At 69.4% G+C, this 57,671-nt stretch carries 42 protein-coding genes (1 of these 42 only partly in view); 10 read left to right on the top strand and 32 right to left on the bottom strand.

Annotation, left to right across the window (positions count from 1 at the left end; genetic code table 11):
- From LX81_RS14490 to LX81_RS14460, 7 genes are all read right to left on the bottom strand, one after another.
- Window positions 1-1,095: the 5' portion of an ATP citrate lyase citrate-binding domain-containing protein gene (locus LX81_RS14490; protein WP_111538041.1), read on the bottom strand. 189 nt of this gene lie to the left of the window's left edge; only the first 1,095 of its 1,284 coding nucleotides appear in the window; its start codon is at window positions 1,093-1,095; its stop codon lies off the left edge, out of view.
- Between the two features lie 390 nt (window positions 1,096-1,485).
- Window positions 1,486-2,538 carry an ABC transporter ATP-binding protein gene (locus LX81_RS14485; protein ID WP_111538040.1) on the bottom strand — a complete coding sequence of 351 codons (1,053 nt, stop codon included), beginning with the start codon at window positions 2,536-2,538 and terminating at the stop codon, window positions 1,486-1,488.
- A gap of 2 nt (window positions 2,539-2,540) precedes the next feature.
- A complete protein-coding gene (locus tag LX81_RS14480) occupies window positions 2,541-3,383 on the bottom strand; it encodes a carbohydrate ABC transporter permease (protein ID WP_111538039.1) in 843 nt (280 codons plus the stop codon).
- Window positions 3,383-4,321, bottom strand: coding sequence for a carbohydrate ABC transporter permease (locus LX81_RS14475; RefSeq protein ID WP_234822624.1), 939 nt, complete (start codon window positions 4,319-4,321; stop codon window positions 3,383-3,385). Before LX81_RS14475 ends, LX81_RS14480 begins: the two co-directional genes overlap by 1 nt.
- Window positions 4,318-5,568 (bottom strand): ABC transporter substrate-binding protein, encoded by a 1,251-nt coding sequence (locus LX81_RS14470; protein ID WP_111538038.1) that lies wholly within the window; start codon window positions 5,566-5,568, stop codon window positions 4,318-4,320. Before LX81_RS14470 ends, LX81_RS14475 begins: the two co-directional genes overlap by 4 nt.
- 64 nt (window positions 5,569-5,632) lie before the next feature.
- Window positions 5,633-6,781: a PLP-dependent transferase gene (locus tag LX81_RS14465; RefSeq protein WP_111538037.1), complete on the bottom strand. Its 1,149-nt coding sequence runs from the start codon at window positions 6,779-6,781 to the stop codon at window positions 5,633-5,635.
- A complete protein-coding gene (locus tag LX81_RS14460; RefSeq protein ID WP_111538036.1) occupies window positions 6,774-7,481 on the bottom strand; it encodes a FadR/GntR family transcriptional regulator in 708 nt (235 codons plus the stop codon). The genes LX81_RS14465 and LX81_RS14460 overlap by 8 nt, the downstream gene beginning before the upstream one ends.
- 627 nt (window positions 7,482-8,108) lie before the next feature.
- Here LX81_RS14460 and LX81_RS14455 point away from each other — a divergent pair.
- Entirely contained in the window at window positions 8,109-10,466 is a 2,358-nt protein-coding gene (locus LX81_RS14455) for a glycosyltransferase (protein WP_111538035.1), read from the top strand.
- Window positions 10,467-10,513: 47 nt separating this feature from the next.
- On the opposite strand, the gene LX81_RS14450 is transcribed toward LX81_RS14455, so the two are convergent.
- The 4 genes from LX81_RS14450 to LX81_RS14435 all read right to left on the bottom strand — a co-directional run bounded on the left by LX81_RS14450 (window position 10,514) and on the right by LX81_RS14435 (window position 14,694).
- The gene (locus LX81_RS14450; protein WP_111538034.1) at window positions 10,514-11,644 is read right to left on the bottom strand and encodes a DUF2793 domain-containing protein; all 1,131 of its coding nucleotides are present in this window, start codon (window positions 11,642-11,644) and stop codon (window positions 10,514-10,516) included.
- Between the two features lie 107 nt (window positions 11,645-11,751).
- Window positions 11,752-12,267, bottom strand: a complete 516-nt coding sequence (locus LX81_RS14445) for a hypothetical protein (protein ID WP_146259437.1) — start codon at window positions 12,265-12,267, stop codon at window positions 11,752-11,754.
- 110 nt (window positions 12,268-12,377) lie between these two features.
- A complete protein-coding gene (locus LX81_RS14440) occupies window positions 12,378-13,529 on the bottom strand; it encodes an NAD-dependent epimerase/dehydratase family protein (RefSeq protein ID WP_111538032.1) in 1,152 nt (383 codons plus the stop codon).
- Window positions 13,530-13,539: 10 nt separating this feature from the next.
- Entirely contained in the window at window positions 13,540-14,694 is a 1,155-nt protein-coding gene (locus tag LX81_RS14435; protein WP_111538031.1) for a polysaccharide biosynthesis protein, read from the bottom strand.
- A gap of 499 nt (window positions 14,695-15,193) precedes the next feature.
- Between LX81_RS14435 and LX81_RS14430 the strand changes: the two genes are divergently transcribed.
- The 3 genes from LX81_RS14430 to LX81_RS14420 all read left to right on the top strand — a co-directional run bounded on the left by LX81_RS14430 (window position 15,194) and on the right by LX81_RS14420 (window position 23,899).
- Window positions 15,194-19,258 carry a hypothetical protein gene (locus LX81_RS14430; protein WP_111538030.1) on the top strand — a complete coding sequence of 1,355 codons (4,065 nt, stop codon included), beginning with the start codon at window positions 15,194-15,196 and terminating at the stop codon, window positions 19,256-19,258.
- Window positions 19,255-21,207: a glycosyltransferase family 2 protein gene (locus tag LX81_RS14425; protein WP_111538029.1), complete on the top strand. Its 1,953-nt coding sequence runs from the start codon at window positions 19,255-19,257 to the stop codon at window positions 21,205-21,207. Before LX81_RS14430 ends, LX81_RS14425 begins: the two co-directional genes overlap by 4 nt.
- 220 nt (window positions 21,208-21,427) lie before the next feature.
- Complete coding sequence (locus tag LX81_RS14420) at window positions 21,428-23,899, top strand: Calx-beta domain-containing protein (protein ID WP_111538028.1); 2,472 nt, start codon at window positions 21,428-21,430, stop codon at window positions 23,897-23,899.
- Between the two features lie 25 nt (window positions 23,900-23,924).
- Here LX81_RS14420 and LX81_RS14415 read toward each other — a convergent pair whose 3' ends face one another.
- The 8 genes from LX81_RS14415 to LX81_RS14380 all read right to left on the bottom strand — a co-directional run bounded on the left by LX81_RS14415 (window position 23,925) and on the right by LX81_RS14380 (window position 33,399).
- Window positions 23,925-24,707, bottom strand: a complete 783-nt coding sequence (locus LX81_RS14415) for a class I SAM-dependent methyltransferase (protein ID WP_111538027.1) — start codon at window positions 24,705-24,707, stop codon at window positions 23,925-23,927.
- A 40-nt stretch (window positions 24,708-24,747) separates the two neighbouring features.
- Window positions 24,748-25,743 carry a glycosyltransferase gene (locus LX81_RS22530; protein WP_111538026.1) on the bottom strand — a complete coding sequence of 332 codons (996 nt, stop codon included), beginning with the start codon at window positions 25,741-25,743 and terminating at the stop codon, window positions 24,748-24,750.
- Window positions 25,740-26,879, bottom strand: coding sequence for a glycosyltransferase family protein (locus tag LX81_RS14405; protein ID WP_111538025.1), 1,140 nt, complete (start codon window positions 26,877-26,879; stop codon window positions 25,740-25,742). The genes LX81_RS22530 and LX81_RS14405 overlap by 4 nt, the downstream gene beginning before the upstream one ends.
- Complete coding sequence (locus LX81_RS14400) at window positions 26,876-27,967, bottom strand: class I SAM-dependent methyltransferase (RefSeq protein ID WP_146259436.1); 1,092 nt, start codon at window positions 27,965-27,967, stop codon at window positions 26,876-26,878. Before LX81_RS14400 ends, LX81_RS14405 begins: the two co-directional genes overlap by 4 nt.
- Entirely contained in the window at window positions 27,964-29,040 is a 1,077-nt protein-coding gene (locus tag LX81_RS14395) for a sulfotransferase family protein (protein WP_111538023.1), read from the bottom strand. The genes LX81_RS14400 and LX81_RS14395 overlap by 4 nt, the downstream gene beginning before the upstream one ends.
- A gap of 112 nt (window positions 29,041-29,152) precedes the next feature.
- Complete coding sequence (locus LX81_RS14390) at window positions 29,153-29,851, bottom strand: HAD hydrolase-like protein (protein ID WP_111538022.1); 699 nt, start codon at window positions 29,849-29,851, stop codon at window positions 29,153-29,155.
- Between the two features lie 53 nt (window positions 29,852-29,904).
- Window positions 29,905-31,929 (bottom strand): S8 family serine peptidase, encoded by a 2,025-nt coding sequence (locus LX81_RS14385; protein ID WP_111538021.1) that lies wholly within the window; start codon window positions 31,927-31,929, stop codon window positions 29,905-29,907.
- Between the two features lie 69 nt (window positions 31,930-31,998).
- The gene (locus tag LX81_RS14380; protein WP_111538020.1) at window positions 31,999-33,399 is read right to left on the bottom strand and encodes a hypothetical protein; all 1,401 of its coding nucleotides are present in this window, start codon (window positions 33,397-33,399) and stop codon (window positions 31,999-32,001) included.
- A gap of 253 nt (window positions 33,400-33,652) precedes the next feature.
- Here LX81_RS14380 and LX81_RS14375 point away from each other — a divergent pair, with 253 nt between their 5' ends.
- Window positions 33,653-35,227 (top strand): AfsR/SARP family transcriptional regulator, encoded by a 1,575-nt coding sequence (locus LX81_RS14375; RefSeq protein WP_146259435.1) that lies wholly within the window; start codon window positions 33,653-33,655, stop codon window positions 35,225-35,227.
- Between the two features lie 2 nt (window positions 35,228-35,229).
- Here LX81_RS14375 and LX81_RS14370 read toward each other — a convergent pair whose 3' ends face one another.
- The 5 genes from LX81_RS14370 to LX81_RS14350 form a co-directional block, all read right to left on the bottom strand.
- On the bottom strand, window positions 35,230-37,065 hold the full coding sequence (locus LX81_RS14370) for a S8/S53 family peptidase (protein ID WP_111538018.1): 1,836 nt from the start codon (window positions 37,063-37,065) through the stop codon (window positions 35,230-35,232).
- Window positions 37,066-37,069: 4 nt separating this feature from the next.
- The gene (locus LX81_RS14365) at window positions 37,070-38,149 is read right to left on the bottom strand and encodes a phosphatase PAP2 family protein (protein WP_170133957.1); all 1,080 of its coding nucleotides are present in this window, start codon (window positions 38,147-38,149) and stop codon (window positions 37,070-37,072) included.
- Window positions 38,150-38,271: 122 nt separating this feature from the next.
- Window positions 38,272-39,108, bottom strand: a complete 837-nt coding sequence (gene kdsA / locus LX81_RS14360) for a 3-deoxy-8-phosphooctulonate synthase (protein ID WP_111538016.1) — start codon at window positions 39,106-39,108, stop codon at window positions 38,272-38,274.
- Complete coding sequence (locus LX81_RS14355; protein ID WP_111538060.1) at window positions 39,108-39,899, bottom strand: 3-deoxy-manno-octulosonate cytidylyltransferase; 792 nt, start codon at window positions 39,897-39,899, stop codon at window positions 39,108-39,110. The genes kdsA and LX81_RS14355 overlap by 1 nt, the downstream gene beginning before the upstream one ends.
- A complete protein-coding gene (locus tag LX81_RS14350; RefSeq protein ID WP_111538059.1) occupies window positions 39,899-40,882 on the bottom strand; it encodes a KpsF/GutQ family sugar-phosphate isomerase in 984 nt (327 codons plus the stop codon). The genes LX81_RS14355 and LX81_RS14350 overlap by 1 nt, the downstream gene beginning before the upstream one ends.
- A 378-nt stretch (window positions 40,883-41,260) precedes the next feature.
- Between LX81_RS14350 and LX81_RS14345 the strand changes: the two genes are divergently transcribed.
- Window positions 41,261-42,352: a replication initiator protein A gene (locus LX81_RS14345; RefSeq protein WP_111538015.1), complete on the top strand. Its 1,092-nt coding sequence runs from the start codon at window positions 41,261-41,263 to the stop codon at window positions 42,350-42,352.
- Between the two features lie 42 nt (window positions 42,353-42,394).
- On the opposite strand, the gene LX81_RS23155 is transcribed toward LX81_RS14345, so the two are convergent.
- Entirely contained in the window at window positions 42,395-42,517 is a 123-nt protein-coding gene (locus tag LX81_RS23155; protein ID WP_272939487.1) for a hypothetical protein, read from the bottom strand.
- Window positions 42,518-42,725: 208 nt separating this feature from the next.
- On the opposite strand from LX81_RS23155, the gene LX81_RS14335 reads away from it, so the two are divergent.
- Together LX81_RS14335 and LX81_RS14330 are read left to right on the top strand one after the other, a co-directional pair.
- Window positions 42,726-43,127, top strand: a complete 402-nt coding sequence (locus LX81_RS14335; protein ID WP_111538013.1) for a hypothetical protein — start codon at window positions 42,726-42,728, stop codon at window positions 43,125-43,127.
- 37 nt (window positions 43,128-43,164) lie between these two features.
- Window positions 43,165-43,644, top strand: coding sequence for a Dps family protein (locus LX81_RS14330; RefSeq protein WP_111538012.1), 480 nt, complete (start codon window positions 43,165-43,167; stop codon window positions 43,642-43,644).
- Window positions 43,645-43,719: 75 nt separating this feature from the next.
- Here the strand turns inward: LX81_RS14330 and LX81_RS14325 are convergent, their stop codons facing one another.
- Together LX81_RS14325 and LX81_RS14320 are read right to left on the bottom strand one after the other, a co-directional pair.
- Window positions 43,720-46,854 carry an efflux RND transporter permease subunit gene (locus tag LX81_RS14325; RefSeq protein ID WP_111538011.1) on the bottom strand — a complete coding sequence of 1,045 codons (3,135 nt, stop codon included), beginning with the start codon at window positions 46,852-46,854 and terminating at the stop codon, window positions 43,720-43,722.
- Window positions 46,855-46,858: 4 nt separating this feature from the next.
- Window positions 46,859-48,064 carry an efflux RND transporter periplasmic adaptor subunit gene (locus tag LX81_RS14320; RefSeq protein WP_111538010.1) on the bottom strand — a complete coding sequence of 402 codons (1,206 nt, stop codon included), beginning with the start codon at window positions 48,062-48,064 and terminating at the stop codon, window positions 46,859-46,861.
- A 151-nt stretch (window positions 48,065-48,215) separates the two neighbouring features.
- Here LX81_RS14320 and LX81_RS14315 point away from each other — a divergent pair, with 151 nt between their 5' ends.
- Entirely contained in the window at window positions 48,216-48,887 is a 672-nt protein-coding gene (locus LX81_RS14315) for a TetR/AcrR family transcriptional regulator (protein WP_111538009.1), read from the top strand.
- A 101-nt stretch (window positions 48,888-48,988) separates the two neighbouring features.
- A complete protein-coding gene (locus LX81_RS14310) occupies window positions 48,989-49,765 on the top strand; it encodes an SDR family NAD(P)-dependent oxidoreductase (protein WP_211322778.1) in 777 nt (258 codons plus the stop codon).
- 5 nt (window positions 49,766-49,770) lie between these two features.
- Here LX81_RS14310 and LX81_RS14305 read toward each other — a convergent pair whose 3' ends face one another.
- The 5 genes from LX81_RS14305 to LX81_RS14285 form a co-directional block, all read right to left on the bottom strand.
- Window positions 49,771-51,996 carry a PAS domain-containing hybrid sensor histidine kinase/response regulator gene (locus LX81_RS14305; protein ID WP_170133956.1) on the bottom strand — a complete coding sequence of 742 codons (2,226 nt, stop codon included), beginning with the start codon at window positions 51,994-51,996 and terminating at the stop codon, window positions 49,771-49,773.
- Between the two features lie 106 nt (window positions 51,997-52,102).
- Window positions 52,103-52,819: an endonuclease/exonuclease/phosphatase family protein gene (locus LX81_RS14300; protein WP_111538006.1), complete on the bottom strand. Its 717-nt coding sequence runs from the start codon at window positions 52,817-52,819 to the stop codon at window positions 52,103-52,105.
- On the bottom strand, window positions 52,816-54,168 hold the full coding sequence (locus tag LX81_RS14295; protein ID WP_111538058.1) for a phospholipase D-like domain-containing protein: 1,353 nt from the start codon (window positions 54,166-54,168) through the stop codon (window positions 52,816-52,818). Before LX81_RS14295 ends, LX81_RS14300 begins: the two co-directional genes overlap by 4 nt.
- Before the next feature lie 92 nt (window positions 54,169-54,260).
- On the bottom strand, window positions 54,261-56,069 hold the full coding sequence (locus LX81_RS14290; protein WP_111538005.1) for a TRAP transporter permease: 1,809 nt from the start codon (window positions 56,067-56,069) through the stop codon (window positions 54,261-54,263).
- A 48-nt stretch (window positions 56,070-56,117) separates the two neighbouring features.
- Entirely contained in the window at window positions 56,118-57,074 is a 957-nt protein-coding gene (locus LX81_RS14285) for a TAXI family TRAP transporter solute-binding subunit (protein ID WP_111538057.1), read from the bottom strand.
- Window positions 57,075-57,671 lie beyond the last annotated feature (597 nt).

Below are 57,671 nucleotides of genomic sequence, written 5' to 3'. Positions count from 1 at the left end.
CGGCCCCCCGCGGCCCACGACCACGTAAAGCGGCGTCCGACCGTGGGTCGCGAAATGTTCCCGCAGCGCGTCGCCCATGCCCCGGAACGTCTCGTGGATATCGGTATTGTTCGACTTACCGCCGATGATGAACAGGACGTTGGTCTGCTCCAGGAAATGGCGATAGCAGATCGAGGCGACCGCCTTCATCTTCGCATAGGGCGGATTGCCCCCGAAATCGGACGAGATGATCGCCGCCTCGCCGAGCACCTCGGTGACGAGGCTGTTGGCGCCGCCGCCGAAAGTCGGGGCGAGAATGGTGCCCTTTTCGTTGACCACGAAGACGTCCGACTGCCCCTGATGCGTCCGCAGCTGGTTCACCTCCTGCTCGAACGCGGTCACGTCGGATGCGAAGAGGCGCTCCGGCAGATCCAGCCTGCCCACGCGCGGGTCGTCCCGGTCGAAGCCGCATTTGAAGTCGCAGGCGACGGGCGTCAGACGGCCGCCGGGTTCGGGTCGCATGCGGATCGGGTTCAGCTCCAGCGTGGTCATGCCGTAATGGTGCATGAGCTCCCAGAGCTTGGGCAGTTGCTGCACCAGCGGCGAGATGATCTCTTTCGGCGCGCCGATGTCCGAGAGCGCGTTGGCGACCACGAACGCCTTGAGCCCGGTCAGGGCGTCGAAGGGCACGGTCGCGATCTCGGTCTTGTCGAGCTCCTCGATATCGATCCCGCCGCGATGGGTCAGTGTCATGGTCGGCGCGCGATAGCGCGTGTCGTCGGTGATGGAGAAATAGATCTCGTGCTCGGCCGGCACCCCGGCCTCGAACGTCACGCCGTTGGCCTTGGTCCTGGCGTTCCCGTGCCGATGCTCGGCGAAGTAGAGACGTTCCTTCTCGGAAATCGCCGTGGAGAGGTCGGAGGCCTTGCCTATGAGGCCCGCCTTGCCCTTCTTGCCGACGCCGCCCCGGAAGATCGGCTTGATGAAGATCATCCCGTGCCGGTCGATCAGGTCCTGGATCTCGTCTTCCTGCGCATCGGCGCCAAGGACTTCGGAATGTGGAAAACCCACATGTCCCAGAAGTCGCGATCCGTAGAGCATTCCGTTCAGTTGCATAATATCCCCCCTTGGTAAGCCTGCACCACAGGCTGCCTGGGGAAGAACCATAGATGCCGAACCTGTCGACGTGCTGTCGTGCCTGCATTATTGGGCATTCGCACCGCGAAGACCCGACGCGTCCGTCTCAGGGGGATCCGTCGCCATGGAACCGGCGCGTTTGCGGCAGGCCTGGTCGGGATCGCAGGTGGGATTGTCGCATCGACCGGCCTCGACCGGATGTCGGGTACTCCGCAGACCTTCCGGGGCGCTTCACCGAACGGATTTCGGACGACGCAGGTCTCCTAGTGGACACCCGGCGTCTTGTCCGCGACATGGCCGTTCCTGACGGTTCGAACCGCTTCCATCACGCGCGTCGCTGGCTGGACGGCGCGCGGCGACGGGCGAGTGTCACATGGCCATACCGGGAAGCGCCGTGCCCGAGGCATCGAAATAATGCAGGTGGTCCTTCTCCGGAACCAAGCCCACGGATGCTCCGGGACGGATATCGGGATTGCCCCGGATCCGGGCGAGGATCGGGCCGACGCCCGGGATCTCGCAATGGACGTTGCTGTCCGATCCGAGACGCTCGATCACCTCGACCGTCGCGGCGATCCCCTCGCCCGGCTTCGCGAGGGCGATGTGTTCGGGACGGATACCGATATGGCGCGCGGTGCCGGGGCCCGGAAGAGGCGTCCCGTCGGCGAGGCGGAGCCCGTCCCGCGACGGTGCGACCTCGAGCACGTTCATCGTGGGCGAACCGATGAAGGTCGCGACGAAGCGGTTCGCGGGACGCTCGTAGAGCTCGATCGGGGTGCCGACCTGCTGGATGTCGCCGCCATTCAGGACGACGATCCGGTCGGCGAGCGTCATCGCCTCGACCTGGTCGTGGGTGACGTAGACCATCGTCGTGCCGAGGCGCTGGTGCAGCCGCGCGATCTCGAGCCGCATCTCGGCTCGGAGGGCGGCATCGAGGTTCGAGAGCGGTTCGTCGAAGAGGAACGCCTTCGGATCGCGCACGATCGCCCGGCCCATCGCGACCCGCTGGCGCTGACCGCCCGAGAGCGCGCGCGGCAGGCGGTCGAGGAAGCTGCCAAGCCCCAGCGTCCGCGCGGCCGCGTCCACCGGACCGCGGCGCTCCGTCTCGGGGCGGCGGCGGATCTCCATCGAGAAGCCCATGTTCCGGGCAACCGACATGTGCGGGTAGAGCGCGTAGCTCTGGAACACCATGGCGATGTCGCGTGCCCGCGGGGGGACGTCGGTCATTTCGGCGCCGTCGATCAGCAGCGCGCCGCCGGTGATCGACTCGAGCCCCGCAATCATCCGGAGGAGCGTCGACTTCCCGCAGCCCGAGGGGCCGACGAGGACCACGAACTCGCCATCCCCGATCCTGAGGTCGATGTTGCGCAGCACCTCGGTGCCGCCGTAGCTCTTGCGGACGTCCCGCAATTCCATCTCGGCCATGGCTATCCTTTCACGGCGCCGCTCGTGAGGCCCTGCACCAGGTAGCGCTGGATGAAGGCGAAGAAGAGACAGGAGGGCACGAGCGCGAGGACGCCCGCGGCCATCATCTGCCCCCAATCGACGGAGAACTTGCTGACGAAGGACAGCAGGCCCACGGGGAAGGTCATCGTGTCGTCCGAGCGGATCAGCATCAGTGCGAAGAAGAGCTCCGACCATGCGGCGGTGAAGACGAAGCCGAGCGTCGCGCCGAGACCGGGCAGCGTCAGCGGCAGGATCACCTTGCGCAGCGCCTGCAGGCGGGTGCAGCCATCCATCATCGCCGCCTCCTCCAGATCCTTCGGGATGCCGTCGAAGAAGCTCTGCATGAGGAAGGTGGCGAAGGGGATGTTGAAGGCGGTGTAGACAATGATCAGGCTCGTCAGGGAGTTGAGGAGGCCCAGGGCCGCCACGATCTTGTAGATCGGCGCGATGATCATCAGGAGCGGGAACATCTGCGTCACCAGCATCAGCGCGATCACCAGCCGCTTGCCGCGGAACGCGAAGCGGGAGAAGGCGTAGCCCGCGGCGGCCGCGATCAGGGCCGTCGCGGCCGCCGTGCCGAGCGAGACGATGACGGAATTGCGGAAATAGGCCAGGAAGTCCGTCGCGAAGAGGACGGCGCGGAAGTTCTCCAGCGTCAGCGCGGAGGGCCAGAGCGCGGTGCCGTCGGAATAGATCAGCCGCTCCGGGGTCAGCGCGATCTTCAGGAGCCAGTAGAGCGGGAAGAGCGCGAAGGCGACATAGGCGAGGATCGCGAGATACGTTCCGACCACGGCCAGAGGAGGTGTACGGCGGAGGGCGGCCATCAGAATTTCACCAGCCGCGCGCGCACGAAGAGGAGGATCACGGCATAGACGAGGAGCACGCCCAGAAGCGCCACCGCGATCGCGGAAGCGTAACCGAAATCGAGCCGCCGGAACGCCGTGGTGAAGATGTAGGAGGAGAGGATCTGCGTGGAATTCGCCGGACCGCCGCCGGTCATGACGTAGATCAGATCCGCGAAATTGGCGATCCAGATCGCCCTCAGCATGATCGTGATGGCGATCATCGGGCCGAGGAACGGCAGCGTGATCTTCGTGAAGCACTGCCAGGCGGAGGCGCCATCGATCTCCGCGGCCTCGTAGAGCTCGCCCGGGATCGATTGCAGCGCGGCCAGGAGCGTGATCGCGAAGAACGGCACCCCGTACCAGACATTGGCGAGGATCGGCCCCCACATCGCCGTGCCCGGATCGCTCAGGATGTTGTAGGGCTCTTCCAGCAAGCCGACGGCCGCGCCCCAATGCGGCAAGGGGCCGATCACCGGGTTCAGGAGCCACGAGAAGGTCAGGGCGATCAGGAAGGTCGGCACCGCCCAGGGCAGGAAGACGAGCGCCTGCACGATCCGCTTGCCGTGGAACGGACGCGACAGGAGGAGCGCGAGGCCGAGCCCGAGGAAGAATTGCAGCGTCACGGAGCCGAAGGTCCACCAGAAGGTGTTGACGAGCGCCGTCCAGAATCGCGCATCCTCGCCCAGGGCCTCGAAATTCTCCAAGCCGACGTACCCGGTCTCGAACGGACGCAGGAGGTTGATCGACTGCACCGAGTAGGAAATCCCGATCCCGAGCGGGATCAGCATGACGAAGATCAGGAGCAGGATCGCCGGCGAGAGATAGAGCCAGGGCTCGACGGCATAGGCGAGATAGGCGCGGCCGAACCGCGTCCGGGGGATCCCGGACGCGGTGTCGTTTCCGGAGAGCGTCGTCACCGGGCGTCCTGCCAGCGGGCGTATTCCGCCGTCAGGAACTCCGCCCACTGGTCGGCGAGCTCCTGCGCGGTGATCTCGCCCAGAAGGGCCTGCTGCGAGGTCTCGAGCGCGATGGAATCCGCGAAGTATCCGAACTGCTCGAGATAGGTGGGCATCGCGATCGGCTCGTAGGCGGGATCGTTGAGCTCCGTGAACCAGCCCGCGAACTGCTCCGACTGGAAGTAGGGATCCTGCTCTGCGCCCTCGTGGATCGGGATGATGCCGACCCGCTGCGCCCAGATCTGGTTCTGCTCCGGGCTCGAGAGATGCGCGATCAGCGACCAGGCCTCGTCGGGCGCGTCGGTGGAGGAGAAGGCCGCCCAGCCCGCATAACCGATCGTCGGGAAGGCCATGCCGTCCGGACCCTTGGGCATCGGCGCGACGGCGAAGCTGTCGGCATCCATCCGCTCGGACACGGCGATCAGCGCGTCCGGATCCTGGTCGAGGAAGGCGCAGGTGCCGGAATAGAAGCCAGCGACGATCTCGTTGAAGCCCCAGGACACGGAATCGCGCGGCGCAAGCCCGTCCTGGTAGAGGTCGATGAGATATTGCAGCCCCTCCACCGAGCCAGGCTGGTTGATCGTGCTCTGCCCGTCTTCGTCGAAGAACGCGGGAGAGCCGTTCATCGTGGCCGCCATCATCATCCAGCCATTGAGCCCGCCCGGGCCGCCGCGCAGGCAATAGCCCGACTTGCCGTCGAGCTCGGAGACGGCGGCGGAGGCGTCGCGGAACTCCTCCAGCGTCTCGGGCGGCCCGTCGATTCCGGCCTGCTCCAGGAGGTCCTTGTTGTAGAACATGGCCCGCAGATAGAAGCCGTAGGGGATTTCCCTGAGGCTGCCGTCGGCGGTGTTCGAACCCATGTCGACGGTCGTCTGGGTCAGGCTATCCGCATGTTCCCATTCCTCGAAATAGGGACCGAGATCCATCAGCCTTTCGCCGTAGAGCGAGAGCCAGCGATCGGGCATCTCGACCACGTCGGGAATGTCGCCGCCCGCGATCATCGTGGCGAAGATCTCGAAGGCTTGCCCCCAAGGCAGTGAGACGATCTCGACGGTATTGCCGGTCTCCTCCGCCCAGGCCTGGGTCATCTCCTCGAGGACCGCGGTACGTTCAGGGCTGGTGATCACCTCCACGAGGCGGAGGTCGGCCGCCCCCGCCGTTCCGGCGATCGCCCCGGTGAGCGCGGTCGTCAATGCAAGTCGTCTCATTCTCTCGAACTCCCTGTGATACTTGAAATGTTCCTCATGAGACCCTCTTTACGGGGCCCTTGTCTCAGCGTGTGGCGATGGTGAGCGCGCGGTCGAAGTCGCGCCAGAGATCCTCGGCCGCCTCGAGCCCGAGCGACAGCCGCACCAGGCGCTCGGGAACGCCGAAGCGGCGGACCGAATTGTGCTCCCCTGCCTGGGCGAGGGTCACGGCGGCGGGGACGATCAAGCTCTCAAAACCGCCCCAGCTGACGCCCAGGCGGAACAGGTCGAGCGCGTCCGCAAAACGCCGGATATCGACGCTGTCGGAGAGTTCGATCGACATCAGACCCGAACGCCCCTCGAGGCCCGGGACCGTGTTCGCACCGGGCGAATGGATGGCGGTGACCTCCGCCCGTCCGCCCAGGCGGTCGACGAAGAGATCGGCCGTGCGCTGATGTTCCCGCATCCGCGCCCCGAGGGTCCGAAGCCCCCGCACCAGGAGCCAGGCCTCGAACGGCGCGAGCTTGCCGCCGAGAAGCGGCAGCGTGAGGTCGCGGATGCGGCCCACGATCTCGGCCGGGCCGGTGACCACGCCCGCGACGGTGTCGGAATGGCCGGAGATGTATTTCGACGCCGAATGCAGCACGACGTCGATGCCGAGCGCGAGCGGCCGCTGGAAGATCGGCGTCGCCCAGGAATTGTCGATGACCGTGGTCACCCCTTCCGCCCGCGCCGCCTCCGCGATCGCGCGCAGATCCGCCGCCTGCATCATCATGGAGGTGGGGCTTTCGAGATAGGCCAGTGCCGCGCCCCGCATCACCTCCGGATCCGTCGCGAACGCCGTCACCGGGTGATAGGTGATCTCCACCCCCCAGGGCCGCAGCATCCGCTCCATGAGCCGGTAGGCGTCGGGATAGACATGCTCGACGCAGGCGATCCGGTCGCCCGGTCGGACGAGCGCGAAGAGCGTGGCGGAGATCGCGGCCATGCCGGAGGCGAAGCCCACCGACGCGGCCCCGCCCTCGAGCCGCGCCATCATCTCCTCGAACGCCGCCGTGGTCGGGTTCGTCACGCGGGAATAGAGCGGCCGATCGATCTCGCCGGCCATGCGCGCTTCGAAGGCGGCCATGTCGTCGAAGGTGAAGAGCGAGGTCTGGTAGATGGGAGGCGTCACGCTGCCCGCGGGGCCGCCATAGGGCCTGGCCAGAACGGTGTCGGGGGCGTGGTCAGTCATGGTTCAGATCTCCCATTCGGTCGTGCGTGGCGGTCTCCACCATGTCGACGATCTCGCCCATCACCGCTGCCGCGCGGTCGGGCGCGCCGTCGCGGATCGCCTCGGCGAGCGGGCGGTGGAGCGGGATCGAGGCAGCGCCGAGCTGCGGCTCCCCGATCGGGTCGCCGTAGACGTCGTGGAAGGCGCGCTGCAACTGCTCGACCATCTGCGCGAAGAGCGGATTGCCGGTCGCCGCGTGGATCTCGGCATGGAAGCGGCGATCGGCGGGCCGCCAGTCCGTCCCGGCCGCGTGGTGGTCGAGCAATGTGTACATCCGGTCCATGATCCGGTGCCGGGCCCGCTCGTCCGCCCGCACGGCCGCGTGGCGCGCCGCCTCGATCTCCAGCGGCCGGCGCACCTCCAGCGTTCGTATCAGGCTCTGCGCCTCGAGCGAGATCGACAGCGGCAGACGTTCCGCGGACGGGACGATCGGCACGCGCAGGACGGTCCCCGCGCCCTTGTTGCGCGTCACGATCGCCATGCCCTGCCATGCCTTCATCGCCTCCCGCACGGTGGAGCGACCGACGCCGAGCTCGCGGGCGAGCTCCAGCTCGGGCGGCAAACGGTCGTCCACCCCGATCCCGCGGGACACGATCATCTCCGCGATCGCCTCGAGGACGTCCCGTTGCTTGCCCGAACTGCCGCCGTTCACGTATCCCATGCCGGCATCATCGTGCTATGTCCGACAATGTAAAGAATTATGACTGACAAAATTCGGGGCGGCGCAGGCTCTCTGCGGGATCGGAATGGCGTGTTGGCCCTTCTCGAGTGGCTGCCTGCCCTACCCGTTGCCAAGGGCTATGAGGTGCGGCCTCTCTGATCGAAAGGCCGCCCCGGTTCGGCCGCGGCATCGAACATAGCGACGCTTCGCTCATCGCGTCGTGCCTCCTTGAGCCCGGCTCGGCCACCGGCCAAAGTCCGACATGCGGCCCGCAACTGGGAATACTTGAACTAGACGGTGAAGACGGTGGCGGCATGAGATATGGATCAGCTCACCGACGCCGCATTGTTCAGAGGAGCAGACCCTTTTTGGAGTGCGGCCGGGCGACCCCGCCAATACGGGGCGTACGACGAGCGGCTTGGTCCTGCCCTCTTCGCGGTGCATGCGGGCGCCAATCCCGGCTTCGATCCACCGGGCCGGGCATCGCCCCCCGCGGGCGCCCGGCGCCGGGGCGAGGCCCAATGCTGCCGATATGCCGCGCGCCCCGAACGACCGTATCTGGAGGTTGTAATCCGGGGATGGAAACGTATTGAGGCACAGTCCGAAGTTGCAGGATGCCGCAGACCGATGGATCAGATTTCCGCCGCGACATGCCAGGGGGCTTCCACCGCGTCGTTCCGCGTGATCTCCGGCAGTGTCTACGAGCTCCGCCTCCTGCTTTCGCGGCGCGACGGGACCGGCCCGAAGCCCCTGAAGCTCTCCCCCATCCGCATCGACTTCTCGGACGATCGCGGCCGCCCCGTCGATCTCCGCCTCGTGACCGGACGGAACCACGTCCCGCATCTCAACCCCATGCAGGTCGAACTCCTGCCCGAAGGACCGGTGCTCCAAGACGAAGAAGAAGCGGCACGATGGCACGCGGCGGGATACGCCTCGCGCTTCATCGTGGCCCCGCCCGACGCGACGGACCTGAGGATCGCGTCGGACGATCCGGACGTGGAGATCGCGGCCGCCGAGGTGCTGCCGCTCGGGATCGACTGGCCCGGGGAGGGCCGCGCCACGTCACGCCATGTCGAAGCCATCGCGGCGTCACGGGCCGAGCTGATCGAGCGGCTTCTGCCCGATCCCGCCCTGCGGCCCGACCCGGTGATACGGGCGCTTGCGCGGATTCCCGTGGAGCAGTTCGACGCGATCCGCGGGCAGTTCCGACCCGGTGGAGACTGGCGGAAGGTCCTCAAGCGCATGGCGGAGGGCGCCGAGGCGGAGGCCGAGGAATTCGAGGAACGGGTCCGGCGGCTGGCCGCGGCGCGGCGACGCGAGATCCGCGTGGGCCTCGTCGGCCACCCGCGGACCTACGAGCGGTTGCGGTTCCTCTGCGACGTCGTCTGGCTACGCAAGGAGCTCTGCACCGACCAGCTTGCCGAGATGGGTTTCGACCTGATCCTCATCGAAACCGTCGCCGAGAGCGGGCCCGGCGACTGGAACGGCGCCTTTCTCCAGCTCGACGGGGACATGGCGCCGGAGGGCACGGCGCTCTTCCGCGCGGCCCGCGCGCGCGGCCTGCCGGTCCATCTCCTCCTGAGCGCCGCCCCCGCCGCCTCCCATTTCTGGCGCGGTGCGATAGAAGCCGCGGACGCGGTCCTCGTCGAAGGCAACCCGCAGGACTGGAGCGGCGATGCCCCCTGCCCGGCCCTGCCGGATCACGCCCGCTTCCTGCGCCGCGCGACCGAGCCCGCGGCCGGTCCCGCCGCCCTTCTCGAGCCGCGCCTGCACGACCTGATGCTCGTCCCCGTGGGGTCGGATCTCTTCCAGTTTCCCGACTTCGCCGACTTCCTCTCGACACCCGGCTGCTACGACGCGCTGGTGACCGAGTTTCACTACGGCTTCGCCCCCTCCTCCCTCACGCCACGCCTGAAGGGCCGGAAGGTGGCGATGGCGCCCGACCTTTCGCGGCGGCAGCAGACGTACCTGCTGCGCAACGCGACCATCGTGCTCCTGAACGCCACCACGCTCCGGACCGAGGCGGAGCTCCTCGACATCGCCCTCGACGCGATCGTGGCCGGGGCGATCCCGGTCCTCGTAGGCCCCGTGCCTCCCGAGGGCGCGGTCTTCGCGGCGCTCGACAGGGTCACGGCGCCGTCCGAGCTGATGGAGCTGCAGCGATCCTATCGCATCGCCTGGCTGCGCGAGCGGCGCTGGCGCGCGCTCTACCGCCTCGTCATGCGCCACCATGTCTGGCGCGCGGAGGATCGCGCGGCGCTCCTGGGCGAGGATCTCTACGACGCGGATTTCGACCGGCCACGGATGAGCACGATCCTCGTCTCCCGGCGGCCGCATCTCATCGAGCGCTGCCTCGAGACGTTCCGCGCTCAGAGCTGGCCCGAAACCGAACTCGTGATGGTCCTGAACCTAGACGAGCCGCCCTCGAACCTGCCCGAGCTGCGCGAGAACGAGCACCTCTTCGTCCTGCCCGCGCATTTCAACATCGGCCGCTGCCTCAACATGGCCATCGCCGCGAGCACGGGCCGCTACTGGGCCAAGATGGACGACGACGATTACTATGCCAGCACATATCTGGAGGAATACGCCTGGTACTACCACGCCACGCAGGCGGATACGGTGGGGCGAATACCGATTTTGTTTTATATGAGCGGTCAAGATTTAACCTTAATAAAATCCCAAAAATTCGAAAGATGCCGGCGCATTACTAAATTAATGGACTTTAGCTCTGGAGCAACACTGTCAGGAGACAAAAATGGGTCATTGCCTAAATTTTCAAACTCACAAAGAAACTCTGCGGATTCAGAGTGGATAAGATCCGTTACAAAAAGTAGTGGATTGCGTACAGCTAGCTATGATGGCACGTCTTTCATTGTTTTCAGAGATGCAGATGAAAGCAATCACACCTGGATGATGAGTGGAAGATCGACAAATATGATCGGCCTGTCGCCTGTTTGTGAAGGAAATTTATTTGAAAGGATATAAAATATAAAATTACAACAATATTGTATAAAAAATTTTGCTATAAGTTTTTATGTCCAAGCGCCAATTGCAAAAAGACCTAGTGATCTTTCTCCGGTATTAGCAAGGGCAGAGGCAATTCTTCCACGGAATGTAGTTAAAAAATCGGACGGAGCAGTAGCCGGGCCGATCAACCAATAACCGCCAGTGTAATTTCGAATACCCGAAACAGCAGGGATATCAATAAACGGTTTAGGATAGGTCCAGATTGCGTCGACATTACCAGACGAGAAAATAGCGCCGTAAGCTCTGTCCGGTGATGGGAAATTCACCTGCTGCGTGCAGATCTGCGTCCCGTCGGCGAAGCGGGTATAGGTGCCGTTCGTATTCGTGCCGCGCTCGATGACGGCGCCGGTGGGGACGCCGCCTGCCTGTGAGACCGGCCCAAGGACATTGCCCGGGCCGTAGCCCCAATCGGCGCGCATGAGACGGCCCGGTGTGGTGTCGCCCGGAGTTGACTGGACCGCGTCGCCCGCCATGCGGTCCGCGCGCACCGACGCGAACGTCGCCTCGCCCGTGGCCCCCTCGACCGCCATCGCGGGCCGCCAGCTCTCCCCGTCGGCGCTGACCTTCACCGAGAAGTTGCCGTCGCCCGCGAGGCCCATCTCTGCGCGGCCGGAGAAGTCGGTCTGGAAGAGAAGGCTCGCCGTGTCGGCCGCTGTGGCCTTGTTCACCTTGATCCGGTGGCTGCCGCCCTCGTGGGTGAAGAGCGTCGCGGGGGCTGAAACGGCGAGCCTGTTGGTGGCGTCCCAGCCGGTGTTGATCCCGAGCCCCTCCCGCGCGTCGCTACCATCCTCGCTCACCGCGAGCAGGACCCGCCAGGCCCCGTTCTGGTAGACGTAGACGGCGCCCGCTGCCTCCACCCAGGCGGTGAAGCCGTTGCGCGGCGGCACGAACATCCAGCCGCCATTGGTGTGGTAGGCTATCTTGCCGTCCTCGCCCTCGAACACGCCCGACGCGCCCGGTCCCACCACCACGACATCGCCGTCGCCCGCCGCGGCGGGCGGCTCAGTGGCGGCGAGGTCGGAGACGCTCAACTGCACGAGCGCGTCCAGAAGCTCGATCGCGAGATTGTGCGTGACGTGCTTCTGCGCCTGCGCCGGCTGGATGTAGGGCATGGCGAGATTGGGCGATTTGGACATGTCGGCTCCTCGGGATGCGGGGGCCAATCTCCCCGAGGGGTCATTCGCAAATCGTGAGGCGGTCGTGCGCCAGGGTCACGCGCGGCGCAACGGCGAGCCTGCCGGTGTCAGGTCTTTCGTGGAGGGAGCGCCCGGGCCGGTGCCTTGCGACGGCGTACCAGGCCCAAAAGCCGGAACGGGAGGGCGAGCGTGGCGGGGCCGATCCGCCGCGTCGCGTCCGAGATCATGCCGCCGGCCCGCCACCGTGCGGAGGCGAGCATCGCCGCCCTGTCCTTGCGGAGCACCCGGGCCTCGGCTTCGAGCCGCCGGTTTCTCACCAGGAGGGCCTTGTTGCGCTCCACGAGCGCCGCGTTGCTTGCCCAGACCGCCCGGTTCCGCTCCTGAAGCGTCTTCAATTCGTCCCGGTCGTTGCGCGGCGCGGCAAGCTTCGCATCGCGTCGGCTCTCCAGGATCAGGATACGGTTTCTCAGATTGGCGTGCTCGGCCGCCTTTTCCTCATCGTGACGGTCGCGCGCGCGGGAGAGCCGGGCATAGGCTTCGCGCGTCCGAGCCAGCTCCTCGAGCGCCTGGTGCAGCCGGGCCTCGGTCCCGTCATCCGCATCGTTGCCGGTCGGATCGTCCATGATCCCGTCTCCCTGGCGGCCAGCAGAGCCGCGGCTTTCTTCTGCGGATACCCCGATCCGCCCGCGCGGAAAACCCGCCTCGCGGGCGTCGTGCATGGACCGGTTCGCCGTTATTTCCGCCATTTCACACCCCGGAAGATGCGCTCCGGCACGATCTGGTCGCGGTAACGCAGGATCAGCGACATCATCTCGTCCATGATCCCGTCGTCGAGCGGCGTGGGCTTCAGGCCCAGATCCAGGAGCCCGGTATGGACGGGATTGTAATAGTGCTCCTCCATCTCCCTGCGCGGATTGGGCAGGCTCTCGACCCGGACATCGAGGCCGAGCCGCGCACCGGAGGCCCGGACCCGTTCCGCCAGGTCGTTGACGGAGAAGGTCTCGACGAACTGGTTGAGGACCCGGAGCTCGCCCTCGGCGGGCGGGTTGTCGACCGCGAGCCCCACGCATTGGAGCGCGTCCTTCAGGTGCAGGTAGCCGCGGGTCTGGCCGCCCTTGCCATAGACGGTCAGTGGGTAATCGGCCGCGGCCTGCACCATGAAGCGGTTGAGGACGGTGCCGAAGACCTCGTCGTAGTTCAGAAACGAGAGCAGCCGCTCGTCGCCCGCGCTCTCGTCAGTGGCGAGTCCGTAGACCGGGCCCTGCATGAGGTCGGTGACGCGCAGGCCCCAGACCCGGACGTAGAACCACAGAAGGTCGGTATCGAGCACCTTGGTCGTGTGATAGAGCGAGCCCGCCGCGCGCGGGAACAGGAACTTGTCGCGACGCCCCTTGTGCTCGATCTCGATCCAGCCCTCCTCGATGTCGATATTGGGCGTGCCGTACTCGCCCATCGTGCCGAGCTTGATGAGATGCGCGCCCGGCACATGCGCGTTCATCGCCTGGATCGTGTTGAAGGTGACGCCGAGATTGTTTCTCAGCGTGAGATCAGCGGCCCGCCGGTCGATCATCGAATAGGGCGCCGAGGGTTGCTCTGCATAGTGGATGATCGTGTCAGGACGGGCTTCCGCGAAGAGCGCGTCGATGAAATCCCAGGCGTCGAGATCGCCGATCCGGACCGCGACCTCATGGCCCGAGGCCGCCTGCCAGAGCCGGGCGCGCTCGTGCAGGTTCGGCACCGGGACGAGCGCGTCGCAGTCGATCTCGCGCATCAGGCGCCGGCGCAGGTAATTGTCGGCGACCCAGACCTCGTGTCCGGCCGCCGAGAGCTTCATCGCGGTCGGCCAGCCGATATAGCCGTCGCCGCCGAGGATCAGGATCCGCATCGCTCGGGCCTCACCCGGTCGCGAGCTGGCGCGCGGCCACGGGGCGCACGCGCCGAAGCGTGTTGCTCGTCCCGGTGGTCCAGGCGGTGTCGTCCCGCGCCTCGAGGCGGGCCCGGATCGCGTCGGGCAGGACGCCGGGGCTGAGCAGGAGCTCCCTGATGCCGGCCGCGCCCATCGGCGCCAGGCGGTCGGAATGGTAGATCGCGGTGGAGGGCTCCATCCCGATGCCCGGATAGCTGTAGCCCTGCCGTTCCTCCCGCGTCATGCCGGCGGGCAGGACGGCGAGGAACCTGTCGCCCTCGAGGATGCGGGTGCTCTCCTCCTCGGTGCTGAGCTCTTCCCAGAGCTTCTCGCCGGGCCGCGGGCCCGTCACCGCGATCTCGATCTCCTCGGGGGTCCGGTCGGCCAGGGGCGCGAGCAGCGCGCGCATCTCCCGCGCGAGGTCGGGGATCCTGAGCACCGGCATCTTGGTGATGAAGACCTCGCCGCCGAGCGCCAGCGCCATGCTCTCGATCACCAGATCTGCGGCCTGGGCATTGGTCATCACGAACCGCGTCATGCGCTCGTCGGTGAGCGTGACCGGCCCGCCCGACGCGATCTGCTGCGCGAAGAGCGGCACCACAGATCCGTTCGAGCCGAGCACGTTGCCGAACCGGGTGCAGGCGAATTTCGTGGTGCTCTCGCTGCGGCGCAGGAAGTTCATCGCGGTGAAGAGCCGTTCACCCATCAGCTTCGAGGTGCCCATGACGTTGGTCGGGTTCACCGCCTTGTCCGACGAGGTGAAAATCACCTTGTCGAGCCCGTTGGCGAGCGCCGCGCGGCCGACGATCTCGCAGCCGAGGATATTGACGTTGACCGCCGAGAACGGAGAGCGCTCGCAGGACGGCACGTGCTTGAGCGCCGCCGCATGGAAGCAGGCATCCATGTTCGAGAAGGTCCGCGACATCTCGCGCTCGTCGCAGATGTCGCAATGGAAGAACTCGACCCGCCCCTCGCCGCGATAGGCGGTCTCCATCTCGAAGAGCCCGCTCTCGTTGTTGTCGATGACCCGGATGCGCGCGACGTCGAGTGCCAGCAGGCGCTTGACGATCTCGCGGCCGACCGATCCGACACCGCCCGTCACGATGATCCGTCGCCCGCTGAAATACGTCTCGTGGTCAGGCATCCTGGTCTCCTTCTGGAAATGCGGCTATTGGGGGTATCTGGCACCGAGGGACCGCACGGCTCGTCGCCGGGAGATCTGCCAAGGGCGCGATTGGCCGGCCTGTCCAGCCTGTATTCTGTCGTCGATCCCGCATTAATTCCCCCGATGGTTGAAGCATTCGATCTCCGATTACAATGCCCGGCCCGCGCCGGTCCCGCGGCCGCCCCCGTGACGGATCGCGACGGGCCGGACTTGTGGCGCGAATGCCGCAACGGAAGGCGTCCTCGCTTGGCCTCCCCGCCGGGGATGGCTAAAGACGGGCCTACCGCGGCAGGGCGAGCCGCCGCCGAGAGTAGAGCTGGAGCGATCGCATCTTGCACGACGTCCATCCCGCAGCGTCCCGATCCATGCCGGGTCCCGCCGCAACCGGGCCGGGATCGCGCCCCCTGATCCGACGCCCGGAGCGCCTTGGGGGCGTGCGGGCGATGCAGGACCGGGCCGCCTCCGTCCCGACCGGGCGGTGAGCGACGCGGGCCCCTCTCCGGACGCGCCGCGCATCCGCCTCGTCTCCTGCCTCGGCACCGGGACCGACCTAGGGTTCCTGCCGCATTTCCTGCGCCATTACGCCGGTCTCGGGATCGCGCCGGACGCAATGCATCTCGTCGTCCATTCCGAGGACACGATGTCGGCCGAGCTCGCCGAGGCCGAGCGGATCCTCGCGGCCTTCGGGGCGGCGGCGCCGCGGCGCTGGATCGCTCCCTATACGAGCGACGCGATGTGGGAGGAGCGGCGCGCGCTGCAGCGCCGGGTAGCCGTGCCCGGCGACTGGATCGTGAACGCCGATATCGACGAACATTACGTCTTTCCCGCACCGCTTGCCGAGGTGATTGCGGAGTGCCGCGATGTCGGCGCCGATTGCGTGCAGGGGCTGCATATCGACCGCCTCGCCCCCGAGGGCCGCCTCGCCCCCGTCGCGTCCGAGCCCGCCCTTGCGGAGCAGTTTCCCGTCGAGGGCGAGGCGTCGTTCCGCATCTTCGGCGCGGGCCGCCATCACGGCATCTCCGCCACGACGAAGCTGATGCTGCACGCGGCCTCGGTTCTGCCGCGCCGCGGGGGCCACAACCCCGAGGGTCTGACGCCCGACAGCGCGGGGGCCGCGTCCCGGGACGGTCCGCGCTTTCTCGCCGGCAGGCCGCTCCACACGGTCCGGGCGATCGCCGACCCGGCCTTCCGCTTCGCCTTTCCGTTCCTCAGCGCGCATTACAAGTGGACCGCGAGCCGGATGCCGTCGCTCGCCACGCGCCTCGCGACCCCGGGCGTGAGCCCGGCGGGTCTCGAATACGGCGGCAAGGTCCGGGACTACCTCGCGACGCACGGCCGGATACGCCTCGGCGACGTGGCGCTGCGCGGTCCGGCCGAGCGTCCGGACCCCGATTGGCGCGGTCGCATGGCCCGGATGCGGGCGGAGGCCGCGCCCCGGCCCGCGACCTTTGCGGCGCGCGCCGAGGTGGCGGTGGTGATCCGCGCCGCGGGCGAGCGCACCGAAGCCGCCGCGCGGGAACTCGCCCTGGCTGAGGTGCCGGAGGACATGGTCGCGGTCCTGCACGAGACGCCGTTCGCGCTGGCTGTGCAGAAGGCGTTCGAGCAGGGCGTCGCGCTCGGCGCCGAGTGGACGCTCTGCCTCGATGCCGACGTGCTCCTGCGCCCCGGCGCCGTGGCGGATCTACTCGCGGAGGCGCGGCGGCACGACCCCGCGCTCTTCGGGATCAGCGGCCGTGTGGCCGATCCGCTCCTGGGCCAGATCCGCTTCGCGGGCCAGCATCTCTACCGCACGGCGCTTTTGCCGCGCGCGCTCGAGACGGCCGAGTTCGACCCGGCCAAGCGGCGGCCCGAAAGCCACGTGAAGCGGCAAATGCGGCAGGCGGGCCATGGCTGGATGCAGACCGATGTCATGACGGGCCTGCACGATGCGGAGCAATCCTTCGCCGACATCTTCCGCAAGGTCGTGGTCCATTCCCGCAAGCACGAGCGGTTCGTGCCCTATCTGCGGGAGTACTGGACGCGGGCCGGCACGGAAGCGCCCGATCTGCGGCTGGCGCTCGAGGCGCTCGAGGCGCCGGACCGGATCGCGCCCGTCCCGACCCGCCCCGGCGCGCGGGAAGCCGAAAGCATCGCCATCGACCGGCGGCTCTTTCCCGAGCGGATCGACGCCTTTCTCGCCACGATCGGGCTCACGGAGAAGCCGCCGCTCGCCCCGGACGCCATCGCCCCCGAAGAGGTCGCCCGCAGGCTCGCGCGGTTCGGGGAAGCGCCGGAATGGCAGGCCGCCCGTCCCGCGATCGAGGCGCAGTGGGGTCCGCAGAACGCGGCGGGCCCCATCGGCGGTCCGGCTCCGGGCGATCGGCCGTCCGGCCTGGTGCGGCTCGTCTCCTGCATCGGCGTGGAGGGCGAGGCGGGCGGCGACCTGCCTCTCCTGCCGCATTTCCTCGACCATTACGCGGGCCTCGGCATCGCGCCCGCGCGGATGCACCTGATCCTGAACGCCCGCGAGGAGGAGAGCCCCGGCCTCGTGCGCGCCCGTGCGCTCCTGGCCGAGCGCGGCCTGCCGGAGCCCGAGATCTGGATCGGGCCCTATACGAGTTCGGGGATGTGGGACCGGCGGCGGGCGCTGCAATCGCGCCTCGCCGCGCCCGAAGACTGGATCGTCAGCGCCGATGCCGACGAGTTCCATGACTACCCCGCCCCCCTGGACGAGGTGACGGCCTTCTGCGCCGAGCGGCGGGTGGCCTGCGTGCAGGGGCCCTTCGTCGACCGGGTCGCGGCGGATGGCGGCCTTCCCCCCGTCCGGCCCGACCGCCCGATCGGGGCGCAATTCCCGGTCCGCGCCGATATCGGCATCGCGCTCGGCAAGCGGCCCGGGGTGGATGACGCCACCGGCACGGTGAAGACGATGCTCCACCGCGGCGACGTGCTGCCGGGCCTCGGCGGCCACCAGCCGCAGGGGATCGGGCCGGGCAAGTTCCTCTACGGCCTGCCGCTCATGCACTTCCCGCGCATCAAGTCGACCGAGTGGCGAGAGACCCTGCCCTTCCGGGTCGATCACTACAAGTGGACCGCCGATCTCGCCGCCCGGCTCGACCGGCGCCGCAAGACCAGCGGGGCGAGCCCCGCAGGATCGCTCTATGGCGGGCGGATCGTCGAGTATCTCGAGCGAAATGACGGGCGGATCGATCTCGGCGACGTCAACCTGATGACCGGGGAGACGTGCGGCGAGGGAAGTTGGCGGGATCGTGTCTTGGCGATCGCCGCGACCGGCGCCGCGCTGCAGCCCGTCCGCGCCCGTGCGGCCCGCAGGCGCGCGGCGGAACGCAGGCAATCGGACACGATCGCGCCGGAATGGCGGTTGCGCCAGCTCACCTTCGGCAGCGGCACCGGGCTCTTCCACGCGCACAGCTATTACGACATCCCCGTCCTCGACGCGGGCGAAACCCGCATCGCGGCCTACCGCGCGCGCTTCGCGGAGCGCTGGATGACGCCGGAGGACGCGGTCGAGATCGGGATCGTCGATATCGCGAACGGCGGTTTCGCCCGGCTGGGCACCAGCCGCGCCTGGAGCTGGCAACAGGGGCCGATGGCGCAGTGGCTGCCCGACGGGCGGCTCGTCTGGAACGACCGCGAGGCGGGCGGGGCGGAGGGCGATGCTTTCGTGGCCCGGCTCCACGATCCGGAGACGGGCCTCACGCGGACGCTCCGGCGTCCTGTCTACGCCGTCGATCCCGAAGGCGAGACGGCCCTGTCGGTGAACATGGCGCGCCTCGACCGCGCGCGGCCCGGCTACGGCTATGTCGGCGGGGCGGACGCGCGGCCGGGCGACCGCGCCCCCGGCGATGACGGGGTCTGGCGGATCGGGCTCGGGGCCGCGGCGGAGGACCGGCTGATCCTGCCCCTCGACCGTGCGGCGGCGTTCCTCGCCGAACATCTGCCGGAGCCCGAGCGCGCCGAGCATCGGGAGGGCGCCTACGCCTACTGGTTCAACCACGTGAAGATCGCACCGGGGGGCAAGCGCTTCACCGTCAAGCTCCGCTGGCGCCGCGCGGGCCTCACCGGGCCCTGGACCGGAAAGATGGGGGTCAGCCTCACCTGCGGCATGGACGGCCGTGACCTCGCCTTCCTCGCGCGCGGGACGAGCCATGTCATGTGGCTCGACGATACGCGGCTCTATTTCTGGCACCAGGACCGCGGCGCCTTCGCCGCGATCCGCGACGCCGTGCCGAAGGCTTCCGAGCCGCACGACCCGCTCAAGGGCCTCATCACCGCCAACGTCCATATCCGCCACGTCCCCGACGATCCGCGCCGCGCGATCTACGACACGCCCTACGCCGAGGAGATCGACCTCGTCGAACTCGACCGCGCGACCGGAGAGACGCAGCGGCTCGCGCGCTTCACTGGCCATCTGCCGAAGCACGGGCCGTTCCGCTGCGACCTGCACCCCGTCCCCGCGCGCGACGGGAGCCGGATCGTCGTGACCTCGCTGCAGGATGGCGGGCGGCAGGTCTACGTCCTCGAACGGAAGGACGCGGCATGAGCGGGGAGAGACCGCGCCTCGTGATGACGCTCCTCGTGCGCGACGAGGCCGACATCGTCGCGCTGAACGTCGCCTGGCACCTCGCGCAGGGCGTGAACCATGTCATCGCGACCGACAACGGCTCGACCGACGGGACCGCCGACGCGCTGCGCCCCTTCGTGCGGCGCGGGGTGCTGACGCTGCTGAATGAGCCCTCGACCGCCTATCTCCAAGATGTCTGGGCGACGCGGATGGCCCTGATGGCCCGCGACGCGTTCGGCGCCGAATGGGTCTTCTGCAACGATGCCGACGAGTTCTGGCGCTCGCCCACGGGCGACCTGCGCGACATGCTGCCGGACGAGAGTGACGCGGCCGGGATTCTGACCTGCCGGCGGCACAACATGATCGGCCCGCGCGACGCGCTCGGGACGGGCCCGTTCTACGACGTCCTGACCTGCCGCGCCGACCCGCCCCCGCCCCTGCCCACGGGCGAAAGGACGGAGGCCGCGCTGCTCGGTCCGGGGCCGGAGGCGCCCTATTTCTACCACGCGCTGCCTCCGAAGCTCCTCCTGCGCACGCGCGGGCTGCAATCGGTGGGCCGCGGCGCCCATTCGGCCGGCTACGACGGCACGCCGCCCGCGTCGCGCCCCGTCCCGATCCGGATCTACCATTACCCGATCCGCGGGCGGGACATGTTCGAGCGCTCCGTCCGCCGCATCGGCCAGGCGGTGCGCGCGGCGCCGGAGATCCCGATCGGCACGTCGTGGAAGTACCGCCGCTGGCTCGCCATGACCGAGGCCACGGGCACGATCTGGCCGGCCTTCCGCGAGACGTTGCCGGGCCGCGCCCGGCTTCGTGCCGACCTCGAGGCAGGACGGGTGCGGCGGGACCCGACCATGGTGGAGGCGCTTCGCCGGCTCGACGTCCCGGCCCCCGAGGCCGCCCCGCCCCGGACCGGGGCGGAACGCGGTGCCGTCCCGGCCCCTGGCGATGCGGATGGCGGCCGTCTGATCCTGATCGCCGGTGCGCCGGCCGGCGGCGGAGAGGCGCTCGCGGACCTCCTCGTCCGGCGCGGCGCCACGCCGCCCCGCTGGCGCCTCGCTGCGGAGACGTCCGAGCCCGACCGGATCGGCGCGGTGCATGCGGCGATCCTGGCCGAGACCGGGACGGGGCCGGACGATCCCCGCCCCGTCCCCCCCGGCTGGTTCGACACCGACGCGGCGCGGCACCACCGCCAGACGCTTCTCGAGATGCTGATCGCCGATTTCGCCGATCTGAACGACGCCGTGATCGCCGATCCGGCCGCGAGCCGGCTGCTGCCGCTCTGGCGCGCCCTGGCCGAGGAGCAGGGGATGGACCTGACGATCTTCATCCCGATGCGCGCGCCGCTCGACATGGCCGGGGGTCTGCGCCGCGATCGCGGCCTGCCGATTGCCCACGGGCTCCATCTCTGGCTCCGGCACGTGCTCGACGCCGAAACGAGCAGCCGCGGCGTGCGGCGCTGCATAGTGTCCCACGCGGATCTCCTGTCCGACCCGGAAGGGATGTGCGCCACGCTCAAAGCGGTCTGCAGGCCGAGCTGGCCGCGCGCGCATGCCGAGATCGACACGCGAAACGTCTCGACCCCGAGCGGAACCGGACATGCCGCGGCGTCCGAGGCGGAGATGATGGCCTCCCCCCGGATCCCCGACGCGGTCAAGGAGATCCACGAGGCCCTCGCCGCCCTGCGATCGGGCGCGGAGATCGACGGGCTGGCCCCGACCTTCGACCGCGTGGCAGCGCAGATGGCCGAGACCGCCCCCCTGCCGGAACCGCCCGCCGCGCCCCGATCCCGACCGGCCCGGAACGTGGTGGACGACACCGATCCCTGGGACCGGCCCGCGGCACCCGCCGCGCCGGACGAGCCCGCAACGCCGGACCGGTCCCTCCGCCAGGCCGTAGAACGGTGGCTCGGCCGCACCGGACGCTGACCCAAATTTTCTGCTTTCAGGACGCGCATCCCGGAAGGGCCTACCCGATACGCAACCCGTATCTCCCGGTACGAAGCTGTCCGTTCTGGGCGCGTTAACCTTTCCATTGCGAAAAGGTTAACGTTTGCCATACCATTTGAACTGTTCCGGTTCCTCCGGATGGAAAATATTTTTACCGATGAAAAACCGCTAGTTAGGTCGAAAAAGGATTGTTTCATACATGGCGATTGTAAACATTACCGGCGGATCTTCTGCAGAAGGGGATGGTCGTTACGACGCGTATCCGGCCGTTTCCGTCAATCTCGACGCCCCGGCGACGGCGCCCGTGACGATCGGCTATCGCCTGCTTTCCGGCACCGCGCAGGTTGGGGACGATTTCGACTATTACGGCGGCCGACAGGTCACGTTCCAGGCCGGGGAGCAGTCGAAAACCATCCAGCTTCGCACCGAGAACGAAAGCGTCGCGGAACCCGACGAGGCCTTCGTCTTCGAGGCCTTCGTGATCTCGGGCAACGCGAACTTTCCCGGCGACGCCCCCGTGGGCCGGGCGACGGTCTTCATCCTCGACGACGACGGTACGGTCGTGCCGAACGCGATCTTTGTCTCGAGCCCCGTCCTCGTCGAAAACGATTCAGGCACGCAGACCGCAAATTTCGAGGTCAGCTTGTCACGCCCGGCCACGAACAGCTTCAGCATTCCCTGGACCACGCAATCGGGCAGCGCGACGGCGGGTGAGGATTTCCGGGCGGCCGATGGCACCTTGAGCTTCGTCGCGGGACAGACGAAGGCAACGATCGGCGTGCAGATCTTCGGCGACGAGAAGGTCGAACCGAACGAGCAGTTCGGAATCCGCTTCGCCACCCCCTCGGGCTTCGCCGAATCCGCGCTCGGCGTGGCCACGATCATCGATGACGACACCGCCCCGAACGGGCCGTCGGTCAGCACGGCCGGAGCGACGCTCACCGAAAACGACGGGAGCTACGACAATTACGCCGATCTGGCGGTCAATCTCAGCAGCCCCGCTGCGGCGACGACCCAGGTCGGCTACCGCCTAGTCTCGGGAACCGCGCAGGTCGGAACCGACGTCGATTACTATGGTGCCCGGTCGGTCACATTCCAGCCCGGCGAACAATCGGAGACGGTCCGGATCCGTACCGATAATGACACGAGTGTCGAGTCGGACGAGTTCTTCCTCTTCGAGGCGTTCATCGAAAACTCCGAGACGACGACCGCGCGCATCCCTGGCGGCAACGTCGTCGACCAGTCGATCGTCTGGATCCTCGACGATGACGGCCTCGGGCAACCCGCGATCGGGATCACCAGCCCGACCGTCGTAGAGGGCGATTCCGGAACAAGCGACGTCGCGGTGAAGATGTCGCTCTCGCGACCCGCGACGGAATCGTTCCAGATCGCCTACCGGACCGTCGGCAATGGCTCGGCGGTGGCGGGACGGGATTTCGTCGCCCAATCGGGGACGATCAACGTCGCGCCGGGCCAGCAGGATTTCTCATTCAACGTGGAAATCATCGGCGACCGCAACGTGGAATCGGAGGAATCCTTCCTGCTGTCGCTGTCACCGTCGATCTTCTACGACGGCGCGACGGTCTCGACGATCACCATCGTCGACGGGGACGTGGCGCAGCCAACGCCTGGCCCGGGCAACGATTCCGTCGATTATTCCGACTACACCACCTCCCAGACCATTCGCGGCCTTGGCGGCAACGACCGCATCATCGGCGGGCTCGTGCGCGACTTCCTCAACGGCGATGACGGCAACGACATCATCAACGGCGGTAATGGCAGCGACATCATCCGCGGCAATTCCGGCTTCGACCGGCTCTTCGGGGGCAACGGCAACGACGTCGTCCGCGGGGATGCCGGCAACGACACGATCTCGGGCAACAGCGGCGCCGACATCCTCTACGGCGATGACGGCTACGACCAGATGTTCGGGGGCGACGGCAACGATGTTCTCAGGGGGGGATCGCAGGCCGACCTGATGCTGGGAGAGGGTGGCGCCGACGAGCTCGTCGGCGGGGCCGGCAACGACCGGCTCGAGGGGGGATCGGGCAACGACCTCCTCTCGGGCGAGATCGGCAACGACGCGCTTTTCGGCGGCAGTGGCAACGACCGGCTCTTCGGCGGGCTCGGCTTCGACCGGCTCGACGGCGGCGGCGGCGCGGATGTCCTGCGCGGCGGCGAGCAGGCCGACAACCTTTTCGGCCGATCGGGCAACGACGTCCTCGACGGGGGCGAGGGCAACGACCGGCTCTTCGCCGGATCGGACAACGACGAGATGACCGGCGGGGCCGGCGCGGATGCGCTCTTCGGCGAAGCCGGAAACGACACGCTCATCGGCAACGACGGCTCCGACCGTATCTTTGCCGGCTCGGGTTTCGACCGGATCGTCGGGGGGGCGGGCGACGACGTGCTCGCCGGAAACTTCAACGCCGACCGCTTCGTGTTCCAGAACGGGTTCGGCCGCGACCGGATCCTCGATTTCGAGGCGCGCAACAGTTTCGAGAAGATCGATCTCTCCGACGTCTCGTCGATCGGCGGCCTGGGCGATCTGAGAGCCAACCACCTGAGTCAGCAGGGGGCCGACGCAATCATCGACGCCCTGGGCGGCAACACGATCACGCTCGTCAACGTCTCCATCGGCGATCTCGACCAGACGGATTTCGTGTTCTGATCCGGCGACCGGTTCCGCGGCGCGCTCAGAGGCCGCTGCGGAACCGGTCCTCCCTGTTCTGGCCTGCGAGGCAGCGGTCGAAATGGGCCACGAGACGGGGGCTGTAGAACCGTTCGAGCATCGCGCGGATCTTCGCGACATAGGCCGGCTGCAGGGGCGATCTGAGCGACCACGGGAGCTTGATCGCGCGGATCGCGATCTCCTCGAGTTCGTCGCGCTCCATGTCGAGATCGAGCGCGAAGATGTTGCCGTCATTGGCGTCCGAGAGGATCCGGCGCCCCTCCGGCATCTGGTCGAAGAGGTATTTCGGCCCGATCCCGAACATCACGTCCTGCTTCATGTAGAGCTGGAGGTCGTGATGGATGACGATCTTCGGGCCCGAGAGACGGGGCCAGATCGAGAGCGTGTCGAGGATCGGCCAGGGATGCTGGTGGTTGGCATCGATGAACGCCATCTCCCATTGCGTGCCCAATTCCTCGACATCGAGCGAGGTCTTGAACTTGACGAGGCGCGCGTCGAGCGTCCCGCCGCGGTGGATCTCGTCGAAGAGGAAGCCGTTGGGCTTCGTCGGATCGCCGAAGAACGTGTCGTCGTGGTCGATCGAGGTGAAGCTCTTGCCTCCGCTCTCCCCCAGGAAGCGGGCGATGAAACCCGACGAAAGCCCGGAGGCCATGCCGATCTCGAGAAAGGCCGCCGGCCGGTGGGCCCGGACAAGATCGCGGATGAAGACGAGCTCGTCGATCGAGACGGAGCCCCATCCCTTGCGCCAGACCGCGCGGTAAAGCTCCGTGATTTCATCGACTTCCATCGCGGTCTTCCTCTTCTCGTTTCGGTCCGGACACCCCGCCTCACGCAGCCGCGGGCAGCGCGTCGATCTCCCTCAGGAACGCGCGGAACATCTCCCGTTCGGCATCGAGGCTGCGCGCGCGCCAGGTTTCGCCCGCCCGGTCGTGGAGCGCGCCGAGCTCCTCCGTGTCGAGCGCGAGGATCCGTTCGAGCGCATGCGTGGCATCGGCCATGTCCTCGAAGCGGTACTCGAAGCAGTTCTTGTCGAACCGGCAATAGGACATGTTCCCCTCCACGTCGGGCGTGACGACGATGCACCCCGCGGCCATCGCCTCGAGCCCGGGCAGGTAGAAGCCCTCGAGGCGGTTCGGCGTGCAGAGGAGCACGTCGACCGAATGGTAGAAGTCCCGAAGCTCCGGCCACGCGACCGTGCCGCCCATGGCGTGGAACGAGAAGCGGTCGTCGCCCGCGAGCGAGGCCGCGAGGCGATGGCCGAATTGCGACTTCCAGGTGGTGAAGCCCACGCGGAGCGGGCGTCCCGGCGGGATGCGGGGGGCCCGCTCGAAGAACGCGCAATCGTGGCCGAGCGGGATGTTGGCCAGCGCCGAGCCGTCGTGGAGGAAGGGCCGGATCGCGTCCCGCACCTCGTCGTTGATCGTGATCCGCGACATCGGCCGGCTGAGGAGCCGCCGCGCATAGCCGTCCTGGAACGTCACCTGCGCATGGCGCGTGTTCTGGACGATGTGGAGGATGTTGCGGGCCGGTACGCCCTGCCGCAGCAATGGCTCGACATGGCGGAAATCGGTAGGCAGCGAGAAGAAGTAGAGATCGTCCGGCGCGGCGAAGAGCCGTTCGTAGCCGTGATAGGGCAAGGCGCGGGCAGAGACCGGCGCCAGCCGCGGGTTCTGAAAGAGATGCGGCGCCTGTTCCGGCCGCTCGCAGCAATAGACGCGCACGTCGAGCCCGAAGGCGAGCGCGTGGGCGATGTAGTCGTAGCATTTCACGATCCCGCCGACGGGCTTCAGGGTCGGCAGGACGACATGGAACCTGCGGCTCACATCATCCCTCCCAGCATCTCGGCCGTGGCGCGCAGGCAGTCCGCGGGGGCGAGGCGGCCGAGCCCAAGCGCACGGGCGGCATCGCGGCGGGCCACAAGCTCCTCGGGACGCGCCGCCAGGCGGTGCAGCAGGTCGTGAAGCGCGGTCGGATCCGCGGGGTCGAGGAGCCAGCCCGCCCCGCTCTCCTCCACGATACCGGAGACTTCGGTGAAGCCCGGATGGACGATCGGCACGCCCATGCCGAGCGCCACGACGGAGCGGGTCACCATCGCGAGGCGCCGCTCCTCGGTGGGCTGGAAGAGGTCCACGAAGAGGTCGTGTCGCTGCAACAGGCGGAAGTAATCGTCGAGGAGCATGATCCGGCGGACCTCTGTCCGGGGATGCGCGAGACAGGCCGCGAGCCCCGGGATGGCTTGCGTGATCTCCACGTCGAGCCGCGGGATCAGGAGCGTGAGGCGCAGGGCCGGGATCGCCTCGAGCGCGCCTGCGAGCTCCACGAACATGTTCCCGTAATCGAGCCAGCGCTGGTAATAGCCCGCGACGACCACGGAAAGCGCGCCCGGGGCGGGCTCCGTCTCCCGCGCGGGCCAGGGATAGGTCATGTCGGCCTCGACGACCGGGATCTCCGGCCGCGCAGGGTCCGCCTGCGCGATCCAGTCCCGCGCGTAGTCGAGCTTCTTGGCGCCGTTCACGATCACGGCGGAGGCCATGTCGAGCGCCCGGCGCTTGCGCGCCCGGAGCGCGTCGAGATGGGCGGGGCCGTGGCCCTCGCCTTCCGCCTCGAGCACCTTCGGCGCGAAGAAGTCGAAGACGATGTGCCCGGTCGCGGCGCCTTCGATCTCGTCGATGTAGTTGCTGTTGCAGATCAGGGTCGCGAAGGGTCGCGCCGTGTCGAGGAACTGGCGCAGGGCGCCGTAGCGCAGAACCATCGTTCCGGGCGGGACGGCGGCAAAGGCCGCATGCCCGGCCTCGAGATGCTCTACGCGGTGGCGGGGAACGGTCACCGTGACGTCGAAGCCGTGCGCGCGGAGCCCCGCGGCGAGACCCGCCGTCCGCATGCCCGAGGCCGAGACCGGCAGACCCATGCCCGGGACCGCGTCGTTCGCGATCGCGACGATCCTGTGCGCGGCGCTCATGGCGCGATCTTTCTCAGAAGGCTCAGGCCGCTGCGGATCTCGTCGCAATGGTCGTGCGCGATCGTCCGGAACTCCTCGAGGACCAGTCCCGAACCCGCGACGTCGGAGAAGAGCGCATGGGCGTCGCGCACGCTTGCGGGATGAAAGGGGATGTCGCGGATCTCTGGATCGGCGACGTGGTCCATGACCACAAGGAGCGCGCCGCCCTGCCGTGTCGCGGCGAGCGCGTGGGCCAGCGCACGCCGCTGGCCTTCGGGATCGAGGAAATGGAGGAGGTTGACGAGGAGCGAGAGATCGTACCGCCCCGGCCCGATCCCCGCCGCCTCTGTGACATCGCCCGGGATCGCGGTCACGCCGTCCAGATCGGCGCGGCAGGTCTCGAGCAGCCGTTCGTCGCGCTCGATGCCCGTGAGGCGCGCGCCGCGGTCGGCACATTCCGACAGCACCCGGCCCGCGCCGCAACCCCACTCCACCGCGCTCCAGTCCCGCCCGGGATCGATCCGGTCGAGCGCGGGCCGCAGGACCCGCATTTGCTCAAGATGGGCACGCTTGTTCGCGGCAAGGCCCAAGGGGCGCGAGGAGACCAGACGGCCGTTCTCTCCGAACACGCCCGAGGCCGCGGCGCGGCGGTCGAAGTCCTGAAAGCACCACTCCGCCGTGACCGGAGCCGCATCGTGGCGCACCAGCCGCGCGGTGGGACGCACACGCGCGCGAAGCGCCCGGTACTGGGCCTCGTCCTGCACCACGATCCGGTCGAAGACACTCAGCCCGTCCGCGATCCCGCCGAAGAGCAGCGTCAGGTCCCCGGCCGGAAGGTCGGGCGGGATCACGAGATAAACCACGACCCGCTCGAGCACGCGCTCGTAGGCTTCCCAGGCGAAGGAGACCGGATCGAGCACCGCCAGCACCTCCGCGGCCACCAGCGCGGCCTCGAAATCGGGCCGGAAGAGCTGCTCCACCTGCCAGGACCCGGCCCTGCGCGCATAGGCCATCCGCGACGCAGGGGCCTGCGTCACCGCTCCGGCGGGGTCTGGGGAGAGGTTTTGCTGCATGTCGACCTGTTTCTTGCCGCGACGGGAGGGGGTCACTGCGACCCGGGTCGGGCCTTCAGGGACCGGTACCGGTTCATCGCCCCGCGCAGCGGCCCCGTCAGGCGCCAGATCGTGCTGTTGGCGATGGCCTCGTAGGTGCGCAGCGAGGTCTCGCTCTGCGCCCGTTCGCGCTCGAGCGCGGCCTCAAGGTCGCCGAGACGTCGGGAGAGCGCGTCGACCTCCTTCGCCTTCTTCCTGTAATAGGCGTTCTCGAAGGCCAGAAGCTCGTTCTCCATGAGAAGCTTACCGGCATCGGCCTCGTGGCGGAACCTCGTGGACGGGTCGTCGGACAAGTCGGATCCTCCTGATGGGCTGTCCTGGAGCGCGGCGAGACGGGACCAGATCCGCGACGCGGCGCGCCCGTTCTCGGGATCGGCGACGCGCAGCGTCCGCGCGGCAGAGGCGCTCAGGCTCTTGTCGTAGACCTCCGACGTGCTCCGCTCCTCGAGGCCGAGGCCCCAGCGCGCGTTCAGCCGGCCCGCGAGCGGCACGCCGCGCGACAGGCTCGCGTGATCGACGACCATGACGTCATCCCGGTGCCGCTCGGCGAAATCGGCGAGCTGGAGATTGGAGACGGTCCAGATCCGGAGCGCCAGGTCGGGCACCGAATGGAACGGCGAGATCCGGCCCTGTGGCGCGCGGGCGTGATCCTCGGCATGGCGGCGGTTCATCGAACGGACGCATTCGACCGCGTTGCGGTAGATCACGAGGATCTTCGCGTCGGGCAGGAACAGTCTCCAGAGCGGCAGGAAATGGCAGATCCGCGGATCCTTGAACCCCCAGACGGCATGCGCGGCCTGCCGCCGCCCCACGAAATCCCGCATCCGCCCGCGGATCTCGTCCGGAACGACCGGCACGATGCGCCGGTCGAGCATCCAGTCGGTTCCGTTGGCCGCGAAGATCGCGTTGTGGATATCGATGACCTCCTGGTCCTCGAAATGCCCGTGCGGATTGCTGCTGTTCCCGGCGAGGAGCGTGTCTCCGACGAAGAGCCCGCATTCCCGCAGGTACTGCGCCGTGAGCGACGTGCCGCTTCGATGCGATCCCGCTATGATGAGGGTTCGTGACACGATGCGGGGTCGGGGTCCTGGGCTCGTTTCCCCGTCACTAGGCCGCAAATCCGGGGGGGTCAATTCCGGAGCGTCCCGTCGCGGGGGACCGGGCAGCACCGACGCCCCCCTTTCACGCCACGGGCGCCCGCGTTCCCGTTTCGGAGCGGAGAAGCGCCGCCACATCCCCCGCGAGATCGCCCGTGCTCTGGCAAAGCCGCGTGGCCCCGCTTTCGGCGAGCTCGGCCGCGCCGCCGTAACCCCAGGTCACGCCGAGCGCGGTCATGCCGTTGCGCCGGGCGGCCAGGACGTCGTGCTCGCGGTCGCCGACCATGCACCCGTCCCGGGCCGAGAGCCCCCTTTCGTCCAGGATATGGGCGATGAGCGTGGCCTTGTCGTCGAACCGGTCGTCGAACGTGGCGCCGTAGAGGCCCTCGAAGGCCGCGTCGAGACCGAGATGCGCCATGATCCGCCGCGCATGGGGAAGCGGTTTCGCGGTGCACAGAAAGAGCCGGTGACCTGCTTCCGAGAGCGCCGAGAGCGTGTCCTCGATGCCTGGATAGGGCACCGAGAGGAACATCCCCTCCGCCTCGTAGGACGCGCGGTAGAGCGCGAGCGCCGCCTCGACATCCCCGCCCTCCCCGAGGAGCGTCTCGAAGCTCCGCCGCAGCGGCGGGCCCACGACCCAGTCGAGCGTCGCCTCGGCCGGGGCGGGTCGGCCGAGCGTGTGGAGCGCATGGCGCAGCGAGGCGACGATCCCAGGCGCGGAAGCCACGAGCGTGCCGTCGAGATCGAGGAGGACGAACGTCCCCTGGGGCCTGTCATCGGTCATGGCCGGCGGCCTAGACCGCGCGGGCGCCCCTGTCGAGCGCCTTTCCCGCTCGTTCAGAGCACGACGAGGCCGGAGAGATCGGCGGCGGCGCGGGGGCTCAGCCCGCCGGGAAAGACGAGCTGCCAGATCGAGCGGAACCGCCCCAGTTGGGTGCGCCGCGCGACGATCGCCTCGGCCCGGACCGGCCCCATGCCCGGCAGGGCGGCGAGGATCGGGACGGGGGCGGCGTTGAGGTCGATCGGCGCACCCGGATCTGCCGGCGGGAGCGGGTCGGGCAAGGGATCGGGCAGCGGGTCCGATGCGAGACGGGCCGCGGCGCGGAGGGCGGCGCCCGCGTCGAGCACGCCGCTGCCGAGATCGGGATCGCCCGGCGCGCAGCTCTCGCGCACGATCCGCACGGCCTCCGCCGCATCGAGCCCGGGCGCGCGGGACCGCACGAGCGCCACGACCCCGGCCGCGCAGGGTGCGGCGAAGGAGGTACCGTAGACGACGTCGCGGGCAGGCGCGGGCACGCTCGCCACGGGAATGCCGAAGCCGGGCCCGCCCGTGACGCCGCCCGGTGCGGCGAGGCTTATCGTCTCGCGGCCGTGGTAGGAATAGGGCGCACGCCGCGCGTCGGGACCCAGTGCCGCGACCGCGAGCATGCCCGGCAGGGCGTCCGGCCCCGTCGCATGGGCGGAGGGCCAGTGCGGGGTGCCCGCCGCGACATCGGATCCGTTGCCCGCCGACATCACCACCGCGACGTCGCGTGCCGCGGCCGCGCGCAGCGCCTCGCGGATACCCACCACCATGCCGCCCGTCCGCCAGCTGAGGTTCATCACGCCGCGTTCGCCGTCCTTCAGGAGCGCCAGTCCGCGCCGTATCGCGGCCGCGCGCAGCGCGTAAGCCGCGCCCGAGGCGATCCCGGAGATGCGCATGGGTTGCAACGTGCAGCCGGGCGCCACCCCACGGATCCCGCCGCGCCCCACGGCGACGCTCGCCACCGCGGTGCCATGTTCGGGCGCGGCCGGACCGCCGCCGGTGAAATCCTCCTCCGCGCGCAGATGGGGGCCCGCGAGGTCGGGATGGTCCGCGGCGACGCCGCCATCGACGACGAGGAGGACCACGTCCGGATCGCCCCGCGTCTCCGCCTGCGCCGCGTCGAGATGGACGAGCGCCGCGGCCCAGTCCCGCTCCGCGACACCCGCCGCCCCGCCCGCCTCCTCGAAATCGTTGCCCGCGGGCACTTCGGCCAGTTCCGCGAAGGCCACGGCCGGGTCGGACGCGGCGCGGGTGAGGAGCGCGATCGCGCGGGCGAGGAGGTCGCCCCCGTCCTCGCCTGCCAGCCGTGCGCGGACGAGCCCCGCCTGCCGGAGCCGCTCGGCCTCGCCGGGGTCATCCACGCGGGACACGAGGTCCAGCCGTTCGAGAAGTGCTGCGACCTCGTCCGCGCCTTGTGCGCCGTCGAGCCAGAGCTCCACGCAGCCCGGCACGAAGCGCCGCTCCGCGCCCGACGCATCGGTGACCACGGGACCGATACGGGCCCCGAGCGCCCGGCGCAGCGCCAGGAGATCGGCCGGCGCGGCCTCGAGATCGGAGGGGCGGAGCGTCACCGCCTCCCCCGCCCCGCCGAGGGCGGTGGCCTCGGTCACGAAGCCCTGCGCGGGAGGAGACGCCGCCGCCCAGACCTCGCGCTCTACGACATAAGCGCAAGGTCGCACGTCGAGGGCGATGCCCGCGCCGTCCGGATCGGGCAGCAGGTAGCGCTTCGGCGCGAGAACGGCCCCGAGGGTCTCGCGCGGCACCGCGCTCGCGCCCGCGAGTTCGTCGAGAGAGAACCAGGGGCCGGCCTCGGCAAGGGTCTCCGCCCGTCCGGGGGCGATCTGCGGCAGCAGGGCGAGCCTGCCGGCATCGAGCGCGTCGAGATCGAGGCGCGGAACCGGACGGCCGGGATCGGCCACGAGCCGGTCGAGCTCGGCGCGCGTGGCGGGTGGCAGATCGGCGGCCTCGAACTCGTCCGCGGGACGGCCGAGCCAGAAGGCGATGGCGGTCTCGCGGCTCAGCGGGGCGCGGGTCACGGCGGGATCGGCATGTGGCATGGGAAACCTCCAGGGGCTCGAAGGGAAATCGGGACGGGAGGGCCCGGCACGCGGGCCCTCCCTCTTGCCTCAGCCGTAGAGCTGCCAGCGGTAGTCGAGATCGTAGGTCCCGCCAAAACCGCGGAACCGCTTGGTCAGGACCGGCGACCAGGTCGCGCCCCATTGCCCGTCGAGATGGTACCAGCGCGCCGAAAGGCTTGGGATGGTGATCCAAGCGGTCTGGGCGGGGAAGATGTCGTCTCCGAAGAGACGGATGAGCCAGTCCACGATCCGGCCGAGGACCCAGTCCACCGCTTTCGAGATCGCCGCCGCGATGACCGGCGCCGCGGCCGGGATCGCCAGGAACGCCGCGACCGCCTTGCCGGCCGCCGCGGCCACCTTCGCGATGGCGGAGGAAACCGCACCCTTCACGTTCTCCCAGAGCTTCTGGATCGCGGCGCTGAGCCTGCCATTGTCCTTTTCCGCGAGCAGGAACGAGACGCCGAAGCGCTTCGGAAAGTGATAGCTCTCGCGCAGGCTGAACATGTGGTAGGGCCAGTTGACGGTTTTGCTGCGTCCGTCGCGGAAGCCCGATCCGACGAAGCGCTCGGCGATCTTCTTGGTGTCGCCGTCTTCGTCGACGGAAACCCCCCCAAGGGCGATCTCGTCGTCGCCCCACCATTCGGGGTTGGTCTCGTCCACGCAGCGCACCCGCAGGACATGCAGGCGCAGCTTGTCGGTCACCGCCTCGAATTCGGATTCGGGATGGGGATCGGCGCCGGCCGTGCCGCCCCAGACCATCTCGAACCGTTCGAGATCGAAGACGCCGCTCTCGATGGCGCTCTCCTCGGTCTCCTCGATGCCGGAGAGCGCCGCCTCGAACTCCCCGCCGCCCGCCTCGAACTGGGTGCCGCCCAGAAGGTCGCGAGGCACGACGAGGTTGCCGTCCTCGAGCCGCAGGCCCGGCCCGATCGGCACGTCGATGGTCGGCCGCGTGACGCCGAACTGCTCGGGCGTGATCTTCAGGTCGACCACGTCGATGGCGCGCGTAATGCCGCCCTCGATCGCGCCCAGCACGTCGCGGACCTTGCCGCCCTCGGGCAGGCCGCCCGCCTCCCGCGCGACGACGCTGCCGAAGACCGGCGCCATCGCCTTGCGGTCGGCATCGAGCATGGCTGCGGCGCGCTTCTGCATCGCCTCCGCCTTGCCGCCATGCTGTGCGAAGGGCATCTTGTGGAGCGCCATCGCAACCTCGCCTTCCGCCGTCCCGCGCAGCGATCCCTCGGGCTCCGCGATCGCCGCGGTCAGCGAGAGTTTCGCCAGCCCCAGCACCTCCTCGGCCACCGCGGCGATGGCCGCATTGTCGAGCTCGGCCGGCGTCTCCTCGTGCGTGATCACCGGCCGCGCCGCGACCATCTCGCCGCGATCGAAGCGGGCATCGGTCATGACCGGCATCGCGTTGGCCGTCATGGGATAGATGGGGGTGTTCATGTCCAGATCCTCCTTGTCCGTGGGTGCAGCGCCCGACGAGGGCCGTCTTTCCGATCGGCTGTTTCGCGGACGGTCCGGTGCGTCATGCGACCGGACACCCCGACCATCGCGCCGGAGCGGGGCGGTCTTGCGTGAGTTCCACGTGATGTGGCCCGTACCCATTCCAGGTTGTGGGAGGCGGGAGAATGGGCATGACATGCAACCCGATCTCCGCTTAAGCTTTCACCGGCCCCCTTCGCCCGAGGCCGCGCCCATGAACAGCGACGCCCCGAACGCTTCCGCGGAGTTCCTCGTCACCACGCGGGGGCGGTTCCGCATACGCGCCGGGGACCGCGACGTGACGCCACCCGGCCCGAAGGCCTGCGCGCTCGTGGGCGCGGTCGCTCTCGCGCCGGACGGAAGCCGGGCACGACGCTGGCTGCAGCGGCTGATCTGGTCGGACCGCGCGCCCGGACAGGCGAGCGACAGCCTGCGCCGGCTCCTCGCCGATCTGCGCCGCACGCATCCGGGCCTGCTCGAGGCCGACCGCAGCGATGTCCGGCTGGGCCCGGGCGTCGCGCGCGACGGCGAGGGGCCCGGCCCGCCGCTCGAGGGGGTGGAGCTGCACGATGCGGCCTTCACGCGGTGGATCGAGGGGCTGCGGGCGGCGCCGCAAGCCCTCCTTCCCAGCGGCGGCGCCGCACTTTTTCGCACGGAGACGCCCGAGGGGGCGCCGCTCCGTATCCGCCTCGAGGCCGGCGACGCCCTGCCCGGAGGCGCGGAGCTTTTCGTGCTGGGCGCGCTCCACGACGCGCTGCGCCAGCGGATCGCGACCTATGGCGCGGCGGAGGTCGCGATCCGCACGGACAGGGTTTCCGCGCCCACCGCCGACATCCGCATCCTGGTCGCGCTCGATACGCCCGGACCGGGCGGGTCCATCCGGCTGCGCGCCGTCGCGGGGGCGGACGGACGCTTCCTCTGGTCGGGCCGGATCGGGCTCGACGCCCCGCTCGAGACCGTCATCGCCGGGGAGCGGTTCGCGGCCTTCGTCTCGGCCGCCGCCTCGGGGACGCTCTCGGCCCATGGCCGGTCGAGCGCGGTGGCGCTCACCCCCTACATGCGGATGCAGCGCGCCGCGGCAATGCTCTTCCAAGGCGACCTGCCGGCGCTCGCACGGGCGGAGACGGAGCTCGCCGGGCTCTGTACCGGAGATGCCACGGCCATCGCGCTCTCGTGGCGGGCCTTCGCGCGGCTGACCCGGATCCTCGAATTCGCCGACGCGGGCCCCGACCTGCGCGCGGAGGCGCTCGCGCTCGGCCGCGACGCGCTCGCGCGGGGGCCCGCGAACCCGCTCGTTCTCGCTCTTGCCGCGACGCTCGAGGCGAAGCTCGCGGGCGACATGGACCGCTGCCGCTTCCTCGCCCTCGCCGCGATCCGCTCGAACGATCAGAACCCCTACGCGCTCGACGCGCTGGCCGAGGCCGAAGCGGTCCGCGGCGCGCCAGGCGCCGCGCACGAGACCGCGCGCCGGGTCCGGGTGCTCGCGACCGGGATGCCCAACGCCTTCTACTGGGACGTGCAGGTCTGCCTCACCGCGCTGCGCGTGGGCGAGACCGCGCGGGCCGCGCGGGCCGCGCGCACGGCCCTCGTCAGCCATCCGGGCTACCGGCCGGCCCTGCGCTACGCGACGGCGCTCTCGCTTCTCGAGGGCGCGCCCGAGGCCGCCGCACGCTACGCCGCGCGCCTGGCCCTGCGGGAGCCTGGCTTCACGATCGACCACCTCCGCGCGCCCGGCTACCCGGTCCATACGCTCCATGCCACGGGCCTCGCGGAACGGCTCGGGCGCTGAGTTCAGGGCGCGGCGGGCCGGCCCGCCTCAAGCGCGGCCGCGACCGAGGTGCCCGAGACGCGGACGCGCCGGGGCGTGGCGGTGGCGATCGTAGGCGTCCCGCCAGCCGGTCCGGGCGCGTCGACCACGTGGAGCGCCGTGGTGCGCGGATGGTCGGGATGGACCCGTCCCGCATAGGGCGCCGGGGCGGAGGCGGGCCGGCCGAGCGCGGTCCAGCTCGCGGTGGCGACCGTGACGCCCGCCCGCCCGCCCGTGCCCGCGGCAAGGGCGTCGGCATCGATCGTGGCCAAGACCGAGGCGGTCCCGAGGCGGCGGACCTCGTCGCCCGCGCGCGGCGCGTCGTCGGTCTCGAGAACGCCGATCCCGTCATGGAGCGGCCGCCTGCGATCGGCGAACCACGATTGCCGCCGGGGCGGCCGGCCGGGTTCGGGGAGGTCGGCATCGTCGCGCAGGATCCAGCCCGCGACGGGATCGGCCTCGCCGCTGCGGCAGGGATCGCGGTCGGTCAGCGCGACCTGCCACCGCCCCGGGCGGGCGAGCGCCCGGCCCGGGCGCGCCCGATCCCGCGCGGTGGGCGCGAGGACGAGGCGCAGCCGCGTGCCCCCGGCGCCGGAGGGCGCCTTCTGCAACGCGCCCATCACGGCCCCGCCCTCGAAGAGGAGCCAGAGCCCGTAGCGCCCCGCGCGGCCGAGATCGGTCTGCGTCCCCTGCCCCGACGGGTCCACGAGGGAGAGGTCGAAGGCGTCGTGGGCGGGCAGGATCAGTTCGAGGCCGTTGGCCGAGGGATCGCCCCATGGGATCTGCCAGTCGAAGCCGATCCGGTCGCCGTCGCGATCGGGGCGGGCGTGGAGGTCCTCCTGCAGGTGGTTGCCCGTGGGCACGACCAGGCGGATATCGGCATGGTCCGCGAGTTCCCCCAGCACCCGTTCGAGCCGGCGGAGCGCCGGATGGGTGCCGTCGGACGGACCGCCGGTGAAGGCATAGGCGAGACAGAGCGTCACCTGCGGCCGGCCGCGGCCCGCCTTCGTCTCGAGCTCCACGGCCTTCGACACCGCGGCGCGGATCGCGAGATCGATCACGCTGCTCAAGATCCCGCCCGAAGCGTCGCGCCCGAGCCGCACGGGCAGTTCGAGCCCGATGAGGCGCGCCTTGCGGGACGCGCGCGACGCGGCGAGCGCGGCCATGGCGGTGCCGTGGGAAAAGGCGCGCGGATCCTGCGCGCCGTCGGCGAAGACGCTTTCGACGAGGCTCCGGGCGAGCGTTTCCCCAGCCCGGGCCACCGCCGCCGGCCGGCCCGCCGCCGGGATGCCCGCAAGGGCCGTCTCGTCGAGCCACTCGACCGCGGGGCCGGTGCCGGGACCGATCCGGAGCCCCCCCATCGCCGCGAAACCGGGCCCGCCGGGGGCGAGGAAGGCCGCGTTCCAGAACGCGATCCCCGCATCGAGGATGGCGATGTAGGGCGGTCCTTCGGACCCTTTCCGCACCTTGGGGACCGGCGGGAGCGTGCGGAAGACCTCCCCCTCCACCGCAGGGCCGAAAGCGACGTCGAAAGGCCCGTCCTCCGCGATCGCGCGACCTGTGTCCCGCGCGGAGGCGATCCGCCGGATCCCGCTTTCCTTCGGGATCCTCAGGAGCCGCTCCGGCGCCTCGAGAAGCGCGCGGAGCCGTTTCTGGTCGCGGATCGTGCCGGCGTCGAGCGAGCGGACATGGCTTCCCTCGCGTCCGGTGAGAAAGACCGAAACCCGGTAATCCTTCGCCCCCTGCAGGGCCGGGAGCGCCGCGGGCAGGAAGGTCTCGGGCAGCGCGAAATCGTAGCCCATGTATTCGTGCGCGATCATCTCCTCACCCTCCGAGCTCGCCCAGGGCCAGCGCGACACTGGCATGGAGGAGCGCCAGGGGCGTGCCCGTCGCGGCGGTGGAGGCTTGCGCGGTGGCAGGAGCCAGCGGCTGGCCGTCGGGGATGCCCTGGGCGGGCAGAGGGCCGGTGGCGGGGATCGCATAGGCTTCGAGGATGCCGTTCACCCCCGCCTCGCGCGGCACGTCGGCGTCGAGCGGGGCCGTGGCGGACGCACCCACGTTCAGACGCGCGGCAAAATGGCGGGCGAGGAAGGCCGCGAGCCTGCGGCCCGCGACGCCGTCGCCCGGGTAATGGACGCCCGCGATCACGCGGTTCTCCTCGATCCGCGCGGCGATCAGGCGCAGCTCGAGGCTCGGGGCCGTGAACATCAGCTGCTCCATCGCGAAGGCGAGGCCGAACGCCTCCGTCGCGTGTCCGCTCGGACAGGCGCCATGGGCGGGCGTCTGGATGACCGGGTTCACCGCCGGCGACATCCAGTCGGGCCGCGGCATGGAGACATGGTGCTTTACCTCGACCGTGATCCGCTCGAGCGCGCCCGCGACGGCGTCGAGAAGCGCCAAAAGCATCGGATGGGTGTCGGGCCCGATCGGATGGACGAGGGCGAGGAAGCTCAGGATGTCGGTCTGCTGCAACACGATCTCGTCGATCCGCTCCTCGCGGGACCAGCGCGCGGCGATCACCGCCTCGAGCTCGTCGAGGAAGGGCTGGCCCGCCCGCGGCGGGTCGGGCAGGTCGAGCGTGGCGCCCGGCACGGCGATGCGCACGCCGCTTCCGGTCCGCGCGACCGTGACGCCCTCGAGAAGCGCCGCCACGAGGAGCGTCCGGCGGTGGCGCGCGTTCAGCCGGCCCGCGAGGGCCATTGGCCCGGCCGGCGCGGGGGTGGCGAGGCCCGCATCGCGTCGGCCGGGCAGCGACAGGGCGACGGCGTCGAGCGCATGGCTCAGCGCGGCGGAATTCTCCTGCCCGGCATGAAGAAGCTCGCCTCCGCTCCCGTCATCCGAGCGGTTCGATCTGTTCGATCTGTTGGACCGGTTCGAGCGGTTCGATCTGTTGGCGAACGGCATGGGTCTCCTCCTCGACGCTGTTGCGAAGCGCGCCCGCCATGTCCTGCCTCGGCGTCCGCGCCGAGGCAGCATCCCACGGCGCAAGCCGGGCACCGCGTGAGTTTCACGTGAGGAGCGGAGTATCAGGCGGACTTGGCGAGCGCGTCGAAGGCGCGGAGACGCCCGATCAGGGCCTCCATCTCGTCCACGGGGATCATGTTGGGCCCGTCGGAGGGCGCGCGGTCGGGCGCCTCGTGGGTCTCGATGAAGAGCGCGGAGATGCCCACCGCGCAGGCCGCCCGCGCGAGGACCGGCGCGAATTCGCGCTGCCCGCCGGAGGTCGCACCCTGCCCGCCCGGCTGCTGCACCGAATGGGTGGCGTCGAAGACGACCGGCCACCCCGTCCGCGCCATGACGGCCAAGCCGCGGAAATCCGACACCAGCGTGTTGTAGCCGAAGGACGTGCCGCGGTCGCAAAGGAGGATCCGCTCGTTGCCCGTCGACGCGATCTTGGCCGCGACGTTTTCCATGTCCCAGGGCGCGAGGAACTGGCCCTTCTTGACGTTGATCGCGGCTCCCGTCTCGCCCGCGGCGAGGAGCAGGTCGGTCTGGCGGCAGAGGAAGGCCGGGATCTGGATCACGTCGCAGGCTTCCGCCGCGGGGGCGCAATGCTCGGGCAGGTGCACGTCGGTGAGCGTGGGGCAGCCGAATTCGGAGCCGATCTTCGACAGGATCCCCAGTCCTTCCTCGAGCCCAAGACCCCGGGTCGAACCCAGCGACGAGCGGTTGGCCTTGTCGTAGCTCGCCTTGAATACGAAGCGGGTCCCGGTGGGCGCGCAGGCCGCGGCGATCCGTTCGGCCATCATCCGCGCATGGTCGAGGCTCTCGAGCTGGCAGGGTCCGGTCAGGAGCACCAGCGGCTCGCGTCCGCCGATCTGCAGGCCGCCCACCTCGATTACTTTCGTCTCGACGAAATCCATCACGCGTCCTCCTTCAGCACCGCCTCGATGCGGGGGATGTCCTCGGGGTTGTTAAGCTCCCAGAAGACCCGTCCGCGGCCCTCGACCTCCACGCAGGCGATGGGCACCCCGTTCTCGAGGAAGCGCAGCTGTTCCAGCCCCTCGAGCGTCTCGAGCGGTCCCGGCGCCCAGGCCCCGTAGGCCGCGAGCGCGGCGGGACGGTAGGCGTAGACGCCCACATGGTGGAAGACCGGGATCGGATCGGGGATGCGGCCCGGGTCGATATAGGGCACCACCTCCTTCGAGAAGTAGAGCGCGCGGCCGGACCGGTCGAAGACCGCCGTGGTGCCGCCCACCCGGCCGGCGAGGCGGTCGGCGCGGAAATGGCCATAGGTGACGGGATCGCAGCGCAGGACGGGCGTCGCCACCTCCGCCTCCGCGTCCCGCGCCATGGCCTCCACCAGCGCCTCCACGAACCAGGGCGGCGTGAGCGGCGCGTCGCCTTGCAGGTTGACCACCAGATCGGCCTCGATCCCGCCCCGCGCGAGCGCGTCGGCGCAGCGCTCCGTCCCGTTGCGGCATTCCTCCGCGGTCATCACCACCTCCGCGCCGAAGCTGCGCGCGGCCTCGGCGATCCGGTCGTCGTCGGTGGCCACGAGCACGCGGTTGACGTCACGGACCCGGCAGGCCGCCTCCCAGCTCAGCCGGATCAGGCTCCGGCGGGTGCCGTCGGGCAGCGCCAGCTCCGCGAGCGGCTTGCCCGGATAGCGGGTCGAGGCGTAGCGCGCGGGGATCACGATGACGGTCCGCATCATGCAAGCCCCGCATTGAGGCAATCCTGCACGTGGACGACGCCCACAACCTGCCCGTCCCCTTCGACGACCGGCAGCGCGGTGATCTTGCGCTCGGTCATCAGCGCCAGCGCCTCCGCGGCGAGCTGGTCCGCCCCGACCGTGGCGGGGGTGAGAGAGGCGATGTCGCCTGCGCGGCGCTCGAGAAGGCCTGCCATGTTGCGACGCAGATCGCCGTCGGAAATCACGCCGGCAAGCCGGCCCTCCTCCACCACGATGGCGAGCCCGAGGCTCTTCGAGGTCATCACGAGGAGCGTCTCGTCCATCGGCGTCTCGTGGCCCACGAGCGGCAGCGCCGCGCCCGTCCGCATGAGCTGCGCGACGGTCGCGACCCGGGCGCCGAGCCGGCCGCCGGGATGGAAGACCCGGAAATGGTCCGGCGTGAAGGCCCGCCGGCGCATGAGGGCCACCGCGAGCGCGTCGCCAAGCGCGAGGGCGAGGGTCGTCGAGGTCGTGGGCGCCATCCCGATCGCGCAGGCCTCGGGCGCGTCCGGAAGCGTGAGGCGCAGGTCGGCCGCGCGCATGAGCGTGCTTGTCGGTCGCGACGAGATGGCAATGAGAGGCACGCGGAAGCGGCGCGAATAGGCGACGAGGTCGTTGAGCTCTCCCGTCTCCCCGGAATTCGACAGAAGCAGGCAGACATCGTCGCAGCCGATCATGCCCATGTCGCCGTGGCTCGCTTCCGTCGCGTGGACGAATTGCGCGGGCGTGCCGGTCGAGGCGAGCGTCGCCGCGATCTTGCGTCCGACATGGCCGGACTTGCCGACGCCCGAGACGACCACCCGGCCCCGGGCCTGCAGGATCAGATCGACCGCGGCCGCGAAATCCGCGGGCAGCTCCCTGGCAAGACGATGAAGCGCGTCGGCCTCGATGCGCAGGACGCGAAGCGCCTCTTCGACCGTATCCCGGTCGTCGTGATCCCCGGTCGAAGGCGTGGCCGTCACGAAGAAGCTCCCGTCCGGCGCCGCGGGGGGCGCAAGTCGCGCGATCGCTATCACGGCTCGACCGCGACCGGAAGCGGCCAGTTCTCCCCTTCGCGCCCGCTTTTCTCTGTTTGGCAAGTGATTCGCTTCAGGTTGAAATACGTCTTCGGACTTCACTTGATCCGGTCTTTCGGGGCTGCTTCGCTGCGGGCTGAGAGTTAAATAGGTGTTATATAGGTGTTAAGCCCTTTTCGAGGTCGCTTTTCTTCAGACGTGTCAGGGCGTTACCGAAAGACCCGGTGGGTGAAATATCGAAACTTGGTGTGTGAAATATCGAAAGTCGGTGGGTGAAATATCGAAACTCTTGACGGCGGTGGGTGAAATATCGAAAGTACGGGGATGGTGTGTGAAATATCGAATCTTGGCGGAGATCCGAGTTCCGATGGCGGGCGGTCGCCGCTTCTGCCAGACCGTCATCCGTCCCCGAGCTTCTTCGTCTGCGACGTGCTCGACGCCGTGCCGAAGGGCGATCTCGCCTCGATGGAGCATCCGATCTTCTCGCTTTCGACGAAGCCCGACACCCGGCTTCGCCGCTACGAGCAGGGCGACCAGTTCGTGGAGGTGACGCCCTCGGTGAAGGGGCTCGCCACGGTCCACGACCGCGACATCCTGATCTACTGCATCAGCCAGATCATCACCGCGCTCAACGACGGGCGGAAGGTGGAGAGGACGTTGCGGCTCAAGGCGCACGACCTTCTGACGGCGACCAACCGGATGACGAACGGCCAGGCTTACGAGGGGTTGAAGGCGGCGCTCGAGCGGCTGCGCGGCACCACGATATCGACCAACATCAAGACCGGCGGCACCGAGGCGCTCGACGTGTTCGGCCTGATCGAGCGGGCACGGGTCGTGCGCGAGACCCGCGACGGGCGCATGCAGGACATCGAGATCGTGCTGTCGGACTGGGTCTTCAACGCGATCGAGGCGCGCGAGGTCCTGACGCTGCACCGCGACTATTTCCGGCTGCGAAAGCCGCTCGAGCGGCGGATGTACGAACTCGCGCGCAAGCATTGCGGCCACCAGCCGGAATGGTCGATCGGCATCGACAGGCTCAGGGAGAAATGCGGCTCCACCTCCACCCTGAAGGAGTTCCGCCGTCTCGTGCGCAGCATCGTCGACCAGGACGAGGCGCATGGGCACATGCCCGATTACGCCGTCTGCCTGGTGGAGCGGGAGGAGGACGTGGAGAAGGTGGTCTTCACCAATCGCCAGACGATGGTCCCGGCGCGCGTCACGACCGCCGCCCCGCCACCGCCCCTGCCTTGCGACGTCTACGACGAGGCGCGGCAGGTCGCGCCTGGCTGGGACGTGCACCGCCTCGAGCAGGAATGGCGCACCTGGTGCATGGAGAAGGACTTCACGCCGAGACACCCGGTGCAGAACTTTCTGAAGTTCTGCGAGAGCTGGACGGACCGGCGCGGACAGGCCTGAGCCGGACCCCGCGTGCTGTCCTCTCCGGCGCGGGCAAAATCTTCAGCGGGCGTTGAGTTCCGCGATCTCGTGCGGGAGCCGGCCGAACCAGCTTGGGCGCGCGCGTCCGGTGCGGCGCAGGTATCGGGAGGCGGAGCTGCCGTAGAGGCCGAAAAATCCGAGCATGACGATGATCCTAGATCGAAGCGTTGCGTTGCTTGAGATGTCGGGCCGGACGGGCGATCCCGCAAGCCTCCGCGCGGCATAGGCGCCTTGCGTTCGCTGCAATGCAGCATCGGCGGCGACGGCCTGGAGCCCGTCCCCTCTTCCCTCCGCCCGGATTTTCTGATCATTGTTGTCGGGAATTCGATGGCCCGCCTCGGGGAGAGATCGCATGGCCCTGCCGAAGCTCCGTCCGGCCCCGCAGGCCGATCCGCAGCCACCGCTGATCGGTTTTCTGCGCCTGGCCGCACTCGATTGCCGTGCGGCGCCGCGCCGCGCGGGCATCCCCGACCTGCCGCTCGATCCCGCGGCCGATGCGGCCGATTACGCGACGGTGCTGGCGCGGATGCTGCCCGAGCTCTTCCTGCGCCGTCCGGTCCTCTGGCGCCCGGGCACCGCGCGGCGCTCCTTCGACGAGGCGTGGCTTCTGGCCTTCGCCCGCGCGATCGAGACGGACGACCGGACGAGCGAGCGGTTCCTCGCAGGCCGCCGGCTGCGCCCCGGCGCCGCCCCTGTGCTGCGGCATGTCCTCGGCGGGCTGGCGGACCGGCTCCGTACGCCTCGCCCGGCGTGAGCGACAGACTTCCCAACCAGCAGAAAGGACGCCCCTCATGGCCGAGACCGCTTCCGACCTCTCCCCCGATGCCAGCGCCGAGATCGCCGCGGCGCTGAACCAGGCCCTGGCCGAGACCGTCGTCGCGACGATGCTCGCGCAGAACTTCCACTGGAACGTGACGGGCATGGCCTTCGGGCCGCTCCACGCGCTCTTCCAGACGATCTACGAGGACCATTTCGTCGGCCAGGACGACCTCGCCGAGCGGGTTCGGGCCCTGGGCGAGACGGCGGAAGGCAAGCTCGCCACGCATCTCGAACGCTCCAAGGTCACCGAGGGCGATGCGTCCGCCGAGGACCGGGAGATGATCCGTCACATGGCCGAGGCGGAAGAGACGATCGGCGCCACGCTCGCGGGGCTTTCGGAAGTGGCGGCGGGCCATGGCGACATCCGCACCGAGGATCTGGCGATCGAGCGGGGCCGTATCCACGACAAGTTCGCCTGGATGCTGCGCGCCCATCTGCGCGACCGGGTCTGAGGGTCCGGAAGGCCGGAAATACAACTTCAAGATACGCGGAAAGGCCCATGAAATTCATGGGCCTTCTCCTTTATCTCACTCGGCTGGATGGGCCGCTTCCGGCGCGGTCTCGGTGCGCTGGCGCCGGGCGAAGAGACGCATGACCACCGCGAAGAAGAGCGGCACGAAGAGCACGCCCAGCACGGTGGCCGAGAGCGTTCCGCCGAGCACCCCCGCGCCGATCGCGTTGCGTCCGCCCGCGCCCGCGCCGGTGCTGAGCACCAGCGGCAGCACGCCCAGCGAGAACGCCATTGAGGTCATGATGATCGGACGGAAGCGCTGTCGCGCCGCCTCTTTCGCCGCCGTCAGGATATCCTCGCCGTCCCGCATCCGCTCGCGCGCGAACTCGACGATCAGGATGGCGTTCTTGCCGGTGAGACCGATCACGGTCAGCAGCCCCACCTGGAAGAACACGCCGTTCTGGTAGCCCCCGAGCCACGCCCCCACGAGCGCGCCCAGAACCCCGATCGGCATGGCGAGCATCACCGCGAAGGGGATCGTCCAGCTCTCGTAGAGGGCGGCGAGAGACAGGAACACCGCAGCGAGGGACAGCGCGTAGAGGAGCGGCGCCTGGTTGCCCGATTCCACTTCCTCTAGCGAAAGCCCGGTCCAGGCCAGCGAGTAATCGCCCGGCAGTTCACCCACCAGCCGCTCCATCTCCGCCATCGCGTCGCCCGTCGAGACGCCCGGCGCCGGGGAGCCCTGGATCTGCATCGCGGGCACGCCGTTGTAGCGGTAGATGCCCTGCGGTCCCTCGGTCCAGCCGCCCTCCGCGAAGTTCGAGAACGGCACGAGGCCGCCGCTCGTGTTCCGCACGCGCCAGCGGGCGATGTCCGACGGCGCCGCGCGTGCGTCGGCTTCGCCCTGGACATAGACCCGCTTGATCTGCCCACGATCAATGAAGTCGTTGACGTAAGTCCCTGCCCAGGCGGTGGAAAGTAGCGCACTCACGTCGGTGGCCGAAACCCCCATCGCGCCCGCCTTGCGCCAGTCGATGTCGATATTGTACTGCGCCGCCGCCTCGAGCCCGTTCGGCCGTGCCGACGCGATGAGCGGGCTCTCGGCCGCCATCCCGAGGAGCTGGTTGCGCGCGGCGGTGAGCTCGTCGTTCGATTGCCCGGCACGGGCCTGGAGGTAGAGGTCGAAGCCCGAGACGTTGCCGAGTTCGATCACCGCGGGCGGCACGATCGGGAAGACCTGCGCGTCGCGGATCTGGCTCAGCGCGCCGAAGGCCCGGCCCTGCAGCGCCTGCACGCTCGCGGCCGGATCGGTGCGCTCGTCCCAATCCTTCAGCCGCACGAAGGCGATCCCCATGTTCTGCCCGGCGCCCGCGAAGCTGAACCCCGCGACACCGAAGACGCTCTCGACCATCTCGCTCTCTTCCTCGAGAAAATAGGTCTCGACCTGCTCGATCACGTCCACGGTGCGCTCGATCGTGGCGCCGGTGGGCAGGTTGATGAGCGTGAACATGATCCCCTGGTCCTCGTCGGGCAGGAACCCCGTGGGCGTGCGGAGGAACAGGAAGACCATCGCCGCGGCGAGCGCGAGATAGATCAGCCCCACGCGGAGGGGGCGGCGGACGATCCAGCCCACCGCGCCCGCATAGCCCCCGAGCGTCCGTGCGAAGCCGCGGTTGAACCAGGCGAAGGGCCCGCGCCGGATCTCGTGGCCGCCGCCCTTCAGGAGCGTCGCGCAGAGCGCCGGGGTCAACGTCAGCGCCACGACGACCGAGAGCGCCATGGCAGAGACGATGGTGATCGCGAATTGCTGGTAGATGACGCCCGTGGAGCCGCCGAAGAAGGCCATCGGCACGAACACCGCCGAGAGCACCATGGCGATGCCGATGAGCGCGCCGGTGATCTGGCCCATCGACTTGCGCGTGGCCTCGCGCGGGGAGAGCCCGTCCTCGGCCATCACCCGCTCCACGTTCTCGACCACGACGATCGCGTCGTCGACGAGCAGGCCGATGGCCAGCACCATGGCGAGCATGGTGAGGGTGTTGATGGTGAAGCCCGCCGCGGCCAGCACCCCGAACGTGCCCAGGAGCACGACGGGAATGGCGAGGGTCGGAATGAGCGTCGCGCGCCAGTTCTGCAGGAACAGGTACATCACGAGGAAGACGAGCACGATCGCCTCGAGCAGCGTCTTGACCACCTCCTCGATGGAGATCTCCACGAAGGGTGTCGTGTCGTAGGGGATGACGTAGTCGATGCCCTCGGGGAAGGCGGCGGCGAATTCCGCCATCCGTTCCTCGACCGCGGTGGCGGTGTCGAGCGCGTTGGCACCTGAAGCGAGGCTGATCGCCATGCCGGCCGCGGGCGCGCCGTCGAAGCGGCTCTCGAAATTGTAGCTCTCCGCGCCGATCTCGACATCGGCCACGTCCGAGAGCAGCACGAGACCGCCATCGGTCTCCGCTCGAAGCACGATCTGACGGAAATCCTCGGGCGTCGACAGCAGCGACTGCGCGGTGATCGTGGCGTTGAGCGCCTGGTCCGCGGGCACGGGGCGGGTCCCGAAGGCGCCCGCCGAGATCTGCGCGTTCTCCTCGCGCACGGCCGCCACGACGTCGGACGGCGCGAGCTCGAAAGCCGCGAGCCGCGCGGGATCGAGCCAAATCCGCATCGCGTAGGGGGAGCCGAAGACCTGCACGTCGCCGACGCCGTCGATGCGGCTGATCTCGTCGACGAGGTTGGTGTCGAGGTAATCGGCGAGGTCGGCCTGGTCGTAGCTGCCGTCGCGGGAGATGAGCGAGATCACCTGCAGGAAGCCGGAGGAGGATTTCTGCACCGTCACGCCCTGCCGCTGCACCGGCTCGGGCAGTAGCGGCGTGGCCTGGCTCAGCTTGTTCTGCACCTGCACCTGGGCGATGTCGGCATCGGTCCCGGTCTCGAAGGTGAGCGTGAGGCTCGCCGATCCGGCCGAGGAGGAGGTGGAGGAGAAGTAGCGCAGACCGTCGAGCCCGGTGAGCTGCTGCTCGATCACCTGGGTGACGGTATTGGCCACGGTCTCCGCCGAGGCGCCGGGATAGGTGGCGTTGACCGTCACCGTGGGCGGCGCGATCTGGGGATATTGCGCGATCGGCAGCGTGGAGATCGACAGGAGCCCCACGCCCATGATGAGGATCGACACGACCCAGGCGAAGACCGGACGGTCGATGAAGAAGCGCGACATGGGCTCAGTTCCCCTCGCCGGCGGTCGAGGCGATCTCCGTGCGTCCGCCTGCCTGCCCGGCAGCGGCCTCCTCCGTTGCGGGAGGTGCCGCCTCTTCGGGCGCGACGGTGGCGCCCGGCGCCACCTTCTGGCCGCCCGCGACGATCAGCCGGTCGCCGGGCTGGAACCCGTCCTGGACCACCCAGTCGCCGCCGCGATCCTGCAGCACGGTGAGCGCGCGCTCCTCCACCACGTCGTCGCCATTGACGACGAGCGCCACGGGATTGCCGCGTCGGTCGCGGGTGACCCCCTCCTGGGCGGCGAGGTAGACGTCGTCGATCGTGCCCGTGGGCATTTCGACCTGTACATACATTCCGGGCAGCAACAGGCCGTCGGGATTAGGAAATTCCATCCGGAGGACGACGACGCCCGTCTGCTCGTCGACATGCGGCTCCGCGGCGGTGAGCTGGCCCGTCGCCTCGTAGGTGGAGCCGTCGGCGAGGATCAACTCGACCTCTCCCGTCTCGGTCGCCTGGCCCTCCATTCGGCGGCGGCGCCATTCGAGAAGCTCCGCGGCCGATTGCGTCACGTCCACGTAGACCGGGTCGATGTCGCGGATCACCGCCATCGGCTCGGCCTGGTTCAACGAGACGAGCGCGCCGGCGCTGGCCTGGGAGAAGCCGATCGTGCCCGAGAGCCGCGCGCGGATATCGGTGCGGTCGAGTTCGAGCTGCGCCGCGTCGAGCTGCGCGCGGGCAAGCTCGAGGGAGGCTTGCGCCGAATCCCGGGTGGAGACGGCGCTGTCCTCGGTGGAGGCGCTGCTGATCCCGCGCTCCTGCAGCGTGGTGATCCGTTCGGCCTCGCGCTCCGCGGCGCGCAGCTGCGCCTCGGCCTGCCGCACGGTGGCCTCGGCCTGGGAGACCGCGGCCTCGTAGGTGGCGCGGTCGACGCGGTAGAGCACGTCGCCCGCCGCGACCTCGGAGCCCTCGGCGAAGAGCCGTTCGGTCACGATGCCGTTGACCTGCGGGCGCACCTCCGCCTCCGCGGACGGATGCACGCGGCCGGGCAGCGTCGCGGTAAGGGTGACGCTCTCGGGCGCGAGCGTCTTGACGGTGACGGGGGTGGGCGGCGCCTCGCCCCCCGGTGCCTGGCCTTGCGCGGCAGCGGAGCCCGCAGCGGCCAGAAGCAGGATGAGGGCGGCAACATGGCCTGAGCGAGGGCGAAACGACATGAACGACTTCCTGTTCGGCGTGAGGCGCGCTTGCACAGGGCGCCGGACCTTTTTATGAAACCTTTGAGTTTCGTAAATATGACCCTGACTGGAATTTCAAGGGAAATGCTGCCTTGCAGAAAAAGACCCCCCGACCGGGACCCTGCGGACGATGACTGACGCTCCTGCGAAGACGATGAAGGACGATCCCGAAGACCGGCACGAAACGCGCGGCCGGCCGGTGGTGATGGGGGTGGAGGAGCGGCGCAAGCGGGTCCTCGACGCGCTCGACGCGATCTTCGCGCGGGCCGGGATGGCGGGGCTCACGATGGCGGCCATCGCGGCGGAGGCGGGCATGTCGAAGCGCACGCTCTACACGCTCTTTCCCGATCGCGCGGCGCTCTTCCGGGCGCATCTCGACCGGGTGCGCGCGGCCTTCGTCCATCCGCTCGGGGAAAGCGATCTGGGCCTGCCGCTTGCCGGTCGGCTGCGCCGTCTGCTCGAGCCCGATCCGCGGCTGCCGGTCAGCGGGCTGCCGCGCGCGGTGCTGCGCCAGGCCATCGCGGAGGCCGACCGCGAACCCGCGCTCGCGCGCGACTGCATCGAGCGCTGCTTCCATGCCGACCGGGCGCTGATCCGCGCGGAACTCGATCGGGCCGTCGCGCGCGCGGAAGCGACGATCCCCGACACCGCGGCCGCGGCTGCGATGCTGCAATCGATGATCCAGATGCCGGTCCTCGACCTGCTTCTCGATCCGGGGTTCCGTCCTTGCCCGGACGCCGTGCGCACCCGGTTCGAACTCGGGCTCGCCACCTTCCTCGGCGGCATCGGCGCCGCCGTCTGAGCGCGGGGCCGCCCGGGACCGGGCGGACCGGCAGGGTGTTACTGCACGGGGAATGCATCTATCCATTCTCCGCAAGACCACCCCGATCCCGAGGAGCCCCCATGACAATGCCTTTCAGCTTTCCCGAATTCGACGGCAAGGCGATCCTCATCACCGGCGCCTCCACCGGCATCGGCGCGGCACTTGCCCGTGCCTTCGCCGCGCAGGGGGCCAGGGTCGGCCTGCACTACAATTCCAGCGGCGAGGCGGCGGAGGCGCTTGCCCGCGAGATCGGGGAGGCGGGCGGCACCGCCGTGCCGATCCGCGCCGACGTGAGCGATTCCCGCGCCCTCGAAACGGCGGTCGAGGAGGCGGCGGAGAAGCTCGGCGGGCTCGACGGGCTCATCAACAACGCCGGCGGCATGGTCCGCCGGGTGGCCTACGCGGAGGTCTCGGACGAGGATTACCGCGAGGTCATGGATCTCAACGCGCGCTCGATCCTCGTGGCCTCGAAGGCCGCACTGCCGCATCTGAAGAAGCGCGGCGGCTTCGTCATCCACACCACCTCGATCGCGGCCAGGAACGGGGCGTCGAACGGTGGCGGCCTCTACGGCTCCTCGAAGGCGTTCGTCTCGAACGTCACCCGCGGCATGGCCAAGGAATGGATCGGCCACGGCATTCGGGTGAACGCGGTGGCGCCAGGCGTCATCTCCACGCCCTTCCACGAGCGCTATTCGACGCCCGAGCAACTCGAGGCGATGCGCGCCACCGTGCCGCAGGGCCGGCTGGGCGAGGCCGAGGATTGCGTCGGCGCCTATCTCTTCCTCGCTTCCGACCGGCTCGCGGGCTACGTCGTGGGCCAGGTCATCGAGGTCAACGGCGGCCAGCTGATGCCCTGAACCGCCTACGCCGTCCGTATCCGGGGCGGCTCCGCCGTCGCGGCATTCGCGCGATCGGGGGTCATCGTCGTACGGGCGCGGCCGAGCCTCTCGATCAGCGTGCTGCGGGTGATGGGCTTGTGGAGCACATCGGCCATGCCCGCCGCGAGGCAGGCCGCGCGGTCGCTTTCGAACGTGTTCGCGGTGAGCGCGATGATCACGGTTCGAATGTCCGCGGTCTCCAGGATCGCCCGCGTGGCCGCGCAGCCGTCCATCCCGGGCATCGAGAGATCCATCAAGATGACATCGGGGGCGAGGGACTTGGCCATCGCCACCGCCTCGAACCCGTCGGTGGCGAAATGCAGTTCCGCGCCGGTATCCTTCAGGAAGCGCTCGACGAGGAAGCGGTTCGTCCGGTTGTCCTCGGCCACGAGGATCCGCGCATGGTCGAGCGGGGCGGCGGTCACGGGGGTAGGCGCGTTGCCCGTCTCGCTGCGCAGCGGCAGGGTCGCGGTGAAGGTGGCCCCCGCTCCGGGATGGCTCTCGACCGCGATGTCGCCGCCCATCTGGCGCGCGAGCCGGCGCGCGACGCTGAGACCGAGCCCGGCGCCGCCGAAACGGCGCGCGCAGCCCCCCTCCCCTTGCGCGAAACTCTCGAAGATCGCCTCGTGGAACTCCGGCGCGATGCCGATGCCGGTATCCGTCACCGACAGGACAAGCGATCCCGCCTGCCACCCGAGCGCGACCCGGACGCTGCCCGCATCGGTGAACTTTACCGCATTGTCGGCGAGAACGGCGAGGATCTGCCGGATGCGGCCAGCATCGCCCGTGAGCGTCGCGGGCAGGTCCGGCGCCTTCGTCACCTCGAAAGCGAGGCTGGCCGAACGGGCGGCGTCGCGGGCCGGTTCGAGCGCGTCGAGGAGACGGTCCGGATCGAACGGCGCCTCGCGGAGCGTCAGACGCCCGCTCTCGAGGGAGCTCACGTCGAGCACCGTGTCAACGAGGTCGAGAAGCGTGCGTCCCGATTCCCTCAGCGTCGCGATGCAGGCGTCCCGGTCGCGGGCGGGCTCGGGCTGCTGCAGCAGCTCGGTGGTTGCGAGGATGCCGTGGAGCGGCGTGCGGATCTCGTGGCTCATCATCGTGAGGAACCGCTCCTTGGCGCGCAGGCTCTCCTCCGCCGCCTGCCGCGCCGCCTCGAGCTCGGCTTCCTTCTGCTTGGTCTCGGTGATGTCGCGCACGATGTTCACGTGGCCCGTCAGATCCCCTGCCGCGTCCGTGAGCGGCGTGATCGCCATCTCGAGCCAGAGCTCCCGGCCATCCGGGCCGCTGGTCGTGGTCTCCGTCCGGATCGGCTGCTTCGCGTTGATGGCCGTCGAAATGCGGGCGACGATCTCGGGCTCCAACGGAATGCCCTTCGCGGCCGGGTGGCCCACCAACTCCTCCCGCCGGCGCCCGATGGTCCTGAGGAGCGTCTCGTTGACGAATTCCACCTTGCCGTCGGCATCGGCGATGAGGATGCAATCGTTGGCCGAATGGGCCACCATCGCATGCCGTTCGAGGAGCTGCGTTTGCGCCTCGAGCGCGTCGTTGGCCTCTTCGAGCTCCACCGATTTCTGCAGCCGCTCGTGTTGGATGCGCACGCGGCGGCGAAAACTGCGATGAATGTCGCGACAGGCGACAAAGACGAGCTGCCCAGCCATCAGCGCGGCCGCGCCCTCGATGGCCACCGCGTAGAGCGGCGTCTGCTGCAGGACGTAATTGTGCAGGAGCAGCAGGCCGAGCGACGCGGCGATGATCGCGCTGCGCAGGATGGTGATCCGGGGCACGTAGGAATAGGTCAGCCCGGCATTGAGGGCGGCGCCTGCGATGGTCGCGACGAAGAGGATTTGCGTCGCCGGGTCCTTCACGACATGGACGGTGGCGAGCAGAACGGCACAGCCGGCGCCTGTCGAGAGGATGGCGGTGATCTCCGTCTTGCGCATGGTCGCGGGAGAGAGCCGCCCGCCCGGAAACCGGTGCAGCACGTGTCGCAGGTACAGGCAATCGCCCAGATCCACGAGGGCGACGAGGGCGACGGCGAGCAGGCCGAACATCACGTCGACGAGGATGCCGAGGCTGACCGCACCGATGAGCAGGAAGGCCTGGCGCTTCCAGAAGCTGTCGATCCGTCCCCGCGCATAGCGTAGGAACAGTCCCTCCGGACTGTAGCGCGCCTCGAACGCTTCGAGCGCAAGCTTGCTGGTCTCGGCCATCCGGCTCTCCACGATCATCGGCCGGAAAATGTCACGACAGGGTAAACACATTCCTCATGAATGCAGGTTTCACGGATTTCTCCCGGTCGCGGATCGGGCCTGATCTTCAGGCCGGATCCGCGCGGCAGAGATCGGCCCAGATCGGCAAATGGTCGGAGGCCCGCGCGGCGAGCCCGGAGCGGTGCACGCCCATCGCCGCCGTGCCGAGGCCGGGTCCGATCGCGAGACGGTCGAGGGCCGCCACGGGCCGGCGCGCGTGGAAGCTCGGCCCCGGCGCGTGGATCGCGAAGCCGGTCGCGAGGCGGCCGAGCCCCGCGCGGCGCGACCATTCGTTGAAATCGCCGATGATCGCGGTCGGACGCGGCGGCATCGCCTCGATATGGGCAAGAATGGCATCGATCTGGCGCCGTCGGGAGGCGCGCAGGAGCCCCATATGGACACCCACGACGCGGATGGGTCCGATCGGCGTTTCGAGATCGGCGATCACCGCGCCCCGTGGCTCGAGCGAGGGCAGGTCCATGAGGCAGAGATCAGTCACCGTGACGGACGGGCGCAGGAGGAGCGCGATCCCGTGCCAGCCGAGGCTGACGCCCCCGGGATCGAGCGGCACGGGGTGAAGATCCGTGCGATGCGCGATCTCGGCCGCGGGCAGCACGGCGGGACGGTCGCCGAGACGCCGGTCGGCCTCCTGCAGCACCACGATATCGGCCGCCAGGTCGGCCACGACCTCCAGCACGCGGCCGGGCGAACGGCGCCGGTCGGTGCCCACGGCCTTGCGGATGTTGTAGCTCGCGAGCCGCAGGAGGGGGTGCGCGGTGCTCACAGGACCGGCGCGCCCAGGCGGAACACCCCCTCGACGATCCGCCGCCCCGGCCCGGCCGTGACAGGGGCCGTCGAGGATCGCCGCTCCTGCCCGGCGAACCAGGTCTCGAGCCGCCCCACGCTCTGCCCGTCGTAGAGAAAGAGCGCCATCTCGAAGTTCAGGAGCATGCTGCGGACGTCGAAATTGGCCGATCCGAGCCAGGCCGCGTCGTCGACGAGCCCCGCCTTGGCGTGCAGCATCCCGTCCTCGTAGAGAAGCACCCGAGCCCCGGCGCTGCCGAGATCGCGCAGATAGGCGCCGCGGGCGAAATCGGCGATCCGGTGGTTGGAGATCCGCGGCACCAGGATGAGCACGTCGATGCCGCGCAGTGCGGCGGTGGCGAGTGCCTGCGCCTGGTACTCGGTCGGCAGGAAGTAGGGCGTGGCGATCCAGACCCTCCGCCGCGCCGTATGGATCGCCTGGACGATCCCGTCGTGGAGCGCGTCGCCGCGCATGTCGGGCCCGCTCGGCACGAGCTGCGCGACTGCCTCCCCTCCCGTCGGGTCGGGGTCCCTGCCCTGCGGCAATCCCGGCGCCCGGCCCGCCCAGTCCGACTCGAAGAGGTCGTGATGGACGGCGGTGGCCGGTCCCTCGACGAGATAGGCGAGGTCGGACCAGCGCGGCGCGTCGTCGGGGCCCATGTATTCGCCGCCCACGTTCATGCCGCCCGCGAAGGCGCGGAGCCCGTCCGCGACGACGAGCTTGCGGTGGTTCCTGAGGTTCAGATGGCCGCGCAGGGGCATCGCGACGAGGGGCGAGAACCAGCGAAGCTCTCCCCCCGCCTCGCGGAACGCGGCGAGCGCGCGGCGCGGATGCCGCCAGCCGCCCAGCCGGTCGATGAGGAGCCGCACGCGGACCCCCTCGCGTGCGCGTCCCGTCAGCGCCTCGACGAAGGCCCTGCCCACGGCATCGTCGGCCACGAGATAGAAGGCCGCGTCGATCTCCTCCCGCGCGCCCTCGATGAGCGCCATCATCCGCGCATAGGCCTCCTGCCCGTCCTCGAGGATCTCGATCCGGTGACCGCCCTCGGCCGGAGGAACGCCCAGGGCCGCGAAGGTCGCGGCCGGCCCCGACGCGGCGTCGGAGGCCGCCCCGTCGCGGCTGAAGGCCACCGGTGGAAAGCCCCGCCCCCGCTTGCGGATCCCGAGCGCCACGAAGACCGGGATCGCGAGATAGGGCAGTGCGACGAAGAAGAGGAGCCAGGCCACGGCCGATTGCGGCGTGCGGCGCTGCTGGAGCATGAAGATCACGGCCAGGAGCGTCAGCACGACGCCCGCCACGACACCGATATGCGGCAGGATACCGATCATGCGTGCCGTCCGTCCGTCCGCTTCGCCATGCGCCCTGCCCTTTTCCTGCGTTTTCCGCATCCTCGCCACTGGGCCGCCCGCCCGCAAGGCGATCAGATCACGAGGCCCGAGAAGAGGATGGCGAGGCCCAGGGCGACGAGCCCGGCCGTCGGTGCCACCCGCCGCGCGCCGATGAGTCCGTAGGAAATCGCGGCGAGCCCCAGCGCGACGCGGAGGGCGGCGAGGAGGGCCGCGACGGGCGCCTCCGCGAGGCGCAGGAGATCGGGATTGGCCACCATGCCGAGCGGGATGAGATAGAGCCCGATGCCGAGCGCCATGGCGGAGGTCGCGACCCGCGTCCAGCGCTCGCCTACCATGCCCGCGGCGATGAAGACCGCGCCGCAGACGGGCGGCGTGATGGTCGAGAGAAGCGCGTACCAGAAGACGAAGAGATGCGCCTCGAGCGGCTCGAGCCCGAGCGCCACCAGCGCCGGCCCCGCGACCGAGACGCAGACGACGTAGGCTGCGGTCGTGGGCACCTCCATGCCGAGGAGCAGGCAGGCGATCGCGGTCAGGAGAAGCGAGGGCCAGAGCATGCCGCCGCCGCCCGCCAGGATAAGCGAGGTCACCTTCACGCCGAGCCCGGTGATCGCGAGCACGCCCACCACGATCGAGGCGCAGAGGATGATCGAGGCGATGAGCGCCACCTGCCGCGCGGCGTTGAGGAGCGCCTTCCCCATCCGCTCCGCGATCTCGGCGGGGCGGAATTCCAGATCGCCGTTCGTCAGAAGAAGCAGCGCGGCGGCCGCGACCGCGAGCGCTGCGGCGTATTCCGGCGTGAACCCCGCGCCGAACATCGCCCAGAGAAGCACGGTGAAGGGGACGAGGAAGAAGAGCGAGGTGACGAGGACGTCGCGCCCCGAGGGCCGATCCTCCATGCCGATCCCCGAAAGCCCCATGCGCCGCGCATAGGCGTCGATACCGATCCAGACGGCGAGGAAGTAGAGGAGCGCCGGAGGCAGCGCCGCGGCCATGATCGCGGTATAGGGCACGCCCGTGAGCTCGACCATGACGAAGGCCCCCGCCCCCATCAGCGGCGGCATGATCTGCCCGCCCGAGGAGGCCACGGCCTCCACCGCCGCGGCGAGGCGCTTGGGATAGCCGAGCCTCAACATGGCGGGGAGCGTGACCGCGCCCGTCGAGGCGACGTTGGCCGAGGCCGATCCGGAGATCGAGCCGAAGAGTGCGGAGGAGAGGACGGAGACCTTGGCCGCCCCGCCCCGGAGCCGGCCGGCCGCGGCGGCGGCGAGGTTCATGAAGCCCTGCCCCGCCTCGCCCGCGTTCAGGACCGCGCCGAAGATCACGAAGATCGCCACGACGTTGACGGAGATCCCGGTGAGCGAGCCCCAGATGCCGCCCTCGGCGATGGTGAGCGTGCCGAGGAAGCTTTCGACGGGCGTGCCCGCATGGCCAAACCGGCCCGGCACGTATTGCCCGAGTAGCCCGTAGAGGAGCGCCAGGGCGGCGATCGCGGGCAGCGGCCAGCCGATCGCGCGGCGCGCCGTCTCGAGCACCACGAGAAGCAGGACCCCCGCGATCGCCATCTGCCCCCGCCCCTCGAGGAAGCCGTATTGCTGGAGGAGCGCGTCGTGGTCGAGCGCCACCCAGAGCGCCGCGGCGATGCCCAAGCCCGCCAGCGCCGCCCCGCTCCGCCGCCGCCAGCCGGGCGCGACCCCGTAGACGAGCGCGAAGGGCAGGATCAGCGCCATGTGGAGCGGCCGAGCCACCAGGTTCGGCACCAGCCCGCTGAAGACGAGGCCTACATGGAAGGCCACGAGAAGCGCCGCGAGCGCCATCCAGACCGCGTCCGCCCCCCGGCGCAGGGCAAGAGGCACGCCGAGGCGCCCCGTCTCCGTCGTCATCGCGCCCCTGCCCTTCCCGCAGCCTCTCCCGTCATCGCGTCCCTGGGCTCAGCCGTCCGCGCCGGGCAGCGCGATCCCGGCTTCCTCGTAATAGCGCCGCGCACCGGGATGGAAGTCGCTCTCGACCGCGTCCAGAAGTTCGGGCGTCACCCCGTCCCACCAGCGCGACTGCCCCGCGAGGCGGGCCTTCTCGTCCCAGAAGGTCCTGGTCAGCGTATAGGCCGTCTCCTCGTCCATCGCGTCGGTCGCGTAAGCCACGACCGGCAGCGCGGTGGTGGCGACATCCGCCTCCTGCCCCGCATAGGTGCCCGCGGGGATGGTGATGGGCGTCCGGCCGGTCTCCTCCACCTCCTCCCCGGTCATCGAAAGGATCGTGACGGGCATCGCCGCCGCGGCCTCGATCACGTTCGGCGCCGGGAAGGAGCCGGCCGTGACGAAGCCGTCGATCTGGCCGTTCCGGAGCGCGTCGACCGCGTTCGAGAGTTCCGCGCCCGAGATCGTCACCTCGTCCGCGAGCCCGAACATCTCCATATAGCGCGCGCCCTCGGTGGCGCCGAAGGAGCCCTGCCCCAGGAGGATCGTGGTCCCGGCAAGATCGTCGAGCGAGCTTGCGCCCGTCTCCGCGTCCATGACGAAATGCATGGTGAGCGAGGGGATCGGGAAGAGCGCGCGGATGCCCGCGAAGCGCTCGCTCGGCCGGTCCTCGAATTCGCCCGTTCCCTCGCGCGCGGCGGTGACGAGGGCGGGCGGCGCGGTGAAGACGTAATCGCCCCCGCGCGCGCGGACCTCCATCACGTTCTGCACCGATCCCTGGCTCTCCTCGACGGTGACGGAAATGCCGCCATCCGTGGCCGCCCCGATCGCCTCGGCGAGCTCGACGCCCATCTGGTAGTAGGACGATCCGGTCTTGGCCGACTTGTAGGTCACCCGCTCCTGAGCGGTGGCGGGCAAAGCGCCTGCCAGCGCGAGCGCAGCCGCGGTCACGGCGATCCTTCCGTATGTCATCTCCATCCTCCCGTTAGCTCCCCGAGGTCCATCGCCTGTTCCGCACGTCTCCTATCAGGCCGCGCGGCGGGATACAGCCACGAAGCGACGATCGAGTTCCCGGCCCTCACTCGCCGGGACGGCCACGAAGAATGGACTCAATGGCTTGCGGCGGCAGATCGAATGACCGGAAGCGCGACTTCCACCTTCCGTGTGGGGGCGCGTGCAATGGGTGTAGGCAAATGTCCTCCGTCGTAGATGCCGCGCGGTCTGCGATCCAGAGATGTGAGGGGCCCTACCCTCACTACCCGCCCGGCGATCCGACAACTCCCCTGCCCGGTTCGATAACGCGCCCGGTTGCCCCTGGAGGCCCAATAATCGAATTGCCTTCTCCAGTGATCGCATCGCGCCGAATTCCACAAAGGCAGTCGGTCAGACCATTAGGGATTGTCTAGAATACGTTCCATCCGCCTGATGTGGTGAGAGTACTCATGTGTGCACACGTGCATGCCTGCAGGATTGAAGAAAAGCACACACGAACACCTGCAACTTGACACACTTGCACAGTCGAGTGACCCCTCACCGGAACACCGGAACACCGGAACACCGGAACACCGG

The sequence above is a fragment of the Palleronia aestuarii genome (assembly GCF_003253995.1).
Classification (GTDB): Bacteria; Pseudomonadota; Alphaproteobacteria; order Rhodobacterales; family Rhodobacteraceae; genus Palleronia; species Palleronia aestuarii.
This window is presented reverse-complemented; position numbering and strand designations above follow the sequence as displayed.

Excerpts from the sequence above, each read along its gene's own strand:
- LX81_RS14315 (WP_111538009.1), top strand. The coding sequence starts at position 48,216 with ATGACTGACGCTCCTGCGAAGACGATGAAGGACGATCCCGAAGACCGG.
- LX81_RS14345 (WP_111538015.1), top strand. The coding sequence starts at position 41,261 with ATGGTGTGTGAAATATCGAATCTTGGCGGAGATCCGAGTTCCGATGGC.
- LX81_RS14295 (WP_111538058.1), bottom strand. The coding sequence starts at position 54,168 with ATGATCGGTATCCTGCCGCATATCGGTGTCGTGGCGGGCGTCGTGCTG.
- LX81_RS14480 (WP_111538039.1), bottom strand. The coding sequence starts at position 3,383 with ATGGCCGCCCTCCGCCGTACACCTCCTCTGGCCGTGGTCGGAACGTAT.
- LX81_RS14440 (WP_111538032.1), bottom strand. The coding sequence starts at position 13,529 with ATGCGGATCCTGATCCTCGGCGGCGACGGCTATATCGGCTGGCCGACC.
- LX81_RS14470 (WP_111538038.1), bottom strand. The coding sequence starts at position 5,568 with ATGAGACGACTTGCATTGACGACCGCGCTCACCGGGGCGATCGCCGGA.
- LX81_RS14405 (WP_111538025.1), bottom strand. The coding sequence starts at position 26,879 with ATGAGCGCCGCGCACAGGATCGTCGCGATCGCGAACGACGCGGTCCCG.
- LX81_RS14320 (WP_111538010.1), bottom strand. The coding sequence starts at position 48,064 with ATGTCGTTTCGCCCTCGCTCAGGCCATGTTGCCGCCCTCATCCTGCTT.
- LX81_RS14455 (WP_111538035.1), top strand. The coding sequence starts at position 8,109 with ATGGATCAGATTTCCGCCGCGACATGCCAGGGGGCTTCCACCGCGTCG.
- LX81_RS14485 (WP_111538040.1), bottom strand. The coding sequence starts at position 2,538 with ATGGCCGAGATGGAATTGCGGGACGTCCGCAAGAGCTACGGCGGCACC.
- LX81_RS14305 (WP_170133956.1), bottom strand. The coding sequence starts at position 51,996 with ATGGCCGAGACCAGCAAGCTTGCGCTCGAAGCGTTCGAGGCGCGCTAC.
- LX81_RS14450 (WP_111538034.1), bottom strand. The coding sequence starts at position 11,644 with ATGTCCAAATCGCCCAATCTCGCCATGCCCTACATCCAGCCGGCGCAG.
- LX81_RS14285 (WP_111538057.1), bottom strand. The coding sequence starts at position 57,074 with ATGACATACGGAAGGATCGCCGTGACCGCGGCTGCGCTCGCGCTGGCA.
- LX81_RS14325 (WP_111538011.1), bottom strand. The coding sequence starts at position 46,854 with ATGTCGCGCTTCTTCATCGACCGTCCGGTCTTCGCCTGGGTCGTGTCG.
- LX81_RS23155 (WP_272939487.1), bottom strand. The coding sequence starts at position 42,517 with ATGCTCGGATTTTTCGGCCTCTACGGCAGCTCCGCCTCCCGATACCTG.
- LX81_RS14330 (WP_111538012.1), top strand. The coding sequence starts at position 43,165 with ATGGCCGAGACCGCTTCCGACCTCTCCCCCGATGCCAGCGCCGAGATC.
- LX81_RS14380 (WP_111538020.1), bottom strand. The coding sequence starts at position 33,399 with ATGAACACCCCCATCTATCCCATGACGGCCAACGCGATGCCGGTCATG.
- LX81_RS14465 (WP_111538037.1), bottom strand. The coding sequence starts at position 6,781 with ATGACTGACCACGCCCCCGACACCGTTCTGGCCAGGCCCTATGGCGGC.
- LX81_RS14375 (WP_146259435.1), top strand. The coding sequence starts at position 33,653 with ATGAACAGCGACGCCCCGAACGCTTCCGCGGAGTTCCTCGTCACCACG.
- LX81_RS14290 (WP_111538005.1), bottom strand. The coding sequence starts at position 56,069 with ATGACGACGGAGACGGGGCGCCTCGGCGTGCCTCTTGCCCTGCGCCGG.
- LX81_RS14445 (WP_146259437.1), bottom strand. The coding sequence starts at position 12,267 with ATGGACGATCCGACCGGCAACGATGCGGATGACGGGACCGAGGCCCGG.
- LX81_RS14355 (WP_111538060.1), bottom strand. The coding sequence starts at position 39,899 with ATGCGGACCGTCATCGTGATCCCCGCGCGCTACGCCTCGACCCGCTAT.
- LX81_RS14420 (WP_111538028.1), top strand. The coding sequence starts at position 21,428 with ATGGCGATTGTAAACATTACCGGCGGATCTTCTGCAGAAGGGGATGGT.
- LX81_RS14390 (WP_111538022.1), bottom strand. The coding sequence starts at position 29,851 with ATGACCGATGACAGGCCCCAGGGGACGTTCGTCCTCCTCGATCTCGAC.
- LX81_RS14365 (WP_170133957.1), bottom strand. The coding sequence starts at position 38,149 with ATGCCGTTCGCCAACAGATCGAACCGCTCGAACCGGTCCAACAGATCG.
- kdsA (WP_111538016.1), bottom strand. The coding sequence starts at position 39,108 with ATGGATTTCGTCGAGACGAAAGTAATCGAGGTGGGCGGCCTGCAGATC.
- LX81_RS14385 (WP_111538021.1), bottom strand. The coding sequence starts at position 31,929 with ATGCCACATGCCGATCCCGCCGTGACCCGCGCCCCGCTGAGCCGCGAG.
- LX81_RS14435 (WP_111538031.1), bottom strand. The coding sequence starts at position 14,694 with ATGCCTGACCACGAGACGTATTTCAGCGGGCGACGGATCATCGTGACG.
- LX81_RS14425 (WP_111538029.1), top strand. The coding sequence starts at position 19,255 with ATGAGCGGGGAGAGACCGCGCCTCGTGATGACGCTCCTCGTGCGCGAC.
- LX81_RS14415 (WP_111538027.1), bottom strand. The coding sequence starts at position 24,707 with ATGGAAGTCGATGAAATCACGGAGCTTTACCGCGCGGTCTGGCGCAAG.
- LX81_RS14310 (WP_211322778.1), top strand. The coding sequence starts at position 48,989 with ATGACAATGCCTTTCAGCTTTCCCGAATTCGACGGCAAGGCGATCCTC.
- LX81_RS14370 (WP_111538018.1), bottom strand. The coding sequence starts at position 37,065 with ATGATCGCGCACGAATACATGGGCTACGATTTCGCGCTGCCCGAGACC.
- LX81_RS14460 (WP_111538036.1), bottom strand. The coding sequence starts at position 7,481 with ATGGGATACGTGAACGGCGGCAGTTCGGGCAAGCAACGGGACGTCCTC.
- LX81_RS14335 (WP_111538013.1), top strand. The coding sequence starts at position 42,726 with ATGGCCCTGCCGAAGCTCCGTCCGGCCCCGCAGGCCGATCCGCAGCCA.